The organism is Kitasatospora purpeofusca (assembly GCF_034043715.1).
In the GTDB taxonomy this organism is placed as follows: domain Bacteria; phylum Actinomycetota; class Actinomycetes; order Streptomycetales; family Streptomycetaceae; genus Kitasatospora; species Kitasatospora purpeofusca_A.
Genome location: NZ_JAXCLC010000018.1, coordinates 57,672 through 112,514, shown reverse-complemented (window position 1 = coordinate 112,514; position 54,843 = coordinate 57,672). Strand labels below are relative to the sequence as shown.

The 54,843-nt window shown below is 75.2% G+C and carries 42 protein-coding genes (1 of these 42 cut by a window edge); 22 read left to right on the top strand and 20 right to left on the bottom strand.

Annotated elements, in window-relative coordinates:
* Window positions 1-35 precede the first annotated feature (35 nt).
* Both SM793_RS12430 and SM793_RS12425 read right to left on the bottom strand, forming a co-directional pair.
* Entirely contained in the window at window positions 36-3,380 is a 3,345-nt protein-coding gene (locus tag SM793_RS12430) for a sacsin N-terminal ATP-binding-like domain-containing protein (protein ID WP_320438183.1), read from the bottom strand.
* A 178-nt stretch (window positions 3,381-3,558) separates the two neighbouring features.
* A complete protein-coding gene (locus SM793_RS12425) occupies window positions 3,559-4,443 on the bottom strand; it encodes a DUF3027 domain-containing protein (RefSeq protein ID WP_320438188.1) in 885 nt (294 codons plus the stop codon).
* Between the two features lie 618 nt (window positions 4,444-5,061).
* Between SM793_RS12425 and SM793_RS12420 the strand changes: the two genes are divergently transcribed.
* From SM793_RS12420 to SM793_RS12405, 4 genes are all read left to right on the top strand, one after another.
* Complete coding sequence (locus SM793_RS12420; protein WP_413815941.1) at window positions 5,062-6,444, top strand: MFS transporter; 1,383 nt, start codon at window positions 5,062-5,064, stop codon at window positions 6,442-6,444.
* Between the two features lie 102 nt (window positions 6,445-6,546).
* The gene (locus tag SM793_RS12415; protein ID WP_320438182.1) at window positions 6,547-7,080 is read left to right on the top strand and encodes a hypothetical protein; all 534 of its coding nucleotides are present in this window, start codon (window positions 6,547-6,549) and stop codon (window positions 7,078-7,080) included.
* Window positions 7,081-7,090: 10 nt separating this feature from the next.
* Entirely contained in the window at window positions 7,091-8,002 is a 912-nt protein-coding gene (locus tag SM793_RS12410; protein ID WP_413815940.1) for a futalosine hydrolase, read from the top strand.
* A complete protein-coding gene (locus tag SM793_RS12405) occupies window positions 7,995-8,840 on the top strand; it encodes a 1,4-dihydroxy-6-naphthoate synthase (RefSeq protein WP_320438181.1) in 846 nt (281 codons plus the stop codon). The genes SM793_RS12410 and SM793_RS12405 overlap by 8 nt, the downstream gene beginning before the upstream one ends.
* A gap of 42 nt (window positions 8,841-8,882) precedes the next feature.
* Here the strand turns inward: SM793_RS12405 and SM793_RS12400 are convergent, their stop codons facing one another.
* A complete protein-coding gene (locus SM793_RS12400) occupies window positions 8,883-9,266 on the bottom strand; it encodes a cold-shock protein (RefSeq protein WP_030393600.1) in 384 nt (127 codons plus the stop codon).
* Between the two features lie 501 nt (window positions 9,267-9,767).
* On the opposite strand from SM793_RS12400, the gene SM793_RS12395 reads away from it, so the two are divergent.
* Window positions 9,768-10,022 (top strand): hypothetical protein, encoded by a 255-nt coding sequence (locus SM793_RS12395; RefSeq protein ID WP_320438180.1) that lies wholly within the window; start codon window positions 9,768-9,770, stop codon window positions 10,020-10,022.
* A gap of 78 nt (window positions 10,023-10,100) precedes the next feature.
* On the opposite strand, the gene SM793_RS12390 is transcribed toward SM793_RS12395, so the two are convergent.
* Window positions 10,101-10,730: an HAD family hydrolase gene (locus SM793_RS12390; RefSeq protein ID WP_320438179.1), complete on the bottom strand. Its 630-nt coding sequence runs from the start codon at window positions 10,728-10,730 to the stop codon at window positions 10,101-10,103.
* 171 nt (window positions 10,731-10,901) lie between these two features.
* Here SM793_RS12390 and SM793_RS12385 point away from each other — a divergent pair, with 171 nt between their 5' ends.
* The 4 genes from SM793_RS12385 to SM793_RS12370 all read left to right on the top strand — a co-directional run bounded on the left by SM793_RS12385 (window position 10,902) and on the right by SM793_RS12370 (window position 14,907).
* Window positions 10,902-11,930 carry an iron ABC transporter permease gene (locus tag SM793_RS12385; protein ID WP_320438178.1) on the top strand — a complete coding sequence of 343 codons (1,029 nt, stop codon included), beginning with the start codon at window positions 10,902-10,904 and terminating at the stop codon, window positions 11,928-11,930.
* The gene (locus SM793_RS12380; protein ID WP_320438177.1) at window positions 11,927-12,973 is read left to right on the top strand and encodes a FecCD family ABC transporter permease; all 1,047 of its coding nucleotides are present in this window, start codon (window positions 11,927-11,929) and stop codon (window positions 12,971-12,973) included. Before SM793_RS12385 ends, SM793_RS12380 begins: the two co-directional genes overlap by 4 nt.
* A 15-nt stretch (window positions 12,974-12,988) precedes the next feature.
* Window positions 12,989-13,831 (top strand): ABC transporter ATP-binding protein, encoded by an 843-nt coding sequence (locus SM793_RS12375; protein WP_320438176.1) that lies wholly within the window; start codon window positions 12,989-12,991, stop codon window positions 13,829-13,831.
* Between the two features lie 86 nt (window positions 13,832-13,917).
* On the top strand, window positions 13,918-14,907 hold the full coding sequence (locus tag SM793_RS12370; RefSeq protein ID WP_320438175.1) for an iron-siderophore ABC transporter substrate-binding protein: 990 nt from the start codon (window positions 13,918-13,920) through the stop codon (window positions 14,905-14,907).
* 47 nt (window positions 14,908-14,954) lie between these two features.
* Here the strand turns inward: SM793_RS12370 and SM793_RS12365 are convergent, their stop codons facing one another.
* From SM793_RS12365 to SM793_RS12355, 3 genes are all read right to left on the bottom strand, one after another.
* Window positions 14,955-16,490 carry a protein kinase domain-containing protein gene (locus SM793_RS12365; protein ID WP_320438174.1) on the bottom strand — a complete coding sequence of 512 codons (1,536 nt, stop codon included), beginning with the start codon at window positions 16,488-16,490 and terminating at the stop codon, window positions 14,955-14,957.
* Between the two features lie 501 nt (window positions 16,491-16,991).
* The gene (locus tag SM793_RS12360; RefSeq protein ID WP_320438173.1) at window positions 16,992-18,251 is read right to left on the bottom strand and encodes a hypothetical protein; all 1,260 of its coding nucleotides are present in this window, start codon (window positions 18,249-18,251) and stop codon (window positions 16,992-16,994) included.
* The gene (locus SM793_RS12355) at window positions 18,248-19,099 is read right to left on the bottom strand and encodes an RNA polymerase sigma factor (protein WP_320438185.1); all 852 of its coding nucleotides are present in this window, start codon (window positions 19,097-19,099) and stop codon (window positions 18,248-18,250) included. Before SM793_RS12355 ends, SM793_RS12360 begins: the two co-directional genes overlap by 4 nt.
* 651 nt (window positions 19,100-19,750) lie before the next feature.
* Between SM793_RS12355 and SM793_RS12350 the strand changes: the two genes are divergently transcribed.
* From SM793_RS12350 to SM793_RS12340, 3 genes are all read left to right on the top strand, one after another.
* The gene (locus tag SM793_RS12350) at window positions 19,751-20,482 is read left to right on the top strand and encodes a VC0807 family protein (RefSeq protein ID WP_320438172.1); all 732 of its coding nucleotides are present in this window, start codon (window positions 19,751-19,753) and stop codon (window positions 20,480-20,482) included.
* 129 nt (window positions 20,483-20,611) lie between these two features.
* Complete coding sequence (locus tag SM793_RS12345) at window positions 20,612-21,352, top strand: tyrosine-protein phosphatase (protein WP_320438171.1); 741 nt, start codon at window positions 20,612-20,614, stop codon at window positions 21,350-21,352.
* Between the two features lie 67 nt (window positions 21,353-21,419).
* Window positions 21,420-22,181 (top strand): Clp protease N-terminal domain-containing protein, encoded by a 762-nt coding sequence (locus SM793_RS12340; RefSeq protein WP_320438170.1) that lies wholly within the window; start codon window positions 21,420-21,422, stop codon window positions 22,179-22,181.
* Window positions 22,182-22,254: 73 nt separating this feature from the next.
* Here the strand turns inward: SM793_RS12340 and SM793_RS12335 are convergent, their stop codons facing one another.
* Together SM793_RS12335 and SM793_RS12330 are read right to left on the bottom strand one after the other, a co-directional pair.
* A complete protein-coding gene (locus SM793_RS12335) occupies window positions 22,255-22,746 on the bottom strand; it encodes an NUDIX hydrolase (RefSeq protein WP_320438169.1) in 492 nt (163 codons plus the stop codon).
* Between the two features lie 64 nt (window positions 22,747-22,810).
* Window positions 22,811-23,248 carry an SRPBCC domain-containing protein gene (locus SM793_RS12330; RefSeq protein ID WP_320438168.1) on the bottom strand — a complete coding sequence of 146 codons (438 nt, stop codon included), beginning with the start codon at window positions 23,246-23,248 and terminating at the stop codon, window positions 22,811-22,813.
* Window positions 23,249-23,374: 126 nt separating this feature from the next.
* On the opposite strand from SM793_RS12330, the gene SM793_RS12325 reads away from it, so the two are divergent.
* Window positions 23,375-23,767 carry an STAS domain-containing protein gene (locus SM793_RS12325; RefSeq protein WP_320438167.1) on the top strand — a complete coding sequence of 131 codons (393 nt, stop codon included), beginning with the start codon at window positions 23,375-23,377 and terminating at the stop codon, window positions 23,765-23,767.
* Here SM793_RS12325 and SM793_RS12320 read toward each other — a convergent pair.
* The 3 genes from SM793_RS12320 to SM793_RS12310 form a co-directional block, all read right to left on the bottom strand.
* A complete protein-coding gene (locus tag SM793_RS12320) occupies window positions 23,672-24,652 on the bottom strand; it encodes a sigma-70 family RNA polymerase sigma factor (RefSeq protein ID WP_320438166.1) in 981 nt (326 codons plus the stop codon). The two genes, SM793_RS12325 and SM793_RS12320, sit on opposite strands and share 96 nt — an antisense overlap.
* A 142-nt stretch (window positions 24,653-24,794) precedes the next feature.
* A complete protein-coding gene (locus SM793_RS12315; RefSeq protein WP_320438165.1) occupies window positions 24,795-25,058 on the bottom strand; it encodes a hypothetical protein in 264 nt (87 codons plus the stop codon).
* 144 nt (window positions 25,059-25,202) lie between these two features.
* Window positions 25,203-25,469, bottom strand: coding sequence for a UBP-type zinc finger domain-containing protein (locus SM793_RS12310; RefSeq protein ID WP_320438164.1), 267 nt, complete (start codon window positions 25,467-25,469; stop codon window positions 25,203-25,205).
* A gap of 77 nt (window positions 25,470-25,546) precedes the next feature.
* Between SM793_RS12310 and SM793_RS12305 the strand changes: the two genes are divergently transcribed.
* Window positions 25,547-28,174, top strand: a complete 2,628-nt coding sequence (locus SM793_RS12305; protein WP_320438163.1) for a lysylphosphatidylglycerol synthase transmembrane domain-containing protein — start codon at window positions 25,547-25,549, stop codon at window positions 28,172-28,174.
* A 31-nt stretch (window positions 28,175-28,205) separates the two neighbouring features.
* On the opposite strand, the gene SM793_RS12300 is transcribed toward SM793_RS12305, so the two are convergent.
* The gene (locus tag SM793_RS12300; RefSeq protein WP_320438162.1) at window positions 28,206-28,415 is read right to left on the bottom strand and encodes a hypothetical protein; all 210 of its coding nucleotides are present in this window, start codon (window positions 28,413-28,415) and stop codon (window positions 28,206-28,208) included.
* A gap of 211 nt (window positions 28,416-28,626) precedes the next feature.
* Here SM793_RS12300 and SM793_RS12295 point away from each other — a divergent pair, with 211 nt between their 5' ends.
* From SM793_RS12295 to SM793_RS12285, 3 genes are all read left to right on the top strand, one after another.
* Window positions 28,627-29,094 carry a carboxymuconolactone decarboxylase family protein gene (locus tag SM793_RS12295; protein ID WP_320438161.1) on the top strand — a complete coding sequence of 156 codons (468 nt, stop codon included), beginning with the start codon at window positions 28,627-28,629 and terminating at the stop codon, window positions 29,092-29,094.
* 120 nt (window positions 29,095-29,214) lie between these two features.
* A complete protein-coding gene (locus SM793_RS12290) occupies window positions 29,215-29,859 on the top strand; it encodes a class I SAM-dependent methyltransferase (protein WP_320438160.1) in 645 nt (214 codons plus the stop codon).
* The gene (locus SM793_RS12285; protein ID WP_320438159.1) at window positions 29,856-30,443 is read left to right on the top strand and encodes a TrmH family RNA methyltransferase; all 588 of its coding nucleotides are present in this window, start codon (window positions 29,856-29,858) and stop codon (window positions 30,441-30,443) included. Before SM793_RS12290 ends, SM793_RS12285 begins: the two co-directional genes overlap by 4 nt.
* A 131-nt stretch (window positions 30,444-30,574) precedes the next feature.
* On the opposite strand, the gene SM793_RS12280 is transcribed toward SM793_RS12285, so the two are convergent.
* From SM793_RS12280 to SM793_RS12255, 6 genes are all read right to left on the bottom strand, one after another.
* Window positions 30,575-31,633 carry an NADP-dependent oxidoreductase gene (locus tag SM793_RS12280; RefSeq protein ID WP_320438158.1) on the bottom strand — a complete coding sequence of 353 codons (1,059 nt, stop codon included), beginning with the start codon at window positions 31,631-31,633 and terminating at the stop codon, window positions 30,575-30,577.
* Entirely contained in the window at window positions 31,630-33,459 is a 1,830-nt protein-coding gene (locus SM793_RS12275; RefSeq protein ID WP_320438157.1) for an NAD(P)/FAD-dependent oxidoreductase, read from the bottom strand. Before SM793_RS12275 ends, SM793_RS12280 begins: the two co-directional genes overlap by 4 nt.
* A gap of 107 nt (window positions 33,460-33,566) precedes the next feature.
* Window positions 33,567-34,757: a cytochrome P450 gene (locus SM793_RS12270; RefSeq protein ID WP_320438156.1), complete on the bottom strand. Its 1,191-nt coding sequence runs from the start codon at window positions 34,755-34,757 to the stop codon at window positions 33,567-33,569.
* 130 nt (window positions 34,758-34,887) lie between these two features.
* Entirely contained in the window at window positions 34,888-44,571 is a 9,684-nt protein-coding gene (locus SM793_RS12265; protein WP_320438155.1) for a non-ribosomal peptide synthetase/type I polyketide synthase, read from the bottom strand.
* Window positions 44,572-44,781: 210 nt separating this feature from the next.
* Window positions 44,782-45,660, bottom strand: a complete 879-nt coding sequence (locus tag SM793_RS12260) for a sterol desaturase family protein (protein ID WP_320438154.1) — start codon at window positions 45,658-45,660, stop codon at window positions 44,782-44,784.
* Window positions 45,661-45,841: 181 nt separating this feature from the next.
* Window positions 45,842-46,888 carry an Lrp/AsnC family transcriptional regulator gene (locus SM793_RS12255; protein WP_320438153.1) on the bottom strand — a complete coding sequence of 349 codons (1,047 nt, stop codon included), beginning with the start codon at window positions 46,886-46,888 and terminating at the stop codon, window positions 45,842-45,844.
* Window positions 46,889-47,025: 137 nt separating this feature from the next.
* On the opposite strand from SM793_RS12255, the gene SM793_RS12250 reads away from it, so the two are divergent.
* Complete coding sequence (locus tag SM793_RS12250) at window positions 47,026-48,579, top strand: MFS transporter (RefSeq protein WP_320438152.1); 1,554 nt, start codon at window positions 47,026-47,028, stop codon at window positions 48,577-48,579.
* On the opposite strand, the gene SM793_RS12245 is transcribed toward SM793_RS12250, so the two are convergent.
* Window positions 48,508-49,917, bottom strand: a complete 1,410-nt coding sequence (locus SM793_RS12245) for a hypothetical protein (protein ID WP_320438151.1) — start codon at window positions 49,915-49,917, stop codon at window positions 48,508-48,510. The two genes, SM793_RS12250 and SM793_RS12245, sit on opposite strands and share 72 nt — an antisense overlap.
* Window positions 49,918-50,085: 168 nt before the next feature.
* Between SM793_RS12245 and SM793_RS12240 the strand changes: the two genes are divergently transcribed.
* The 4 genes from SM793_RS12240 to SM793_RS12225 all read left to right on the top strand — a co-directional run.
* Window positions 50,086-50,877, top strand: coding sequence for a thioesterase II family protein (locus SM793_RS12240; protein ID WP_320438150.1), 792 nt, complete (start codon window positions 50,086-50,088; stop codon window positions 50,875-50,877).
* A gap of 90 nt (window positions 50,878-50,967) precedes the next feature.
* Complete coding sequence (locus tag SM793_RS12235) at window positions 50,968-52,731, top strand: fatty acyl-AMP ligase (protein ID WP_320438149.1); 1,764 nt, start codon at window positions 50,968-50,970, stop codon at window positions 52,729-52,731.
* Window positions 52,728-54,509, top strand: coding sequence for an acyl-CoA dehydrogenase family protein (locus SM793_RS12230; protein WP_320438148.1), 1,782 nt, complete (start codon window positions 52,728-52,730; stop codon window positions 54,507-54,509). The genes SM793_RS12235 and SM793_RS12230 overlap by 4 nt, the downstream gene beginning before the upstream one ends.
* Window positions 54,506-54,843, top strand: partial view of an acyl-CoA dehydrogenase gene (locus SM793_RS12225; RefSeq protein WP_320438147.1) — the start only. 1,384 nt of this gene lie beyond the right edge of the window; 338 of the gene's 1,722 nt are visible here — the first part of the coding sequence; its start codon is at window positions 54,506-54,508; its stop codon lies off the right edge, out of view. The genes SM793_RS12230 and SM793_RS12225 overlap by 4 nt, the downstream gene beginning before the upstream one ends.

Genomic DNA, 54,843 nt, shown 5'->3' with positions numbered 1-54,843 from the left:
GCCCGCGCGGGGGCGGGCCGGGCCCGGGCGCCCCGTCAGCCCTCGAAGTCCCGGGCCGCCGACAGCTCGTAGGCCCGGTCCGGCTCGCTCAGCGCGGCCAGCACCTCGAACCGGCGGTGCCACTGCCCCACCGACCAGGCCAGGCCCGCGGCCAGGCCCTCCGGGGTGGCCGCGTGCAGCAGCCCCGGCACCGGCGGCAGCTGGAACTCGTCGTCCTCGTCGGCCTCCTCGGCCGACTCCGGGTCGTACGGCGCCTCCGGGGTGTCCGCCGCGCCGTCCCAACGCCAGTCGACGGCCGCCTCCTCCCCGTCCGGGCCGACCACCAGCAGCTCCTCGTGCTCCTCGTACGCCACCGGGCAGCCGGGCAGCAGCTCCCGCACCACCGCCGGCACCCGGTGCAGCGCGCCCTGGGAGAGCACCCGCCCACCGGCCACCTCGCTGGCCAGCGAGACGTGCAGCCGCTCGGCGAGGTCCACGGCCAGCTCCGGGGCGACCGGCAGCAGCGGGTGGTCGTGCAGCAGCTCGACCAGGTCGGGGGCGTCCGCGACCACCGCCTCGGTGGCGTCCACCACCACGGTCCGGTCCGGCCGCCGCCCGGTGGCGCGGTCCAGCGGCGGGACCGCCCTGACCACGTCCAGCGCTTCGAGCCGGTCCGTCCCGACCCGGGCCAGCGCGCTGTGGATGCCGTGCAGCTGGCGGTGTCCGATCTCGGCGGCCGGGTCGGTGAGCCGGTCCAGCACCTCGTCCGGGCCGTGCGGCTCGGCGAGCAGCGCGGCCAGCGTGGTGCGCACGCCCAGCGCGTGCAGGAACTGCTCGTCCAGGGTGGTGCGGGCCTCGTCGTAGAGGCCGCGCAGCAGCGGGTCCGCGCCGGCCGCGCGCAGCCCGGCGGGCTCGCGGCCGTCCAGCACCGGGTGGTCGCGCAGCCACCAGGCGGTGTACGGCGGCAGGTCGGTGTACGAGCCGTCCGGCAGCAGGGTGCGGACGGGGGTGACCACGGCGTCCCGGTACGGCGGGCGGGCCAGCGTGGCCAGCGCCTGCGGCCAGGCGTCGTCGTCGACCAGGTCCAGGTCGCGGACGGCGAGCAGCTCGGCGGCGACCGGCGGGACGCCCATCGCGTCCCCGTCGTCGGCGTGCAGCGCCTCCAGGGCGTCCTCGGCCCAGTCGGCCAGGCCGTCCGGCGCCTCGTCGATCAGCCCGGTGGCGCGGCCGCCGGCCGCCCGGTCGGCGGGCGCGGTGGGGTCGAGCCGCTCCAGGTCGTCCGGGTCGAGCACCACGTCCTCGGCCCGGACCAGCACGAAGTCCGAGAGCACGCCGACCGAGGCGAGCACCTCGGGGCCCCAGCGCTCCAGCAGCTCGTCGTCCACCCAGGCGGCGTCGTCCTCGCGCGCCAGCTCGGCGAACGGGCTGTCGGGCAGCAGGAGTTCACCCGCCCGGGCGGGCTCGCCCTCGTCGTCGAGCAGGGCCAGCCGGGCCAGCCACGGGTGCTCGCCAGGAGCCGGGGCGGCTGCCCGGACGAGCGCCAGGACGGCCTCGGCGAGGTCGGCGGCGGCGTCCGGGTCGTCCTCGGCCAGCTCGTAGGAGCGCAGGACGGCGGCCCGCACCTCGGGCGTGTCCAGCACCCCGGCGGGGGTGGCCGCGCCCGCGCCCAGCTTGGCCAGCAGCGGGTGGGCGGCCTCCGGGTGGGCGAGCCGCAGGTCGAGCACCGCGAGCGCGTCGGCCAGCGCCTCCGGGTAGCCGGGGAAGGCCGCCCAGTCGGCGGCGTCGGAGGGCAGCAGCACCCGGCGCGGACCGGTGACCGTCCGCCCGTCGGCGAGCGGCACCGGCAGCGCGCCGAGCGCCTCCGGGTCGGCTCCGCCGAGCGCCGCGTACAGGTTGCGCCACCAGGCCGGCTCCCGGTCCAGGCCGCCCAGCTGGTCGACCACCTCGGCGAGCGGGACCCGGCGCACGTTCAGCACCCGCAGCTCGGAGCGGCGTTCCAGACCGGCCGGCAGCAGGCCGGGGAAGATCGGCGCCAGCGCCTCGACCACCGAGCCGTCGGCGCCCTCCAGCAGCGTGGCGTCCCGGGGCCGCAGCGCCGGGGTGCCCTCCTCGACCGGCGCCGGGTGCGGCAGGAACGGTGTCCCGGGCAGCCGGGAGAGCACGGCGGCGCGCAGCGCGTTGTCCAGCGCCCCCCGGCCGAGCGGCCCGGGCACCAGGCCGAGCGAGCCGAGGTCGCCGCCGCGGGCGCGCAGCAGCTCGGCGTAGGCGTCGGCGGCCCGCTCGGTGAGGAAGTCCGCGAGCGCGCCGGGGGCCACGTGCCGGCGGGTGGAGTCCAGCGGGTAGGAGGCGATCAGCAGCGCGGGCAGGTCGAGCGGCTCGTCGCTCGGGGTGGGCGCGTGCAGCACCGGGGCGATCGCCGGCCGCTGCGGGGCGCCCCCGTCGGAGACCGGTACCGCCCAGGTCACCGTCCAGTGCGGGCGGTTGCGCTCCTCGGTGGGCCGGTCGGCGAGCAGCCCGACGTCGAGCGGTCCGGCCGCCCCGACGGTCTGCCAGACGGTGCGCCGCGGCTGCCCCTCGGCGTCGTCGGTGATGGTGACCTCGCTGATCTCCGCCCCGGTGCCCCCGCCGGCCGGCGCCGGGAGGTCCGTGTCCGGACGTGGTCCGCCGGCCGAGCGGGTCAGGGTGCGGGTGCCGTCCGAGGTCTCCACCACGACCTCGGCCAGGCCGGGCAGGGTGAGCAGCAGCGCGTCGTCGATGCCGGCCAGCAGCCGGCGGGTGAGGTCCTCGGCCGCCGCGTCGCGCAGCGGCAGCACCACCACCGTGTCGTACCCCTCGGGCGCCGGGCCCTCGGCGGCGAACGGCAGCCGCAGCAGCGGCACATGGCCGTCCCGGCGGCGCAGCTCCTCGTCGAGGACGGGCTGCGCCTCGGCCAGCGCCCTGGCCTCGCCGAGCGACCAGCGCACACCGCCGGCCGAGCCGAGTACGGCGGGCTCGTCGGTGACCGCGAGGACGGCGGCGAAGCCGACCCCGAACCGGCCGACGGTGCTGTCCCGGTCGCCGCGCTTGGAGGAGGCGCGCAGGGTGGAGAGCGACTCGACGGCCGCCGCGTCCAGCGGCGCACCGGTGTTCGCCGCGGCCAGCACGCCGTCCGCCAGGGTGAGCCGGAGCCGGCCCGGGCCGTGCCCGGCCCGGACGGCGGCGTCGGCGGCGTTCTGCGCCAGCTCCACGACCAGCCGGTCGCGGTAGCCGCCGAGGGCCAGTTCCTCCTCGGCGTTGGCGTCCTCGCGGAACCTGGCCGGGGAGGCGGCCCAGGCGTCCAGCACCCGGCGGCGCAGTTCGGCGCTGCCGAAGGGGTCCGCGAGGTGCTCGTCCGTGCCGCTGCCGAGAATCCGAGGTTCCACTGGACCTGCCGCCTTCCGCCGCCCTGTCGTGCCCTGCCGAGGGGCATTCTTCCCTGCCGCGGGGACGGTCCCCGACACACCCCCGGAGCCGGCGGCGTGCCCGGGCGGCGGGCGGCGACGACGGCGGCCCGCCCCACGGGGTGGGACGGGCCGCCGGACGGTGACTTCCGGGTGACTCCTAGGAGTGGCCGAGCTCCTCGGTGGGGGCGTCCGGCTCGACCGAGCCGGAGAGCCGGTCCGGGTGCAGCGACATCGGCTCGATCACCAGCTCGTCCAGGATCAGCGCGGCCGGCGCCGGCGGGGCCGGGATGACGGCCGCCTCGGAGTGCCCGCCGCAGCCGTAGGCGAAGGAGACGATCTGGCCGTCGGCCGGACCGAACTCGTTGCCGCAGACCCCGAAGGCCTGGCCCAGCGAGCCGCCGATGGGGATCAGGAAGCCGCAGCTGACACAGCAGGCCGGGGCGGACTGCGCCATCGGCGTCTGCGCGCCGTGGGCCTTCTCCCAGCGGTCGGCGGCCAGGTGCAGGCCGAGTCGGGACAGCACCCGGCTGCGGCCCATGCCCAGTTCGTCGGCGACAGCGCTGATCTGGGCCCGGACCGGGGCCGGCTGGACGTCCAGGTCATCGCTGACCAGCACGTCCTCCTCGGCGGCCTGGGCCAGCGCGGAGTTCGGCGCGGGCTCGTCCTCGCCGGTCCAGCCCGGCTCCAGCCGCACGTCGTCGGCGTCGGTGGGGAGCAGGTCTCCCGGCCCCATGTCGCCCGGGCGCAGCCGCTCGCTCCACGGCACCCACTGCGGGGCCAGGACGGCGTCGGGGCCGGGCAGTAGTACGACCTCGTCCAGCGTCACGTTCTTGGCCCTGGGGGCGCGCGCCACCGTGACCGCCCAGTGCCAGCCGCGGTAGGCCACGTCCAGGCACTCGAAGGTATGGGTCACGACACGGTCGGTCTCGGCCTGGACACCAAGGTGCGCTCCGACGGTCTCGGCACCGACGGCGTCCTCAGCGGCCTGACGGGCGAGATCGACGGCCTCGGCACAGAGCCGATCAGGGGTACGGCTTCGCATCGCTGCACTCACGGCGTCGATTCTCTCCCATTTCTTCTGTCGCCCACGGCGAGTTGCCTTTTCCGTCGCGGCTCGGATTCCCTCGTCCATTCTGCGCGACTGCGGCCTGCCGCGGATACCGGCCGCGCCGCTGGTCCGGTCCGCCGGCGCCGGTCGGCACTCGGGCGGACTCTGGGCAGGCTACCCGCCGGTCGGCCACCGGGCACAGTCCGGGGCGCTCCGGAGTGGATCCGGGGCGTCCGGGACGGGAACGGCGGCCCCCGATCGCGCGGCGCGGAGCGGAATCCCGCGTCGTCCTCCCGAATCTGGGGCAGGATGGGGCTTGTGGCGGACGAGGAACCGTCGCAGCACGCACTGCACGCCTCGCAGGCCGGCAGCCCCGACGAAGCGAACGCCGTGCCGCGACAGCAGTCTCCGGTCCAGGCTGCGGGTGAACCGCAGTCGGTGGACCCCACACCACTGCCCACCGCGCGGCCGACCGGCGCCGCCGCGGCGGAGGCGGGTGGCGGCCAGGACCCGCCTGACGACCGGGACCCGTCGGACGACCGGCCCGAGCAGGACAGGCAGGACGAACAGAACGACGGCGACGGCGACGGCGAGGAGCCGCGCCGGCACTTCCTGGTCCGCACCGCCTCCGCCGCCGGTTCCCGGACCGGCAAGGTCGTGCACGGCACCGGCCGCCGGATCCGCCGGGCCACCGCCGCCGAGGGCGCAGGCGAGTCCGGCCTGGCCAAACTGATCGAATTGCACGCCATCAACGCCTTCGGGGACATGCTCATCACCGTGGCGCTCGCCTCCACGATCTTCTTCTCGGTGCCGACCGGCGAGGCCCGCGGCCGGGTGGCGCTCTACCTCCTCATCACCATGGCGCCGTTCGCCGTGCTGGCGCCGGTGATCGGCCCGCTGCTGGACCGGCTGCCGCACGGCCGCCGGGCCGCCATGGCGATGTCGATGCTGGCCCGCGCTGTCCTCGCCTGGACCATGGCCGGCGTGGTGACCGGCGGCGGACTGGCGCTCTACCCGGAGGCGCTCGGCGTCCTGGTCGCGTCCAAGGCGTACGGGGTGGTGCGCAGCGTCGTGGTGCCCCGGCTGCTGCCCAGCCGGCTGTCACTGGTGAAGGCGAACTCCCGGGTCACCCTGGCCGGGCTGCTGGCCACCATGGTCGCGGGCGGGGTCGGCGGGCTGCTGCACCTGATCGGTCCCGGCTGGCCGCTGCGCGGCGCCTTCCTGGTCTTCGTGGCCGGCACCCTGATGGCCTTCCACCTGCCGCACACGGTGGACTCGGCCAAGGGCGAGCAGCGGGCCGTGCTGCACGCCGAGGAGCACCCGCCGGGCCACCACGGCGTCCTGCACGGCCGGAACGCCCCCGCGCCGGAGCCCGCCGCGGAGCAGCGGCCCAAGGCGTCGCTGCTCACCGTCGGACCCTCGGTGATCCTGGCGCTGCGGGCGATGGCGGCGATGCGCTGGCTGGTCGGCTTCCTGGTGATGTTCCTGGCGTTCCTGCTCCGCGAGGAACCGATCGGCGGCCTGCAGCCGACCCTGGCACTCGGCCTGGTGGCGCTGGCCGCGGGGACGGGCAACGCGATCGGTTCGGCGCTCGGTTCCTGGCTGCGCCCCCGCGGCCCGGAGATGACGGTCACCGCGATGCTGCTGCTGGCCGGCTGCGCCACGGCCGCCGCCGCGCTCTGGTACGGCACCGTCACCGTGGTGACGGTGGCCGTGACGGCCGGGACGGCTGCCTCGCTGGGCAAGCTGTCGCTGGACGCGCTGATCCAGCGGGACGTGCCCGAGTCGGTGCGGACCTCGGCCTTCGCCCGTTCGGAGACCCTGCTCCAGATGTCCTGGGTGGCGGGCGGCGCGGTCGGCATCCTGCTGCCGCTGAACGGCGCGCTGGGCCTCTCGGTGGCCGCCGCCGTGGTCGGCGCGGTGCTGCTGTGGACGCTCCGCTCGCTCCTGCGGGTGGGCGTACGCCACCGTCCCGCCGCGCCCCGGGTGGCGTGAGCCGCCGCCCCGCCGGGGCGGCGACCGTGGCGTGAGCGGGCACAACACGCGGTTGCGGACCCCCGCGTAGCGTGATCGCGAAAGCCCGGTAGCCTCTGACGCATGAGCCTCAGTACCCGCGTCATCGCCGGCCTCGGCGCCGTCGTCGTCATCGCCGCCGGCACGGTCGGCGGGTCCATCGCCTACGCGTCGAGCCAGCACGAGATCAGCGACCACCGCGTCACGCTGCTCGTCGGGACCTCCTCGACGGTCAAGGACCCCTTCTGCTTCAACGAGGGCAAGCCGCTGACCGACCAGCAGCAGGAGGAGTGCCAGGACAAGGCCGGCAAGGCTCTGGACGAGGGCACCCTCCCCAAGTCCGACGTCGTCATGAGCGACCGGATCGGCATCGGCGTGAGCCCCGAGGTGGCCGACCGCGGCTGGTGGGCCAACACCAACGGCGGCCAGCAGGCGCAGGGCGGCCGGTTCATCCTGGCCACCGCGGCCAAGGACGCCACCTACTCGGGCTCGGTGCCGGCCGGCAAGGCGCTGAACGCCTCCGGCAAGACCCTGGTCACCGTCGTCGAGAGCGACCCGAAGCAGCCGGACGCGATCTACGGCGTGTGGTACTTCCAGCTGAACACCCAGGACAGCTGACGGTCGACCGGTGACGGTACGACTTATCGACGAGCAGTCGGGCCCCGCGCGGGCCCGGCTGCTCGTCGTCGTCGCGGTACCGGCCGAGGCCGAGGCCGTGCTGCGCGGCCTCGGCGGCGCGACCCGGCGGGTGCCGCTGCCCGGCGGCGCGCTGGACCGGGTCGCGCACCCCTCGGGCGTGACGGTGGACGTGCTGGCCGGCGGGGTCGGCCCGGGCGCCGCGGCGGCGGGCGCCGCCACCGCGCTCACGGCGCTCACCGCCCACACCGCACCCACCGCGGACCGGTACGACCTGGTGGTCTCCGCCGGGATCGCCGGGGGCTTCGCCCCGGGGGCGCCGGTCGGCTCCACCGTGGTCGCCACCGCCATCGTCGCCGCCGACCTGGGCGCCGAGACCCCGGAAGGCTTCGCCGACGTCACCGAGCTGGGCTTCGGGACCGTCCGGCACACCCCGGCCCCGGCCGCCGTGGCACTGGTCGTCGAGGCCCTGCGGGCCGCCGGGGTGGACGCCCTGGCCACCGGCGCGGTGCTGACCGTCTCCACCGTGACCGGCAGCGCTGGGCGCGCCGCCGCCCTGACCGCCCGCCACCCGGACGCGGTGGCCGAGGCGATGGAGGGCTTCGGGGTCGCCGAGGCCGCCGCCCGGCACGGGGTGCCGGCGTTCGAGCTGCGCACCGTCTCCAACCCGGTGGGCCCGCGCGACCGCTCCGCCTGGCGGATCGGCGCGGCCCTCGGCGCCCTGGAGCGCGCCTTCGCCGCCCTGCCCTACCCGGCCCTGTCCGGCCCTGCCCGGTCCGGCCCTGCCGGTCCCGGCCCCGCCGAGTCCGGGGCGGCGGAGCCGCCGGCCGCCGGGCCACCGCAGTCCCACCGGGCCGACCCGCCCGGACCGCGCCGAGAGCCGAAGGAGGCCGGCCGTGGCTGAACGGCTGAGCGTCGCCTACTCGCCCTGCCCCAACGACACCTTCGTCTTCCACGCCTGGTCGCACGGCCTGGTCCCGGGCGCGGACGCCCCCGAGGTCACCTTCGCCGACATCGACGTCACCAACGGCCTGGCCGAGCGCGGCGAGCTGGACGTCCTCAAGGTCAGCTACGCCGCCCTGCCCTGGGTGCTGGACGAGTACACCCTGCTGCCCTGCGGCGGGGCGCTCGGGCGCGGCTGCGGCCCGCTGGTGCTCACCCGCCCGGACGGCGGGGACGACCTGAGCGGGAAGACCGTCGCCGTCCCCTCCGAGCGGTCCACCGCCTACCTGCTGTTCCGGCTGTGGGCGGCGAAGGCGGTACCGGGCGGCCTGGGCCGGATCGTGGTGCTGCCGTTCCACGAGATCATGCCCGCCGTGCGGGACGGCCGGGTGGACGCCGGCCTGGTCATCCACGAGGCCCGGTTCACCTACCGGAACTACGGTCTGCGCAGTCTGGCCGACATGGGCGAGGCCTGGGAGCGGGAGACCGGCCTGCCGATCCCGCTCGGCGCCATCATCGCCCGGCGCTCGCTCGGCGCGGAGCGGCTGCGGGCGCTCACCGAGGCGATCCGCGCCTCCGTCCGACAGGCCTGGGACGACCCGGAGGCCAGCCGCCGGTACGTGCTGGAGCACGCCCAGGAGATGGACCCGGACGTCGCCGACCAGCACATCGCCCTCTACGTGAACGAGTTCACCGCGGAGCTCGGCGCGGAGGGGCACGCGGCCGTCCGCGCGCTGCTCACCCGGGCCGCCGCGGAGGGCCTGGTACCCCCGCTCGGTCCGGGTGCCCTGGACTTCTGAGCGACCGCCCGCCCGACCGTCTCCGGTCGGGCGGCGGCGGACTCAGACGTCGAACTGCTCGGCGACCGCGCGCAGCAGGACGGCGAGCTTCTGCCCGGCCGGCTTGGCCGGGTAGCGGCCGTGCTGGAGCCCGGGCAGTACCGCGTCCATCATCGTGATGAGATCCTGGACGAGCGCCGCCATGTCGTCCGGGCTCTTGCGCTGGGCGGCGGCCACCGAGGGCAGCGCCTCCAGCAGCTGGACCTGCATCGCCTGGTCGCCGCGGTGCCCGGCGACCACGCCGAACTCGACCCGCTGCCCCGGCTTCAGCGACGTGATTCCGGCGGGCAGCGCCTTGGTGTGGACGAAGACATCGCCGCCGTCGTCGCGCGACAGGAAGCCGAAGCCCTTCGTCTCGTTGAACCACTTGACCTGGCCGGTGGGCATCTCGAACAGTCCTCGATGTGGGTATGAGGGATCCCGGCCCTGGCCGGGGATCACTGGGGGTGGGAGAGCGGGCCGACCCTGGGGACGCGCCCTGCGGGGCGCGCGCGATCAGCACACTGTAAGGAGCAGACTAACGGTCCGTCACTGTCTCATCCGCGTTCCGCGAAAGTTCCGTACGGAGCTCCGCCGGCCACGCGCGACCCGGAATCGGCATGACCCGGGCGCGACTCGACGCTGTCCACTGGCTCACACCTCCGGTCGGAGAGAACGGGGCGCACTGATCGCACCCCTCGGCACAGCCTGCATACCCCCGCCCAGCAGGGATCAAAACTCCCAGCGCCCGGAAAACTGCGCAACGTGACGGGACCGCTCGCCCGCGAAGGGGTTCCGGGGCCGCCCCGGCGGTACCGCGGCGGCCCGCGCCCCGGCCGGCTCTGCGAGACTGGGACGGCCGCCGGATCCGCCGCCGCGGCCGAACCCCGCCGCAGAGGAGCAAGCCCCGTGAGCAGCGCGAGCAGCGTCAGCAGCCAGAGCGCCGACCGGGGCGACGCCTACGTCAAGGCCGGCACGGTCGTCTTCGGACTCGGCGCGCTCGCCACGCTGGTGACCTTCGTCCCGCTGTTCCTGCACCTGACGCCGCTGCCGTCGGCCGCCTACTGGCTGAGCATGCTGATGCCGCTCGGCTTCCTGCTCGCCCTGACCGGTCTGCTGCTCTCCGCGCGCGCCCAGCGGCGCCGGGTCCGCGCCGGCGGCTGACGGCCGCTGACGGCGCTGATCGCAGCCGCTGACCGGCACCCGCCCGTCCGGGCCGGGCGGGCGCTCCCGGTGCGGGCCTCAGCCGGCGGCCAGGTACCCGTCGAGCCAGACCGGGAAGGCGGTGAGGTCGGGCAGCACCACGTCCGCGCCGGCCGCCAGCAGCTCCTCGGCGCCGTACGGGCCGGTCGCCACGGCCACCGCCACCGCGTCCGCGTGCTTGGCGCCCCGGATGTCGCCGAGGTGGTCGCCGACGTAGACGGTCGCGCCGTGCTCGCGCAGGGCCAAGCCCTTGGTCTCCGCCCACAGGTCGCCGACCAGCGCGTCCGCGCGCAGGCCCGCGTGCTCCAGGTGGAGCCGGGCGTTCGGCTCGTACTTGCCGGTGATGACCGCGACCCGGCCGCCGTGCGCGCGGACCGCGTCCAGCGCGGCGTGCGCGCCCGGCAGGGCGACCGTCGGCGCGAAGGCGTGGTCCCGGTAGAGCGTGCGGTAGCGGTGGGCGGCCGCGTCGAGCTCCTCCGCCGGGAACCAGTGGCGCAGCTCGTCGAGGAGCGGCGGCCCGATCCGGGTGACCACCAGGTCGGCGTCGATGGCCGTGCCGGTCTCGGCGGACAGCGCCAGATAGGTGGCCCGGATCCCGGGCCGGGTGTCGAGCAGCGTCATGTCGAGGTCGAAACCCACGGTCAGCGGGACGTCCGAGGTCACAGGCATGCCGTCAGGTTATCCAACCGGCCCGCCCGGCCCGACGCCCGGCCGGGGCCTCCCGGACCGGGACCTCGCGGGGCGGGGCCTCCCGGGGCGGGGCCTCGCAGGGCGGGGGGCGATTTGCCCGGGCTCGGACGCGGAACTTAGGTTTACCTGAGCTATCTGCGAGAGAGAGCCATGACCGACACCACCGCACCCGGAAGAGCCCGGCTGCTGCGCCGCCGAATACTGTGGCTCGCCGCCGCGCTGGCCCTGCTGGCCGGTGCGGTACTGCTGAGCCTGGCGGTCGGCAGCCGCACCGTCCCGTTCGGCGACACCGTCCACGCCCTGCTGCACGGCGGGGACACCACCAACGCCGTGGTGATCCGCGAACTCCGGTTGCCGCGCACGATCGTCGGCCTGGCGGTGGGCGCGGCGCTCGGCCTCGCCGGAACCGTCATGCAGGGCATCACCCGCAACCCGATCGCCGACCCCGGCATCCTCGGCGTCAGCCAGGGCGCGGCGGCCGGCGTGGTGGTGGCGATCTCCGTGTTCGGGATCTCCACACTCACCGGGTACGTCTGGTTCGGCTTCGCCGGCGCGGTGCTCGCCACCGTCCTGGTGTACGGGCTCGCCGGGCGCGGCCGGGGCGGGACCTCGCCGGTCAAGCTGGCGCTGGCCGGTGCGGCGGTCTCCGCGTTCATCGCCTCCCTCAACACCCTGGTGCTCTCCACCGACGCGGCCGCCATGGACCAGTTCCGCTTCTGGCACGTCGGCTCGCTCTCCGGGCGGGACGCGGACGTCGCCCGGCAGCTGCTGCCGTTCCTGGCCGTCGGCACGGTGCTGGTGCTCTCGGTGGCGCGCGGGCTCGACGCGCTGGCGCTCGGCGACGACACCGCCAAGGGCCTCGGCGCGCGGACCGGACCGGTCCGGGCGGTCGGCGCGCTCGGTGCCACCGTGCTGACCGGGTCGGCGGTCGCGGCGGCCGGGCCGGTCGCCTTCGTCGGCCTGGCCGTGCCGCACGCCGCGCGCGCGGTGGCCGGGGCCGACCACCGCTGGGTGCTGGCCCTCTCGGCCGTGCTCGGCCCCGCGCTGCTGCTGCTCGCCGACACCCTCGGCCGGGTGCTGTTCCCGCCCTCCGAGGTGCCGGCCGGGGTGATGACCGCCCTGGTCGGGGTCCCGGTGCTGGTCGCGCTGGTCCGGCGGCGGAAGGTGGTGGCGGCATGAGCACTGTCACCCTGCGCGGCTACACCGTGCTGCGGGCCGGACCGGCCTCCTTCCTGCTGCACCGGCGCTCGGCGCTCGCCGCGCTCGGCCTGCTGGTCGCGCTGGCCGCCACCGTCGTCGCCTCGCTCTGCCTGGGCGAGTCCACGGTGGCGCCCGGCGAGGTGCTCAAGGTGGTGCTCGGGCAGCCGAGCCCGCACGAGCTGGTGGTCGGCGAGTTCCGGCTGCCCCGGGTCGTGGTCGGACTGCTGGCCGGCACCGCGCTCGGGCTGGCCGGGGCACTGATCCAGACCGTCGCCCGCAATCCGCTGGCCAGCCCGGACGTGGTCGGCGTCTCCTGGGGCGCCACCGCCACCGTGGTCGGCCTGCTGGCCTACGGCGTGGTCGGCTCCACCGGCCAGGTGCCGTACGCGGCCGTCGCGGGCGGGCTGGCGTCCGGTCTGCTGGTGTACCTGCTGGCCTGGCGGCGCGGGCTGCACGCCCAGCGCTTCGTGCTGATCGGCATCGGCGTCTCCGTCGCGCTCTCCTCCCTGACCTCGGTGTTCCTGACCAAGGGCGACGGCTTCCAGGCGCAGGCCGCCAAGGTGTGGATGACCGGCAGCCTGAACGGCTCCGGGTACGACCAGGCCGGCTGGCTGGTCTGGGTCCTGCTGGCCGCCACGCCGGTGGCGCTGTGGGCGGCGCGGGCCCAGCGCTCGATCTCCTTCGACGACGCCACCGCCGTCGGCCTGGGGCTGCGGCTGGACCGGATCCGGCTCGGCATGGCCCTGCTCGGCGTGGTGCTCGCCTCCTGCGCGGCGGGCGCGGCCGGTCCGGTGGACTTCGTCGCGCTGATGGCCCCGCAGATCGCCGTGCGGCTGGCCCGGTCGGCGCAGATCCCGCTGTTCTGCTCGGCGCTCACCGGCGCGCTGGTCGTGGTGCTCGCCGACCTGCTGGCCCGCCGGCTGCTGGCGCCCATCGAGCTGCCGGTCGGTGTGGTGACCGGACTGGTCGGCGCGCCGTACCTGATGTGGCTGCTGATCCGCTCCCGCCGTGGAGGTTCCTGAGTCGTGGAGGTCCCGATGCTGCCCGACACCGAGTCCGCCGATCCCGTGCTGCGGGTGTCCCACCGCCTGGAGGCGCGGGACCTGACCCTCGCCTACGAGGCCCGCACCGTCGCCGAGGGGCTCGACCTGCGGATCCCGGACGGCCGGGTGACCGTGATCGTCGGCCCGAACGCCTGCGGCAAGTCGACCCTGCTGCGCGCGCTGGGGCGGCTGCTGAAGCCGGTCCGCGGCGCGGTGCTGCTGGACGGCGAGGAGCTGGCCCGCGTCCCCACCAAGCGGATCGCCCGGCGGATCGGGCTGCTGCCGCAGTCGCCGTCCGCTCCCGAGGGCATCGCGGTCGCCGACCTGGTGTCGCGCGGGCGCCAGCCGCACCAGAGCTGGTGGCAGCAGTGGTCCGCGGAGGACGAGGCCGCGGTCGCCGAGGCGCTGGAGCGCACCTCGACCGCCGAGCTGGCCGAACGCGGCGTGGACGAGCTGTCCGGCGGGCAGCGGCAGCGGGTCTGGATCGCCATGGCGCTCGCCCAGGGCACCGACATCCTGCTGCTGGACGAGCCGACCACCTTCCTGGACGTCGCGCACCAGGTGGAGGTGCTGGACCTGGTCCGCCGGCTGAACGTGGAACGCGGCCGGACGGTCGTCGCGGTGCTGCACGACCTCAACCAGGCGGCCCGGTACGCCGACCACCTGGTGGCGATGAAGGGCGGCCGGATCGTCGCCCAGGGACCGCCGGCCGAGGTGGTCACGGCGGAGCTGGTGCGCGAGGTGTTCGGGCTGGAGTCGGTGGTGGTGCCGGACCCGGTGACCGGAACGCCGCTGGTGGTGCCGGGCGCGCCATGGGCGGCCGGCGTGGACGCATAGCGCCGTTTTACGCACCAATTCGGACATAATCGACGCGCTGCCGTGTCCCCCGCCCGTCTGCGCTGTCCGAGCCGCCCGAGGTGCCGATGTCCCCGACCACCCGCCGCACCCTGCTGACCGCGCTGCTCGGCGGGCTCGGGGGCGCCGCGCTCACCGGCTGCACCGGCCGGCCCGCGGCACCCCCGCCGGTGGACCTCGCCGCCACTGCCGAGACGCCCTCCCCCACCCCGCCGCCGAGCACCACCGTCGCCACCGCCACCGGCCCGGTCACCGTGCCCGGGGCGCCCGCGCGGGTCGTCGTGCTGGACACCGCCGAGCTGGACTCCGCGCTCACCCTCGGCATCACCCCGGTCGGCGCGGCCCGGGCGGCCGCGGACCCGGCCCTCCCCGACTACTGGCCCGCCTCCCGGCTCGCCCCGATCGGGTACGTCGGGCCGATCGGCGCCCCGGACCTCGCCGCCGTCCGCGCGCTGCGGCCCGACCTCATCCTGTCCAACCAGTCCCGGGACGGCGGGCGCTACGACGAGCTGCGGGCGATCGCCCCGACCGTCCTCACCGCCACCACCGGCGCGCCCTGGGTGGCCAATCTGCAGACCCACGCCGAGGCGCTCGGCCGGCAGGACGCCGCGGCGGCGTTCATGGCCTCGTACCAGCGGCACGTCAACCAGGTGACGGCCGCCCTCGCGAACGCCAGGGCGGGCGGCCGGAGGATCAGCCTGGTCCGCTTCGTCGAGGGCGGCGGGATCCGCCTCTACGGGCGGCAGACCTTCCCCGGCTCCGTCCTCGCCGACGTCGGCCTCCCCCGGCCGGACTCCCAGAACACCGACCGGCCGGAGCCGGAACTCCCGCCGGACCAGCTCGCCAAGGCCGACGGCGACCTGCTCCTGTACGCCGGCTACGGCGACCCGGAGCGCAACGGCCTGACCGCCACCCTCGCGAGCCCCGGCTGGCAGGCCCTGGAGGCCGTCAGGGCCCACCGCGCCTTCCCCGTCGACGACCAGCTGTGGTTCCAGGGCATCGGCTGCACCGGCGCCAACTACCTCCTCGACGAACTCCAGCGCTTCCTCGGCGCCTGACCCGCCCCGCCCGGGGACGCTCCCGCCCGGGACGCCCGGGGCGGGGGTCAGTCGTTCCGGTCGGCGGTGGCGTCGAGGGTGGTGATGAGGGACGAGAGGCGGGAGTTCCAGCTCTGGTACGTCTGGCCCTCGATGGCGTGCCGCTTGGCGAGGTCGCGGACGGTGCGCTGGGCGCTCTTCAGCTTGCTCGCGGCGTCGTCGGGGTGGCCCTCGTTGAGGCGGGCGGTGGCCTCGTCCAGGGTGCGGAGCAGCTCGATCTGGCGGGCCCGGTCCTTCTCCACCTGGGTCTGCGCGATGCTCTGGCGCAGGGCGTTGATCTGCACCAGCGGGGCCTGGTTGTGCGGCGGCTGGGTGGTCGGGGCGGCCGAGGGCGTCGGGGACGGGGTGCCGGCCGTCGGGGTCGGCGCCGGGACCGGGGCCTGCGTGGGGGTGGCGGCCGGGGTGACCGGCGCGGTCGTGGTGGGCCTGGTGGACGGCGCGGCGGCGGGTGTGGACGGGCCGTCGAAGGCGGTGAGGGCGAGCATCGCCGCGCCGGCCGCACCGGCCAGGCCCAGGGCCCCGAGCACGATCGGCCGACGACGGCTCTCCCGCACCGGCCCGGCCTCCGGGACCGGACCGGCGGCCGGGACCGGTGCCATCACCGACGTGGCGGCCGGCGGCGCCGGCAGCGGCGGCAGGAGGGTGGTGTGCCGCTGGTCGGCGGGGGCCGGCGCGGCCTGGGGGAAGGCCGCGGCGAGCAGCTCGGTGGTCGGGTCGGCGGGCACCAGCCCCGGGACGCAGGCCAGCAGTTCGGCCCGCGCGGCGGCGGCGTCGGCGGGACGGTCGGCCGGGTTCTTGGCGAGCAGCCGCAGCACCGCCGCGTCCAGGGCGGGCGGCAGGCCGGGCCGCCGGACGGAGGGCGGCAGCGGCAGCTCACCGACGTGCTTGTAGGCGATCGCCACCGGGGTCTCGGCGGTGAACGGCGGGGCGCCGGTGAGCATCTCGGTGAGCACGCAGCCGACCGCGTACAGGTCGGTCCGGCCGTCCAGCGGGCTCGCGGTGGCCTGCTCGGGCGACAGGTAGGCGGCGGTGCCGAGCACCGAGGCGGTCTGGGTGAGGTTGTGCGAGGAGCCCGCGCGGGCGATGCCGAAGTCCACCACCTTCACCCCGCCGTCGTGGGTGATCATGATGTTGCCGGGCTTGATGTCCCGGTGCACCAGACCCGCCGCGTGCGCGTGGGCCAGCCCCTCGCAGACCGCCGCCGCGATCCCGACCGCCTGCTCGACCGGCAGCCCCCGGCGCTGGGCCAGCAGCACGGCCAGCGACCGGCCCTGCACCAGCTCCATCACGATGTACGGCGAGCCCTGGTCCAGGCCGGAGTCGAAGACCATCGCGATCCTCGGGTGGACCAGCATCGCGGCGTGCTGCGCCTCGCGGCCGAACCGCTCGGCGAACCTCGGGTCGTCGGCGAGCCCCCCGTTGAGGACCTTGACGGCCACCTGGCGGCCCAGCACGTGGTCCACCCCGCGCCAGACGGTGGCCATGCCGCCGACGCCGAGTATCTCGACGAGCTCGTAGCGCCCGTTCAGCGCGCGTCCGATCACCTGGAACCGCTCCCCTCAGAGGCCCTGCCCGGGGTCCCGGACCGCCTCGTGCACGTGTGCACGATAGCCCCCGGGGGCCACCGGTCCGGCCGTCGGCGGCCCGCCGCGGGAAGGGGTGGCGGCCGGGGAACCGGGCAGCGGATCCCCGACCGCCGGCTCGTGGTCGTGCCCGGGGGAGGGTCACGATCGGTGCGGTTCGGCAGGTCGAGCGGGGTGCCGGCCCGCCCTGACTGCGGGCGGGCGGGCCGGCACGGGTCCGGTCCGTCCGGACCGGCGGCGCGTCCGGGGTGGTGCGCCGACCGGTCCGGTCGGACCGACCGGGTGGACGGTTGGCACGGGGGGGCCGACCGGCCACCCGGGGTCCGGGTGGAGCGGGTACTGCGGTCACTGCGGTGGTGCGGTCACTGCGGTACTGCGGTCACTGCGGTGGTGCGGGGTGGAGCGGTCCGGATGAACGACGGGCCCGGGGGGATTCGCCCGCCGCTCATCCGGAGTTCTGGGTCACCTCCGGTCGCCCGGGGTGCTGTCGGGCCCTGCCGTGCGGTCCTGTGCCGGCCCTGCGGGCGGGTCCGCCGCAGGTGGGACGGTGGCGGTCCTCGGTGTGCGGACGGGTCCGCCGTCGCCGGTCCCGCCGGTGCCCGCGTCGCCCGGACCGGAGCCCGAACCGCTGCCACCGGCCACGGCCGCCGGCCCGCCGTCCTCGTTCGTTCCGCCCTGGCCGCCGCTGACCTGGCTGCTTCCGCCCTGGCTGTCGGCGCCGGATCTTCCCGAGCCGGAGCCCGAGCCCGAGCCGGGCCGGGAGGCCCCGGCGCCGGAGCCCTGACCGGAACCGCCGGAACCCTGGCCGGAGTCGTCCTGGTGGTCGTCGTCGCCCACGCCGCGGAGCGCCCGCGCGCAGTAGTCCGCCACCTTGTCCGGCCCGCCGGCCGCCGCGACCAGCGCGCCGAACTGCGGATCGGCGGCCAGCAGCCTCGGGCGCTCGCCCTTGCCCGCCCGGTCGTCGAACAGCTTGCACAGGGCGGCGTGGACGGCGGGGGCCGAGGAGTTCCGGCCCTCCCCCGGGGTGCGGGCGGGCGTCTCCTTGGGCCGCTTCTCCTGTCCGGGCGGTTCGGCGGCGGTCGGATCCGCCGCGGCCGGACTGCCCGGGGCGGTGCCGGGACGGGACGGACTGCCGGACGACGTACCGCCGCTCAAGCCACCGATCGGACCGGGGCTGGACGGCGGGGCCGTCGGCCGGGCGGTCGGCGCCCCGGACCGCGTCGCCGTGGTGGCCGACGGCGCGGAGGTGTCCGGGGCGACCGCGCCCCGGCGCGGCTGGTCCGAACCGCCGCCCAGGGGCACCGGCAGATTGCCCGTGCCGGCCGCGACCGCGACCCCGCCCAGCGCCGTGGCACCGAGCACGACGGCAGCGGCCTTCGTACTGAAGGCCCTGGTCAGCGTGGCGGTGGCCATCGAACGTCTCCGAACGGGTGCGGGTGCGGCGGGTACTGCTGCGGACGCGAGACGGGCCTCCCGGAACGCGACCAGGGCCGCTTCCTCCCCGGCCAGTTCGCCTCCCGTCGCCGGCGCCGCGGCGGCGGCGAGCACACGGGCGACCCGGTCTCCCGGCCCGGCTTCGGACCGGGGGGACCCCGTGCGCCCGGTGCTGCCGTCCGGGCCGGTGAGCGAGGCGCCCGGTCCGGCCGACGGGCCGCCCACGGCACCGGTGAGCAGCTGCTCGGCGGTGTCGCGGTCGATCCGACGGGGTCGGTTGGTGCTCATCTCATGTCCTTCAGCGTCGCGGCCCGGTGTTCTGTCACACCTTGGGGAGAACTTCTTCGCGCGGATCTTCCACGGCCCTGCCGCACGGTCCCGCTGCCCGCCGGACCGTCGTCGGGGACCGACCGCGAGGCCGGGATCACGGCACCGGCCGCCCCACCGCCCCCACCTGTCGGGGAGGACTGCTCCAGCAGTTCGGCGAGCCGCTTCAGCCCCCGGTGCGCGGCCATCCGGACGCTGCCGGGACGCTTGCCGAGCACCTCGGCGGCGCTGTTCGCGTCCAGCTCCAGCACCACCCGGAGCAGCACCGCCTCGGCCTGGTCCCGGGGCAACCGGGAGATCAGCGCCAGCGCGTCCGAGGTGCCGACGGCGGCCAGTGCCGCCCCGGCCGTGTCCTCCCCGCCGGCCAGCTCGGCGAGGTACTCGAACGGCAGGTCGGCGACCGGCCGGCGGCGCCGGGCCCGCAGGTGGTCCAGGGCCCGGTTGCGGGCGACGGTCGCCGCCCAGCCGCGGAAGCCGTCGCCGTCCCCGGAGAAGGAGCCCAGGTCGCGGGCGATCTGCAACCAGGCCTCGGAGGCGATGTCCTCGGCGTCCTGGGCGTCCTCGGGCCGACCGCCGACCAGCACCCGCAGGTAGCGGAGCAGGCCCGGCTGCACACTGCGGAAGAGCAGTCGGAAGGCCTCCTCGTCCCCGCGCTGGGCGGCCCGGACGGCCTCGGTCAGATCGACGCGGGCGGGGGCCTCGCGCGCGGGCGGGCCGGTGGGCGGGCCTGACGTCGTGACCGGTCCGGACCGGCCGACGGGGCTGTCGGTGCCCGCTCCGGGGCGTTCTGCACTCTGCACCCGCCACATCATGCGCCATCCGGGCGACCGTCCCGGCCCGGTGGGCCCGACCGTTACCCGCTCCGGACCCGGTCGGGACGGCGCGCGCCGCCGGCCCCAGGGCCCGGCGGCGCGCGCGGGGCGAAGGTCCCGGGACCCGCCGGCCTTCGCCCACGGCCGCGCGGACTCCGCCCTGCCCACGTTGTAGGTGAACGATCCGTTCCGGCCGCCGCAGCCCGCGCCCCGCCCCCTCCCGTGCCCCGGGTGCCGCCGAACCTGCCTGCCCCGACCCCCGGGGACCGTCATGACCACCGCCCGCGAGTTCCACGAACGCGGCCTGCGCGAGCACCTCGCGCACGGAGCTGCGCGGCGTCGCCCAGGGTTTCCTGCCGGCCGAGGACGAGCGCTTCGCCGCCGTCCACTGCGCCGACACCCTGGGCCGGCCGCTCCGGGACTTCGAGCGCCCCTGAGGGCCGGTCGGGCCGACGGTGCGTCAATTCGATTGCTTTCCCGACGTTTACGCAGCTCAGCGGCACCGTCACGGCGCGCACCGTGACAACTGTCATGCGGATCCCGCAACGGACGGCACTGCTGGGCGAGGGGTCCCGCTCGGAACACTGGAGGCACGACGGAGCGGGCAACGGCCCGCCGACCGAGCAGCCAGTCCGGGAAGGACCCACCATGAGCCAGATCGCCGCCACCGACACCGCCATCACCGCCATCACCGCCAACACCGCCACCGCCAACACCGCCACCGCCGAGGCCGTCGCCGCCAAGGCCCCGCACCCGCTCGCCAAGGCCCTCCGCCCGCTCGCCGTCGACATCGCCGGCCCGCTCGCCGCCTTCTACCTCCTCCACTCCGGCCTCGGGGCGAGCGAGTTCGCCGCCCTCGCCTGGAGCAGCGCGTTCCCGGTCGCCCGGACCGTCCTCGGCCTGGTCAAGGACCGGACGCTGAACCGTTTCGCCGCCCTGATGCTCGGGGTGAACCTGGTCGGCCTGGTGCTCACCGCCGTCAGCGGCGACGCCCGGCTGATGCTCGCCAAGGAGGCCGTGCTCAGCGGCTTCATGGCCCTGGCGATCCTGGGCTCCGCGCTGACCGCGCGGCCGCTGATGTCCGCCGCGCTGCGGCCCTTCCTCACCAAGGGCGAGACGGCCAGGGAGGCCGCCTGGGACCGGCTCGCCGTCGGCTCGCGGCCGTTCCGCCGCTACGAGCGGCTGTTCTCCGTGATCTGGGGCTCCGCGCTGCTCGCCGAATGCGTGGCCCGGGTGGCCGGCGCCTTCACCCTGCCGGTGGCGACCATGGCGTGGCTGTCCACCGTGCTGCTGGTCGGCGCGATCGTCGCCGGCTCGGTGCTCGGCCAGGCCGCCGCGCAGCCGATGGAGAAGCTGGTCCGCACCGAGGCCGCCGCCTGATCCGCACCCGACCGCTGTCGGGTCGTCACGAGCTGATCATCGGACGATCCGAGGAACCATCCCGCTCCACCGGTAGTCCACATCACGAGGGGGTAACGGGACCCCTTCGTCGAGGAAAACGGGGAACTGATGAGCCGGGCAGACGCGCGCACCACCGCCACCGAGGACCGCACGCTCATCTGGGACGGCTGCCTCAACGTCCGCGACCTGGGCGGACTGCCCACCACCACCGGCGCCCGCACCACCCGCCGGGCGATCGCCCGGGCCGACAACCTCGACCGCCTCACCGCCGAGGGCTGGGACGCCGTGCTCGACCACGGCGTGCGCACCGTCGTCGACCTGCGCAACATCGAGGAGTACAAACCGCTCCTCACCCTCCCCGGGGACGTCGAACTGATCCGCGTCCCGCTGGACGAACTCGCCGGCCCCGCCTGGTGGCAGACCTACGGCCACCTCGACGGCACTCCGCTCGCCCTGCGCCCCTACCTGGACCACTGCCCGCACGCCGCCGCCGAGTTGATCGCGACGATCGCCGGCGCCCGCCCCGGCGGACTGGTCGTGCACTGCGGCGCCGGCCGCGACCGGACCGGCCTCGCCGCGCTGCTGCTGCTCGCCCTCGCCGAGGTCGAGCCCACCGAGATCGTCGCCGACTACCTGTTGAGCGCCGCCAACGTCCGCCCCCTCTACGGCATGCTCGGCCTGCCGGACCAGTACCGGCGGATCGACGCCGTCCTCGCCGAGGCCGGCACCACCGCCGAAGCCGCCGTGCACGCCGCCCTCGCCGGCCTGGACCCGGCCGCCCGGCTGTCGGCCGCCGGCGTCCCCGCCGCCGACCTCACGGCCGTCCGCAACCGGCTGCTGGCCCCCTGAGACTCCAACTCGGACTGTCGTCAACCGATGGTTGACGATCCGCCATCGACAACCTACGGTTGACGACATGGAGAATCCGATCGTTCCCAAGAGCACTCCGCTGCGCCTCGACGACCTGATCGACGCGATCAAGAAGCTCCACCCGGACGCGCTCGACCAGCTCTCGGACGCCGTCATCGCGGCCGACCACCTCGGCGAGCTCGCGGACCACCTGATCGGCCACTTCGTCGACCAGGCCCGCCGCTCCGGCGCCTCCTGGACCGACATCGGCCACAGCATGGGCGTCAGCAAGCAGGCCGCCCAGAAGCGCTTCGTGCCCAAGGACCCGGCCACGCCCAACGACCTCGACCCCAGCCAGGGCTTCGGCCGGTTCACCGACCGGGCCCGGCATGTGGTGATGGCCTCCCAGGAGGAGGCCCGCCGGGCCGGCAACGACGGGATCGGGGCCGAGCACCTGCTGCTGGGGCTGCTGGTCGAGCCCGACGGCCTGGCCGCGCGGGCGCTCGCCGCGCAGGGCGTCACCCCGGAGTCGCTGCGGACCGCCGCGACGGCGGCGCTGCCCGCCCCGGCCGCCGAGGTGCCGGCGCTGATCCCGTACGACGCCCGGGGGAAGAAGGCGCTGGAGCTGACCTTCCGGGAGGCGCTGAAACTCGGTCACAACTACGTCGGCACCGAGCACATCCTGCTCGCCCTGCTGGAGCTGGAGAACGGCGCCGGGGTGCTGAACGACCTCGGCGTGGAGAAGGACGAGACCGAGCGCTTCGTGGTCGAGATCCTCGCCGCGTTCATCGCCCCGGGCACCGACGGCACCGGCGCCGAGCGGGCGTGACCGGACCGTTCCGGGGGTCGCGGGACGGGCGCTCCCCCGGGACACCGGGCAGGACCGCGGACACCGGTCGCGGTCAGAAACCCGACACGTGCGTGGTGACGATCCGCACCCGGCCGTCGGCCTGCGCCTCCAGCGCCGCGCGCAGCCGCAACGACCTTGCCGGGCCGAGGAGTTCGAGCGCCTCCCGGTCCTCGACCCAGCGGTGGTCGTCGAGTTCGCCGGCCGGGACGGTCACGGGGGTGCCGTCCGGGACGCTGCCGAAGTCGAAGAGGAAGTGCTCGGCCGGGTGGTCGAGTTCGCCCGAGGGGTGGGTCCAGGAGATGGCCAGCAGCTCGCCGGCCTCGCGGACGATGCCGGTCTCCTCCAGCAGCTCCCTGGCCGCGCACTCGGCCGGCCCCTCTCCCAGGTCGATCGTCCCGCCCGGGAACTGCCAGTGCTCCCGGTACCCGGCCTTCACCAGCAGGATCCGTCCGGACACGTCCCGCAGGACGCACCCCGCCGCTGCGTAGATCCGCGGCAACGAGGCCAACCACTCTTCACGGGACTTCAACGGCTCGACCGGCACGGCGGGCCCTCCTCGGGCTCTGGGACGATGTGCGCCCCACTCTGCCAGCCGGGCCCCGCCTGCCTCAGCGACGGGCCGCGAGGTGCTCGACCAGCCGGTCGAAGCTGGAGTTGATGCCCGCCTCGGCCTCCGGGCCCAGGTACGCCGCCGGGACGTTCTCCTGCTCCATCCGCACCTCGGTCCGGCCGTCGCCGAGGTCGGTGAGGGTGATCCGGCCGGTGAGGCCGACGCCCTCCTCCACGAACTCCAGCAGCTCGCCCTCGCGGACCGCCGTGAACCGGCCGCGCATCGGGTAGCGGTCGCCGGTGGCCTCCACCAGCATCGTGCTGTCGAAGCGCCCGCCCGCCTCCGGCTCGATGGTCACGGTGTCCAGCGGGACGGTGGTGCCGACCGGGCCCCAGAAGCGGACGAACTGCTCGGGCTCGACGTAGGCCCGGAACACCTCGGCCGGGGCGGCCGGCAGCTCGCGGACGATGGACAGGGTGCCGAGGTTCTCGGTCATGGTGGCGGTTTCCTCTGCTCGGTACGGGCGCGGCCGGTGCCGCGCTTCCACAGGGGTAGACCGGGGGTCCGGCGGAAACTCATCGCTCCCCGGCGAAGTTCTTCCGAGGAATTCTCCGGCGGGCCGATGAGCCCCGAGCGCCGGAGCGGTCTCCCCTCGGTGAAGACCGAGACCCGGACATCCGCCACCCATCCGCTGATCTGTGACCTGGGCGCGCTGACCGCCCCCGACCTGGCCGTGGTCGACGCCCTGGCCCGGCTGCGGCGCGCCGCGGCCCGGCACGGCGTGCGGCTCGTCCTGCGCAACGCCGGCGGCCCGCTGCGCGAACTGCTCGCGTTCAGCGGGCTGGCCGCCGTCCTCCTCGTCGAACAGGACGACGGACAGGACGGCGGGCAGAACAGCCGGGAAGGTGAGGAGGACGGACTACTCCTCGGCCTCCAGTCGGGGCGGCAGGCCGAACAGCGGGAAGAGCACCTCGGTGTCGAGGAAGTTGGTGACCCCGGTGATCCGGCCCGCTGACACCTCCAGCACGATCAGCGCCCACGGCTCGTGCCCGCCCTCCGGGCTCGGCCGGTACTGCCCGAAGGCCGGGCTGCCGTTGGCCACCACCGGGACCAGCCGGGAGCCCCGGCAGCCGTGCCCGGGGCCGAGCATCCACTCCCGGATGTCCGCGTGCCCGGTCAGCCAGAGCGCGAACGGCGGCATGTTGAGCGTGACGTCCTCGCGCAGCAGCTCCGCCAGGCCGTCCATGTCGTACGCCTCGAAGGCGGCGACGTACCGGGCCAGCAGGGCCCGGTGGTCCTCGTCCAGGGTCGGGGCCGGGCGGCTCGCGGCGGGGTCGGCGGCGAGCGCGGCCCGGGCCCGCTGGAGCGCGCTGTTCACCGAGGCGACGGTGACGCCGAGCAGTTCGGCGACCTCGTTGGCCCGCCAGCCGAGCACCTCGCGCAGGATCAGCACCGCCCGCTGCCGGGGCGCCAGCCGCTGGAGGGCGGCGACGAAGGCCAGTCGCACCGAGTCGCGCTGCGCGGCCACCTCGGCCGGATCGCCGGTCTCGGGCAGCACCCGCCCGTCCGGCGCCGGTCCCAGCCAGGTGATCTCGGGCAGCTGGGCGTCGGTCGCGGTGGCCACGGTGGACGGGCCGGCCAGGTCCATCGGCCGGGCCCGGGCGTTGCGGCCGTTCAGCGCGTCCAGACAGACGTTGGTGGCGATCCGGTAGAGCCAGGAGCGCAGCGCGGCACGGCCCTCGAAGCCCCGGTGCCCGCGCCAGGCCCGGACCATGGTGTCCTGGACGGCGTCCTCGGCCTCGAAGACCGAGCCGAGCATGCGGTAGCAGTACCCGGTCAACTCCGTCCGGTACCGCTCCAGCTGGAGCTCGACCGGCTCCTCCGTCACCAGCTCGGTCATCGCCCGTGCCCCCGTTCGCCCGCCGCCGTCGATCGCCCCGAACGTACCGCAGGCCACCGACAACGCCGCCGCGCGCCCCGGACCGGCCCTGACCGCAGGTCAGGACGGCGGCCGGGGCGCGCGGCCGGGGCGCGCGGCCGGTTCAGTGCGCGCTGTGCTTCTCGGCCCCGCGGTGGCGGTGGCCCTTGAGCTCGGCGTGGTGCGCGGGCGCGGAGTGCGGGACGGCGGTCGCGGAGTCCCGGCCACCGTGCCGGAAGGCGGCGCTCGCGGATCCGGTGGCGGCCCGCGCGGTACCGGCCGGACGGGGCGGGAGCGCGATCGGCATCGTGGCCATCCCCCGGCGCTCCAGCAGCTCCTGGGTACCGCGGCGGAGCCGGTGAGGGCTTCCCGCTCTTTGCTCGGTCATCGTCGGCTCCCTTCGGCGGCCGTCGGCCGGACAGGCACCGACCGAGGGTCGTACGGGCGTTATGTCCAGATCTGTCGGGAGTTACACCTCAACCCATGGGCACCCGGACGTCAACCCGGCCGGAACGTCGGCCCGGCCGGAACGTCACCCGATGAGCTCGTGGACGTAGCACCAGCGCCAGTCCTCCCCCGGCTCGTAGGAGCGGATCACCGGATGGGAACTGTTGTGGAAGTGCGCGGTGGCATGCCGCTGCGGCGAGAAGTCGCAGCAGCCGATGTGGCCGCAGTCCAGGCAGAGCCGCAGATGCACCCAGTCCCGGCGCCCCTGCGCCAGGCAGTCGGCGCAGCCGTCCAGGGGTGGCAGGGGCGCGAGGTCCCGGGGTGCGGCGGCGAGGTCTTCGCAGGCGCTCATGGGACGCAGGGTAGTGAGGGCGGGGCCGCCCCGCGCCCCGAGACACGCTGCCGGGGGCTCGTGGGAGCATGCCATCCGTGGCGGATGCGGCGGGGAACGCGACAAGTGACAGGACCGGCGGCACGGTCGAAGGCACGGACGACAGCACGGGGGGCGGGACGGGCGGCGGCACCGGGGCCGGCACCTCGGACGACGCAGAGGGCGGAACGACGGGCGGCCGCCTGCCCCCGCCCGGCCTCCCCGGCATAGCCGCCACCGGCCGGCTCCGGCAGCCGGCCGCGCTGATCCGGCTGCTCGCGGGCCTCGTCGTGATCGCCCTGACCCTGCTGTCCGCCGACTACGCCCGCGCCACCACCAACGGCCTCGCCGAGGACGTCGGCGGCGCCGCCGCCCTGGTCCCGCACCCGCTGGGCGGCGTCGCCACCGGCCTCACCACCGCGGCCCTGCTGCTCCTGCCCGGCTGCTCGGCCGCCCGCCGGCTGCTCGCCCCCGGGACCGACCGGCGGCACGTCCTCCAGCAGCTCGCCGACGGCGTGCTCGCTGCCACGCTGGCGTACGGCGTCACCCTCCTCTTCGCGCTGTGGATCGACGGCCCCGCGCCGTTCCCCCTGGTCTCCGCGCTGACCCGGCCGCTGCCCGGCGCCCCGCTCGCCCACACCGAGCCGGTCTACGGCTACCTGGCGCCCGTCCTGGCCTTCCTCACCGCCTCCGCGGCCCGCGAACGCCGGGTGCCGTGGACCGTCCTCACCCTGTCCGCACTGGCCGGCATCGCCGCCGGGGCGGCCACCCCGACCGCGCTGCTGCTCGGCGTGCTGATCGGCTGGACGGCCGCCCACGGCACCCGCTGGGCCGTCGGCACCCCGGACCCACGGCCCCGGCCCGGACAACTGCTGCACAGCCTGCGCGAGGCCGGTCTGCACCCGGTCTCCGTCACCCCGGACGGCCCGGACCGCTACCTGGTCCGCCAGCGCGGCGACCACCCCGACCTGGACGTCCAGCTGCTCGACCGGCAGGCGGTCACCGCCGCCCTGGTGCAGCGGGCCTGGCGCCGACTGCGACTGCGCACCGCCCCGCACCCGCGCGCGCTGCGCTCACTGCGCACCGGCCTGGAGCACGAGGCCCTGGTCTCCTACGCGACCGTCGCCGCCGGGGTCCGCACCCGCCCGGTCGCCGCCACCGCCGAACTCGGCCGGGACGCCGCGCTGGTCGCCTACCGGCGGCTGCCCGGCCGCACCCTGGACGAACTGGCCGACGAGGAGGTCACCGACGCGCTGCTCGTCGACGTCTGGGGCCAGCTGGCGCTGCTCCAGCGGCGCGCCATCGCGCACCGCGCGCTGGTCCCCTCCGCGCTGCTGGTCGACCCGGCGGGGGTGGTGCACCTGGTCGGCCTCGCGGACGGGGACATCGCGGCCGGGGAGCTGGTGCTGCTCAGCGACATCGCCCAGCTGCTCACCACGCTCGCGCTGCGCACCGGGGCCGAGCGCTCGGTGCGCGCCGCGGTGTCGGTGCTCGGCCCGGACGCGGTGGCCGCCGCCCTGCCGCTGCTCCAGCCGATCGCGCTGGCCCCCGGCACCCGGGCGGCCCTCAAGCAGGCCGCCCGTCGCGGCGCCGAGACGGCCGGGCCCCGGGTGCCCCCGCAGCGCACCGGCCCGGCGGCGCCCGCCGCCGCTCCCGCGCCCGCCGCGGGACCTGGCCCCGACCTGCTGGACGGGATCCGCGCCGAGGTGCTCCGCAGCCGCCCGCAGGCTCCCGTCCGGCCGGTCCGGCTGGAGCGGCTCCGCCCCCGCACCCTGCTCGCCGTGGTCGGCGGCGTGGTGGCCGGGTGGCTGCTGCTGCCGCAGCTGTTCGCTACCGAGCAGAACCCGATCGCGACCGTCGCCGACGCCGACCCGTTCTGGCTCGCCCTCGCCGTGCTGGCAGCGGCCGCCGGCCATGTCGCGGGAGCGATGGGCTTCGTCGGCTTCGTCCCCGAGCGGCTGGACTTCCGCAACGCGGTGCTCGCCCAGGTGGCCGGGTCCTTCGTCAAGCTGGTCTCCCCCGGCGGGGTCGGCGGCGTCGCGCTGAACACCCGCTTCCTCCAGCGGGCCGGCATCCCGACCGCGCAGGCCCTGTCCAGCGTCGGTGCGGGCCAGCTGCTCGGCCTGGTCCTGCACCTGCTCCAGCTCGGCGCGTTCGTCTACCTGACCGGTGTCCAGCCCGGCAGCTCGGAACTGGACGCCCTGCAGGCCGTGGCCGGCGGCCTCGCGGTGGCGGGCGTCCTGCTCGCCTCGGTGTCCGCGGTGCCGCCGGCCCGGCGCTGGCTGGCCGCCCGGCTGCGCCCGCTGACCGCCGAGGTGCTGCCCCGGCTGGTGGAACTGCTGCGCAACCCGGGGCGGCTGGCGGTCGGCTTCACCGGTCAGCTGCTGGTGTCGCTGACCCTGATCGCCTGCCTGTACTGCTGCGCCCGGGCAGTCGGGCGGGAACCGGCCTTCGCCTCGGTCGGCGTGGTGTTCCTGGTCGGCAACGCGGCCGGGAACGCGGCCCCGACCCCCGGCGGGGTGGGCTTCGTGGACGGCGCGCTGGTGGGCCTGCTGGAGCTGGACCCCTCGATGGAGGACGGCGGCGCGGCGGCGGCCGTCGTGCTCTTCCGGCTGCTCACCTTCGTCCTGCCGGTGCTCCCCGGCTGGGCGGCGTTCACCTGGCTCCAGCGCCGCGGGGCGCTCTAGCCGGGGCCACCCGGGTCCGCCCGGGGTGCGGCTACTCCCGGTACTCGTCCTCGTCCAGCGGGACGATCCGGCTCTGCTCGGCGACGTCCGCGACCTCGGTGGCCGGGTCCGCGCCCAGTGCGCGGCGCTCGGCCAGCTCGTCGTACTCGTCCTCCGCCGCCTCGTCCTCCGACTCCACAGCCTCCACGGCCGCGTCGGCCTCGTCGACCTCGTCCAGGTAGTCCTCGCGGTTCTGCGGCATGGTGTCCGTCCTCGTTCCTCGAAGGTTCCTCGGAGGCTTCCCCCCGCCCGTGGGCCCTGCTCGCCGGGGTACTCGCAGTATCCGTCGGCCACCGGCCCGACGCGACGCGCCGCCGGGCCCCCGGCGTGTTGCCCGCCCCGGCGATTGACCCCGGAAAACGGGCCCGGAATGCACCATGGCCGGGGTGCACGTCGTTCCTAGGCTCGTACCCATGACGAACACCGCCACTCCCCGGTCCGCCCCCCGCCTCGACTTCGCCCGCACCGCACCCAAGGTGTTCCGGGCGATGATCGCCCTGGACGCCGCCGCCCGCGAGGGCCTCGACCCGGCGCTGGTCGAACTGGTGCAGGTGCGCTCCTCCCAGCTGAACGGCTGCGCCTACTGCCTGGACATGCACGTCAAGGACGCCCGCAAGGCCGGCGAGAGCGACGAGCGGATCTATCTGCTCCCGGTCTGGCGCGAGGCCCCCGAGGGCGTCTACAGCGAGCGCGAACGGGCCGCCCTCGCGCTGGCCGAGCAGATCACCCGCATCGGCGACGGCGTCTCCGACGCGGTGTACGAGCGGGCCGCCGAGCTCTTCCCCGAGGCGGAGCTGGCCCGGCTGATCTCGCTCTGCTTCACCGTCAACGCCTGGAACCGGATCAACATCGCCACCCGCAGGACCCCCGGGGCGCCCTGACCCCCGCCCGCGCGGGACACCGGCCCCGCCGGGCACCGGGGTACGATCGGAGCCGTACCAGCAGGGCTTACCCACACCTCCCGGTGGCCCCGAGGCCCTTACGAACGACGGGGAAAACGCATGTCCGGCTCGCACTACTTCTCCGGTGCACCCGAGGTCGCCAGCGAGCGCCGCCCGATCACGGTCACCCTGCCGGACCTCACCCTGGAGCTCAGCACCGACGCGGGCGTCTTCTCCCGCAGCCGGTTGGACCCGGGCACCCGGATCCTGCTGGAGGAGGCGCCGCCGCCCCGGGTGCGCGGCCCGATCCTGGACATCGGCTGCGGCTACGGCCCGATCGCGCTGACCTGGGCGAGCCGCCGCAAGCGGCTCCCGGTCTGGGCGGTGGACGTCAACGGCCGCGCCCTGGACCTGGTCCGGGACAACGCCGGGTCGCTGGGCCTGGGCAATGTGCACGCCGCGCTGCCGGAGGAGGTCCCGGCCGAACTGCGGTTCGCGGCGATCTACTCCAACCCGCCGATCCGGATCGGCAAGGCGGCGCTGCGCCGGCTGCTGGAGCAGTGGCTGGACCGGCTCACCCCGGACGGCTCGGCCTTCCTGGTGGTGCAGAAGCACCTCGGCTCGGACTCGCTGCAGAAGTGGCTGAACGAGCACGGCTGGCCGACCACCCGGCTGACCTCGGTCAACGGGTTCCGGATTCTGGAAGCGCGGCCCCGCCCGACGGCGGGCGAGGGCCCCGAGAGTGGACGAGGGACGACGTCGTGAAGCAGCTCCGCGGGACCGAACTGAAGCGGCTGCACCGCTCCTGGCGGCGTGGCAACGAGTTCCGGCTCGCGATGATCCTGGAGAACCTCCAGTCGCCGTTCAACGTCGGCTCGGTGGTCCGGACCGGCGCCGCGATGGGCGCCGAGAAGCTCTACCTGACCGGTGACACCCCGTCGGTGCGCTCGTCCGGCGCCCAGAAGGCCGCGATGGGCACCGACAAGTACCTGAAGGTGGAGCACTTCCCCACCGTCGCCGAGGCGGTGGCCGCGGCGAAGGCCGACGGCTTCAAGGTGGTCGGCCTCGAACTCGCCGACGAGGCGGTGCCGCTGTTCGCCGCCGGGCTGACCCCGGCCGTCGCCTTCGTGCTGGGCCACGAGGACCGGGGGATCACGGCGGACGCGCTCGCCCTCTGCGACCAGGTGGTGTTCGTGCCGCAGCTGGGCCGGGTCGGCTCGCTGAACGTCTCCGCGGCCGCCACGGTGGCCTGCTACGAGGCGCGCCGTCAGGGGTTCGCGCTCAGCGGCACCCCGGACGGCTCGGACGCGGGCGGCTTCGACATCGACCTCGACCTCGACGACGAGTGATCCGCCGCCGGCGGGAGGGGCACCCCTCCCGCCGGCGGACCGGACCCGACCCGAGTCGGGCCCCGGCCGGGCTTCGATCGGGCCTGGGTCGGGTCTGAGTCGGGCCTGAGTCGGGCCCGGTTTCGGCCGGGTCAGACCTCGACCAGCACCTTGCCCCGGTTGCGCTCGCGGTCCAGGTAGAGGCTGCGGTAGGCCGCCGGGATCTCGTCGAAGCCCTTGTGCACGGTCTGGTGGTAGCGGATCTCCCCGCTCCGGACCAGCCCGCCCAGCTCCTGGTGCATCTGCCTCAACAGCGGCTCGGTGAACCACTCCTGGGCGAAGATGCCGCGGATCGTGGTGCGCGGGAACATGATGTACGGCAGCAGCCTCGGCCCGGTCAGCTCACCGTTCACCGTGGTCGCCCACTGCCAGCAGACCGCCACCCGGCTGTCCACGTTCAGCATGGTGAACACCGCGTCGGTGACCGTGCCGCCCAGGTTGTCGAAGTACCGGTCGACACCGTCCGGCGCGGCGAGCAGCAGCGCCTGCCGGGCCTTCTCCGCGTCGTCGCCCTGGGTGTAGAGCACCACCTCGTCGAAGCCCAGCTCGCGCAGGTACTCGGCCTTGCCCGGCGAGCCGGTGGTACCGACCACCCGTCCGGCGCCGGCCCGCTTCGCCAACTGGCCCACCAGGGTGCCGATCGAGCCGGAGGCGCCGCTGACCACCACGGTGTCGCCGGGCCGGACCTCCAGGAAGCGGCCGAGCGTGCCCCAGGCCGTCATCCCGGGCGCGCCCATGATGCCGAGCGCGCTGGACACCGGCAGCCGCTCGTCGTACCAGGACGGGTCGAGCCGGCGGTAGGCCGGGAACACCATCGGGAAGATGCCGGTCGTCCACAGCTCCTCGGCGCCGTTGTGGACGACGTGGGTGCGCCAGCCGCCGAAGCCCTGCACCAGGTCGCCGACCGCGAACGCCGCCGCCGGACCGGCCTCGACCACCTCCATGATCGAGTCGGCGCCCATGTGGTGGCCGATCGGCGTCTCCAGCGCCAGGCCGTTCTGGTACGGGTCCACCGAGACGTACCTGGTCCGGAAGAGCATCTCGTCCGGCCGCAGGTCGATCCGGACGTCCTCCACGACCTTCTCGTAGACGCGGTTGACGTCGGGCACACCGTCCAGGTGCTCCCGGACCACCCACTTCTCGATCCTCATGCCAGGGCTCCTGTCTGCACGTTCTCGTTGTCCTCGCTGCTCTCGTCGTCCTTGCCGCCCGCGCCGTCCGCGTTCCCGACGGCCTTCCCCGCGGCCTTTCCGGCGGCCTTTCCGGCGGCCTTCGGCACTGTCCGCCGGGCCGGCTCCGCGGGCCGGCCCACCGGGATGACCAGGTGGGTCGGCATCGGGGCGCTCCGGTCGATCTCGGCGGTGAACTCCACCCCGTCGTCCCGGCAGACGAACTGCATGACGTGCCGCCCGGCGGCGGCCGCCCGGATCAGCCCGCCGATGGTCGCCCAGACCCCGGAGAGGTAGAAGTTCGACAGCCCGGGCAGCACCGGACCGCTCTTCTTGATCTCCTCCTCCACCGTCTCGGCACCCTCCACGAAGGGGTTCCAGCCGGGGAAGGTGCCGTCGTAGACGCCCGTGTAGCGGACCTGGGTCAGCGGGGTGGACACGTCGGCGACGGCCACCGCGTCCTTGAATCCCGGGTACCGCTCGTCCAGGAAGCCGACGATGCCGTTGCGGACCCGCCGCTTGGCCGCCATGTACTCCCGGCCGTGCTTGACCGGCAGGGTGTGCAGTTCCTCGCCGCGCCGCACCCGGGAGGACTGCTCGGGGCCCTCGTGCAGCGCCCGCCAGGGGGCGATGTCGGAGAAGTACGTCGCGAACACCACGGTGGAGTTCTCCGGCGCCAGCTCCGGGTAGTGCCGGGTGCGGAACTGCACGTTCACCGAGGGGCAGCGGATCCCGGTCAGCTCGGCCGTCTCCCGCTCGCCCAGCAGGTGGGTGGTGCACGGGTCGCCCTCGGGGAACGGCTTGCGCAGCCCCAGGAAGAGCGACACGTACCCGGGCGACAGCTGGCCCGGCTCGTCGATCAGCGAGGTGTAGAGCCGCCGGTAGGTGTCGTTGAGGTACTGGCCCTTGAGCAGCTTCATCACGGTGGTGTGGCCGTCGGCGGCCGACACCACGATGTCGGCGCGGAACTCCCGGCCGTCGCTGAGCCGCACACCCACCGCGCGGTCCCGCTCGACCAGGATCTCCTCGACCTTGGCGTTGTAGGTGATCTCGCCGCCGAGCCCGAGGTAGCGCTCCTCGATCGACCGGGCCAGGGCCAGCGAACCGCCCTCCGGCACCCCCGCGGCGTGGTTGGCGTGCGAGGCGAGCTGGAAGTAGAACGGCAGCACCGGGAAGGCCGGGTGCTTCTCGTAGAGGATGAAGTTGAACGCCTCGCGCAGCAGCGGGTCGCGGAACCGCTCCGAGAAGTCCGTCATCAGCAGCGTGATCGACTTGCGGATGGTGTTGAAGTGGGGGGCGAAGGAGGCCAGCATCCGCCAGCGCTCCAGCCGGCCCATCAGCCCGACCGGCTTGAGGAACGGGTAGGCCGCGAGCGCCCTGCGGAAGGTGCGGATCCCGGCGCAGAACTCGCGGATCGGGGCGGCGTCGGCCGGCGACAGGCCGAGCAGGTGCGCCTCCAGCCGGTCCGGGTCGGAGTAGAAGCGGACCGACCGGCCGTCCCGGCCCCGGACGATGTTGAAGACGTCGAAGTGCCGCATCTCCTTGCCCTGGAGCGCGCCCAGTTCGAGCCAGATCTGGTACATCTCGTTGCCCGGCCCGTTGCCGAGCAGCCAGCTGATGCACCAGTCGAAGGTGAAGTCGCTGCGGTCCCAGCCGGTGCAGGAGCCGCCGGGGATCTCGTGCATCTCGAAGATCCTGGTGCGGTAGCCGTTCATCCGGGCGTAGCACCCGGTGGACAGGCCGCCGAGGCCGCCGCCGATGATGATCATCGACTCCCGCCGGGGTGCGGTGTCTTTCTGCCGTGCCATCTCTGGCCTTCCTCGTGGTCCTTGCCTTGCCTTGCCTGGCTTGCCTGGCTCGCCTGGATTGCCTGGAGGTGCCTGGTGCTGCCTGGTGGTGCCGCCCGCGGCGGCGGTCACCAGGCGATCGGGAGCGCCTGGAGGCCGTTCACCATCGAGGCCTCCTTCCAGCGCAGTTCGCGCTCGGGGACGGCCAGCCGCAGGCCGGGCAGGCGGGTCAGCACCCGCTCGATCGCCACCTGGAGCTCCAGCCGGGCGAGGTGCGCGCCGATGCAGTAGTGCACGCCGTGGCCGAAGCCGATGTGCGGGTTGCCCGGCCGGTCGAGGACCAGCCGCTCCGGCTCCTCGAACACCTCCGGGTCCCGGTTGGCGGCGGCGGTCGCGATCATCACCGCCTCGCCGGCGCGGATCACCACCCCGCCCAGCTCGACGTCCGCGGTGGCGTACCGGGGCAGGCTGAAACCGGTGAGCAGCGGCACGTAGCGCATCAGCTCCTCGACCGCCCTGGGGATCAGCTCGGGCCGTTCCCGCAGCCGCGCCAGGTCCTCGGGATTGACCAGCAGCTGGTGGAAGAAGTTGCCGATCTGGTTGGTGGTGGAGACGAAGCCGGCGATCAGCAGGTCGCAGGCGATGGAGAGGAGTTCCTCCTCGCCGATCAGCCGCTGCTCGCGGCAGGCCCGGACCAGCGTGGTGAGGAGGTCGTCGCCCGGCTCGCGACCGCGCAGCTCCAGCACCCCGGCCATGTAGTCGATGAACGCCCGCCCCTCGACCGCGAGCACCTCGCCCGGGGTGACGGCGGAGAGCACCGTCTCCGCCCACTGCCAGAGCATCCGGTGGTCCTCGGCGGGGATGCCGAGCACCTCGCAGATGATGGTGGTCGGCATCGGGATCGCGAAGTCCTCGACCAGGTCGGCCGGGCTGCCCGCGGCGAGGATGCCGTCGAGCAGCTCGTCGGCCAGCTCCCCGGCCCGGATCCGCAGCCGCTCCACCCGGCGGGCGCTGAACTCCTTGGCCACCAGCGAGCGCAGCCGGGTGTGCTCGGGCGGTTCGGTGGAGAACAGGCCGGCGCCGGTGCGGGACACCGGGCGCATCCGGGGCTGGTCCTCGCCCATCGCGGCGGCCAGGCTGAACCTCGGGTCGGCGAGCACCGACCGGACGTCCTCGTACCGGGTGGCCAGCCAGGCGCCGTCGCCGTAGGGCATCCGGATCCGGGCCAGCGGCTGATCGCGCAGCTCGGCGTAGCGGGGGTCGAGTTCGAGGCCGTTGGGCTCGAACGGATAGGTCAGCGGCGGGTGCTGCCGGAGCATGGTCGGATCCGTCTCTCGTGCGGGGGCCGCCTCGCGTGCGGGGACCGTCTCGCGTGCGGCGACCGTCTCTCGTGCGGGGGCTGTCTGTCGTGCGGGGGCGGGCAGGCCCGGGGCCCGCCCGGGGGCCGTCTCAGGACGCATGGGTGGCGGCTCCGGTGAGGATCGACCGGGCGAGCCCGGCGTTGTGGGCGATGAACTCGCGGTCGAGCATCTCGGCATGGGTGCCGAAGCCCTTGAAGACCGCCGTCCGGGTGGCCGAGCTGCCGTGCCAGGCGCCGTCCCGGCCGGCCTCGTACAGCGCCACCTTCTCGTCGTCGGAGATCACGCTGAGCGCGGCGGCGACCACCCCGTGGTTGGGGGTGCGGCTGCAGAACCGCAGGTAGTCCCGGGCCTGTTCGCGGGTCTCCCGGGCGACGGCGGCGGATCCGGTGTGCCGGTGGAGGTGTTCGGCGAGCTCGGTCTCGAAGGCCTGGAGGTGCTCGTCGGCGAGGTCGAAGGACTCCGGGATCCGGTGCGAGTCCATGATCACCACATTGGGCACCGCGCGGCCGCGCCGCTCCAGCTCCTTGGCGACCTCGAAGGCGAGGTTGCCGCCGAGCGAGTAGCCGAGCAGCGCGCACGGGCCCTCCGGCTGGAGCGCCTCGACCAGGTCGGCGTACTGGTCGATCTTGTCGTCCCCCGACACGTAGTTGAAGGCGATCGTGCGGTATTCCGGCAGGTGTGCCGCGAATTGCCGGTACACCAGCCCGTGGCCGCCGGCCGGCGGGAAGCAGAACAGCGTCTGCCGCTGCTCCTGGTTGAAGCCCAGGTAGGGCTGGGCGCCCTCGATCCGGCCGGTGATGATGTGCTCCACGGTCTTCGCCATCCCGTGCAGGGTGGTGACCTTGAACAGCTGGCTGACCGGGATGCTGATGTTGAACTCGGCCTGGAGCCCGTGGATCAGCTCGATCAGTCTGATCGAGGACCCGCCCGACTCGAAGAAGTCGTGCTGGAGGCCCGGCTCCTCGATACCGAGCAGCGCACGCCAGTGATCGGCCATCCGGACCTCGTAGAGGGTGACCGGAGGCTCGGCGGCCTCGGCGGCGTCCGTACGGGGCTCGGGCAGCGCCGCCACGTCCACCTTGCCGTTGGCGGTGAGCGGCAGCGCGGGCAGTTCGGTGAAGTGGGTCGGGATCATGAAGGTCGGCAGCTGCCCGGCCAGGTGGCGGCGCAGCGCCCGGTGGTCGAAGGTCCGGCCGGGCGCCGGTACGCAGTACGCGCAGAGCACGTGCTCGCCGCCGCGGTCCGACCGGACGGTGACCACCGCCCGGGCCAGCTCGGGCCATTCGGCCAGCCGGGTCTCGATCTCGCCCAGCTCGATCCGGTGGCCGCGCACCTTGATCTGGGAGTCGGCCCGGCCGAGCAAATGCACCCCGCCGTCGGCGTCCCAGCGGGCGAGGTCCCCGGTGCGGTAGAGCCGGACCGGCTCGGTGCCGTCGGCGCCGCCGAGCGGCAGGGTGGCGAAGCGCCGCGCGGTCTGCTCCTCGTCGCCGAGGTAGCCGAGCGACACGCCGGAGCCGCCGATCCACAGCTCCCCGGTCACCCCGGGCGGGACCGGCCGCCCCTGGGCGTCGAGCAGGTAGAAGGCGCTGTTCGGGAACGGCCGCCCGATCGGGACCATCCGGCTGGGCTCCAGCCCGTCCGCCGGCCCCTCGAAGTACGCGCTGTCGATGGTGGTCTCGGTGAGCCCGTAGGAGTTGACCAGCCTGGTCCGCGGGCCGCACAGGGCGCCCAGCCGCCGGTACTCCTCGACCTTCCAGACGTCCGAGCCGACCACCAGCAGCCGCATGAACGCCAGGTCCTGCCCGGTGCGTTCGCAGTGGTCCAGCACGGTGCGGACCACCGCCGGGACGAACTCCGCGGCGTCCACCCGTTCGGTGCGCATCACCTCGTACAGCCTGGCGGTGTTGAACAGCAGCTCCCGGCCGACCAGCACCAGGGTGCCGCCGGAGCACAGCGCGCGGACCACGTCGCCGGTGAAGACGTCGAAGGCGGGGCCGGCCATCTGGAGGTGCGTCCGGGCGTCGGTGTCCAAGCGGTACTCGGCCTGCCAGGCCCGGTACGCCGAGGCGAGGTTGCCGTGGGAGACCCGCACCGCCTTCGGCCGCCCGGTGGAGCCGGAGGTGTGGATGACGTAGGCCGGATCGTCGAGGCCCACCGGCACGTCGGCGAAGCCGTCGTCGTCGGTGGAGCCGCCGTCGCCGGTGGACCCGTCGTCGCCGATGGACCCGTCGTCGCCGGTGGAGCCGTCCGCGCCGAGTTCGGCGGTGGTGACCAGCCGGGCCGGCAGCCCGCCGAGCCGCTCGCGGTCGTCGCCGACCAGCAGCCCGGCGCCGGTGTCGCCGACCAGGTACGCCAGCCGCTCCACCGGGTGGCCCGGGTCCAGCGGCAGGTAGGCCGCGCCGGTACGGAGCACCGCGAGCAGCGCCACGATCAGCTCCGGCGACTTCTCCAGGCAGAGCGCGACCACCGTGCCCGGACCGGCGCCGAGCGCCCGCAGCCGGACGGCGGCCCGCCGGGAGCGCCCGGCCAGCTCGCCGTACGTCAGCCGGGCCGTCGGACCGGACTCGGGCGGCACCGCCACCGCGGGCGCCGCCGGGTCGGCCGCCGCCGCGCGCAGCACCAGCTCGTGGACCGGCTCGGCGAACGGCACCCGCCGGTCGGCCCCGCTCCACTCGTGGAGCACCACGGCCCGCTCCCGCTCGCCGAGCAGTTCCAGCCCGGTGGCCGCCCGCTCCGGCCCGGCCGTGGTCAGCGCGTCGAGCAGATTGACGTAGTGGCGCGCCATCCGCGCCGTCGTCGCGGGCAGGAAGAGGTCGGTGTTGTACTTGAAGACGCAGTGGAAGCGGCGCTCCGCCTCGTCCTCGTAGGCGGACAGGGTGAGGTCGAACTGCCCTTCCTCCTCGGGGAGTTCGATGTACTCCAGGTGGTAGCCGTACTTCTCGGTGGCCACCTTGTGGTGCAGCAGGATGAACATCGCCTGGAAGACCGCCGAGCGGCTCGGGTCGTGCTGCAGTCCGAGCTGCTCCACCAGCAGCACGAACGGGTACTCCTGGTGGTCCAGCCCGCCGAGCACGGTGGTCCGCACCCGCTCCAGCAGTTCGGCCACCGTCGGCCCGCCGGCCAGCGAGACGTGCAGCGGCAGCGGGTTGACGAAGTAGCCGTAGACGCCGGCGAACTCCTCGTCGGTGCGGCCCGTGACCGGGCTGCCGACGATGATGTCCTCCTGGCCCGCGTAGGCGTGCAGCAGCAGGTAGTAGGCGCTGAGCAGCACCATGAAGACGGTGACGTTGTGCGCGCGGGCCAGCGCGTGGACCCGGGCGCTGAGCTCCTCGTCCAGGACGAAGAACTCGGAGGCGCCGTTGTGGGTCTGCACCGCCGGACGGGGCTTGTCGGTCGGCAGGCTGAGCAGCGGCACCTCGGCCGGCAGGTGCGAGCGCCAGTACTCCAGCATCCTGGGTGCCTCGCGGCCGGCCAGGAAGGCGTTCTGCCGGTTGAGGAAGTCCAGGTAGCGGGCGGCGACCGGGGGCAGCTCGGGCGCCCGGCCCCGGCGCAGCCCCTCGTAGACGGCCAGCAGCTCCTCGATGAAGGTGAAGGTGGAGATCGCGTCCGAGATGATGTGGTGGACGGCCTTCATGATCACCCAGCGGGCCGGGCCGCGCCGGAACAGCCGGAACCGCACCAGCGGGTCCCGCTCCAGGTCGTACGGCCGGCGGTACTCGCGGACGATCATCGCGTGGATGTCGTCCCAGGCCAGGTGCTCGACGTCGAAGACGTCGAAGTCCGGCTCCACCTCGGCGGAGATCCGCTGCACCGCCCGGCCGCCGTCGAGCACGAAGTTCGCCCGCAGGCTCGGGTGGCGCTCGACCATCGCCCGGAAGGCCACCGCCATCAGCTCGGGCTCCAGCTCCACCCGCACCTCGACCGCGCCGCCGATGTTGTAGGCGAAGCCGTCCGGGTTGAGCTGCTTCAGGAACCAGAGCGCCTTCTGGTTGTGGGTCAGCGGATGGGCGGACTCGTCCTCGTAGCGCTCGACCGCGACCCCCGGACCGGCGGGCTCCTCGTCCAGCAGCTCGGTCAGCGACTCGTGCAGCCGGGCGACCAGCTCGGCCACCGGTGCGTTCCCGAGCAGCGCCACCACCGGGAGGGTGACCCCCAGCTCGCCGCTCAGCCGGGCCCGCAGCTCCATCGCCAGCAGCGAGTCCAGACCGAGGCCGCCGAGGCCGGCGGCCGGGTCGATCCGGTCGGCCGGCACCCTCAGTACGGTGGCGGCCAGCTCGGTGAACAGCTCGGTGAGCAGCGCCCGCCGCTCCTCCTCGCCGGCCGTCCGCAGGGTGTCGAGCAGACCGGTCCGCTCGACGGTCGGGGCGGACTCCCGGGCGGCCGCGGCGAGTTCGGTCACCAACGGCGGCGGGGCCGGGTACCAGGAGAGGAAGACCGGCCAGTCGACCACGGTGGCCACCAGCAGCTGGGCCCGGTCCTGGCCGAGCACCCGCTCCAGCACGGCCATACCCGTCTCCGGGGCGAGCGAGCTCATGCCCCGGCTGTGCCGGTAGTGGTCGATCAGGCCGAGCTCCTCGATCATCCCGGTGGCCCACGGGCCCCAGTCCAGGCTCAGCGCGGGCAGGCCGAGCGCGCGGCGGTGATGGGCGAGGGCGTCCAGGAAGGCGTTGCCGGCGGCGTAGTTGGTCTGGCCGGCGGTGGTCAGCAGGGAGGCGATCGAGGCGAACAGCACGAAGTGGTCGATCGGCTCCCCGGCCAGCTGCCGGTGCAGGGCGAACGCGCCGAGCACCTTGGGGCCGTACACGGTGTCGAAGGCCGACCGGTCCAGCTCGCCCACCAGGGTGTCCCTGACCTGCCCGGCGAGGTGGAAGACGCCCCGGACCGGCGGCCGGTCCAGCCGGCGGTACTCGGCCAGCCAGGCGGCCAGCGCGGGCTCGTCGGTGACGTCCAGCGCGGCCGGGACGACCTCGGCACCGAGCTCCTCCAGCTCGCGCAGGAAGGCCGCCCGCTGCCCGTCGCGGCTCTCCGGGTCGAGCGTCCGCCACTGCTCGCGCGGCGGCGGTGTGCTGCGTCCGAGCAGGATCAGCCGCCGGGCGCCGCGCTTCACCAGCGTGCGGCAGAGCAGCTGCCCGAGCGCCCCGAACGCGCCGGTCACCAGGTAGGCGCCGTCCGCCCGCAGCCGCGGCGCCAGCGGGCGGCTGAGCCCCTCGGCGGTCCGGAGCCGGCTGGTCAGCCGCCGGCCGCCGCGCAGCGCGATCTCGTCCTCGTCGGCCAGCGCGAACTCGCGCAGCAGCGCCTCGGCCTCCGCGTCCGCCGCCTCCGCGTCCGCCGCCTCCGCGTCCGCCGCCTCGGCGGCTGTGCCTGCGCCGGTGGCTGTGGCAGTTCCGGTGCCGGTGGCTGTGCCAGTTCCGGTGGCGGTGGTGCGGGCGGGGAGGTCGACGAGTTTGCCCTGATGGGTGGGGAGTTCCTGGTGCCGCAGGACCCGGGTGATGCCCCAGGCCGGGGCGGCGAGGGGCTCGACGGGCTCGCCGGGGGCGGTGGCCTGCGCGGCCCGGGTGACCACATGGAGGCGGCAGTCGGGGAGTTCGCCCGCCAGCAGGGCGGCGAGCGTGACCAGGCTGTAGGCGCCGGGGGCGGTGTGGCCGGCCACGGTGGCGGGGTCGGCGGTGGCGAGCCCGGGGCGGTCGAGGTTCCACAGGTGGACCACGGCGGCCGGGTCGGGGAAGCCCTCGGCCCGCCGGGCGGCGAGCAGCCGGGCCAGGTCCTCGGCCGAGCCGGGCTCCACGGTGGCCGGGAGGCCGTCGGCGGCGGCCCGGTAGCCGGTGCCGGGGCGGATCCGCAGGCAGCTGCCGCCGCGCGCGGCGATCCGCTCGGCCAGGGCGTCCGCGACCCCGCCGCCGTCGGCGAACAGCAGCCAGTGGTCGGGGTGTTCGGCCAGCAGGTCCGGGGCGTCACCGGCGGCCGGCAGCTCCGTCCAGGCCGGTTCGGCGAGCCAGCCGTCGATGGTGCCGAGGCCGACCGCGGTGGCGGCCCGCTCGACGTCGGCGGCCCGGAAGCCGGTGATCCCGCCGAGCGGCGCGCCCTCCTCCTCGTACACCGCGAGGTCGCCGAGGAGTTCGGCACCGGCGTCCCGGGTGATGGTGGCGTGCACCCAGAGCGGGCGGTCGCCGACCGCGTCCAGCCGGACCTCCGCGATCGCCACCGGCAACCGGATCCCCCGGCCGTCCGCCGGGCGGCCGGCCAGCAGCTGGGGCGTCAGCAGGGTCTGGAAGAAGGCGTCCATCACCACCGGGTGCACCTGGTGGTGCTCGCCCTGCCCGGCGACCCGGGCGGGCGGGCGGATCCGGGCGAGTGCCTCGCCGGGGCCGATCCAGACCTCCTCGATGCCCTGGAAGGCGGGGCCGTAGTGGTAGCCGAGCGCGGCGAGCCCGGCGTAGCAGTCCGGCCCGGCGAGCCGGCGCGACGCCCGCCCGCGGACCGCCTCCGCGTCCAGCGGCCGGCCGGGCCGCCGGCGCTGGCCGGGACGGACGGTGCCGACGGCGTGCACGGTGCGCTCGCGGCCCTCGCCGGTGGCGACGGTGAAGGCGCCCTGCTCGGCGCAGAGGGTGAGCCGGACGGCGCGGCTCTCGTCGTCCGGCAGCAGCAGGGCCTTGCGCAGCTCGATGTCGGCCAGGGCGGCGTCCGTCCCGCCGGTGAGCGCGCGGACCGCCTGGACGGCCATCTCCAGATAGCCCGCGGCCGGGAACACCACGTCGCCCTGGATCCGGTGGTCCTCCAGATAGGGCAGGGCCTCGGCGTCCAGCCGGGCCTCCCAGGCCGGTTCGGCCCCGGGCAGCCGGCGGCCGAGCAGCGGGTGGTCGACCAGCCCCTGCCGGACCTCGGCGACCGCCCTCGGCTCCACCCAGTGCCGGTCGCGCCGGAACGGGTAGCGGGGCAGCGGGACGATCCGCCCGGCGGGCTGGAGCACCGACCAGTCGACCTCGACGCCGAGGTTGTGGAGCGCGGCCAGCGAGGCGGTGAAGGTGGCCTGCTCGTCCTCCTGGCGGCGGATCGAGGGCAGCGTCCGCGGCTCGGGCCGGTCGGCCGTGCCCGGGTGGGCCTCCACGGTCTCCTGGATCGAGCGGCCGAGCACCGGGTGCGGGCCGATCTCCAGGAACAGGCCGTAGCCGTCGTCGGCGAGCCGCTCCACGGCCTGCCGGAAGCGGACGCTGTCGCGGACGTTGTGCCACCAGTACCCGGCGTCCAGCTCGGTGCCGCGCGCGGTGCCCTCGCGGCCGGTGAGGTAGAGCGGGGTCTGCACCGGGCGGGCCTTGATGTCGGCGAGCGACTCCAGCAGCTCGTCCTTGATCAACTCCATTCGGGCGCTGTGGTACGGGACTTCGACGGTCAGCGGCCGGGCGAAGACCTGCTCGGCGGTGAGCGCGGCGGCCAGTTCGGCGAGGGCGGGGGCGTCTCCGGCGAGGGTGAGCGCGGTGGGGCTGTTCACGGCGGCGACCGAGACCGCGCTCCCGTACGGGCGGATCCGGCGCAGCGCCTCGGCCTCGGTGAGCGAGACCGCGAGCATGCCGCCGGTGCCGGCCAGTTCCTGCTGGAGCCGGCTGCGGTGGAACACCACCTTGACCGCGTCGGCGAGGTCGTAGACACCGGCCTCGTAGAAGGCGGCGACCTCGCCGGTGGAGTGGCCGACGATCGCGTCCGGCCGCACGCCCCGGCTGCGCCAGAGCGCGGCCAGGCCGGTCTGGACGGCGAAGTTGGCGGGCTGGGCGAGCCAGGTCTCGGCCATCCGGGAGTCCGCCTCGTCGGCGGTGAGCTCGTCGATCAGGGACCAGCCGGCCAGCTCGGCGAGGTGCTCGGCGCACGACTCGACGGCCTCCCGGTAGACCGGTTCGGTGGCGAGGAGCCGGCGGCCCATCGCCCACCACTGCGGGCCCATCCCGGTGAAGACCCAGGCGAGTCGGCGGTGCCGGGCCTCACGGCGGTGGCCGGTGAGGACCCGGGGGTGCGGTTCGCCGCGCAGATGGGCGGTGAGTGCCTCGTCGAGCGAGGCGCGGGCGGCGTGCTCGCGGGCGTCGTAGACGACCGAGAGCCGGGCGTCGTGGTGCTGGCGGCGGTGGGCGAGGGTGTGGCCGAGGTCCGCCGGGCGGGCCGGACTGCCGCCGCGGACGCCGGCCAGTTCGGCCTGGACGCCGGCCGCGAGTTCGGGCAGGGCGGCTGCCTCCCTGGCGGTCAGCGGCAGCACCGTCCAGAGCGGCCTCCCCGCGGCCGGTCCGTGCTCGGTGGTCCCGGCAGCGGCGGTGGCGTCGGCGGCGGCGGCGTCGGCGTCGGCAGCGGTGGTGGTGGCAGTGGCGGTGGCGTCGGCCGGCGCGGGTACGGGGGCCGGTGACGGCTCCGGCGCGGCCTCCAGCAGGACGTGGGCGTTGGTACCGCCGAAGCCGAAGGAGTTGACCCCGGCCCGGGCCGGGCCCTCGTGGGCCGGCCAGGGGGTGACCTCGGTGGGGATCTCGAACGGCAGGGCGGCCGGGTCGATCGCCGGGTTGAGCCGCTCCAGATTGATGTGCGGCGGCACGGTCCGGTGCTTGAGGGCGAGCGCGGTCTTGATCAGCCCGGCCAGCCCGGAGGCCGACTCGGTGTGCCCGATGTTGGTCTTGACCGAGCCGACGTAGCACTTGTCGCCCGGGCGGCGCCCGACGGCGAGGGCCCGGGCCAGGGCGCCCGCCTCGATCGGGTCGCCGACCGGGGTGGAGGTGCCGTGCGCCTCGACGTACTGGAGGCTGCCGGGGACGATCCCGGCCTCGGCGCAGACCCGCTCGATCAGGGTGACCTGGGCATCCGGGTTGGGCACGGTGATGCCGTTGGTGCGGCCGTCCTGGTTGACTCCGCTGCCGATGACGACGGCGTGGACCGGGTCGCCGTCGCGCAGCGCGTCGGAGAGCCGTTTGAGCGCGACCACCGCGACGCCCTCGGCCCGGACGTAGCCGTCGGCCGCCGCGTCGAAGGTGCGGGAGCGGCCCTGCGGGGAGAGGAAGCCGCCCTTGGTCTCCGCGATCGTGTACTGCGGGGCGATGTGCAGCAGGGTGCCACCGGCCAGGGCGAGGTCGGTCTCGCCGCGTTGCAGGCTCTGCACGGCGAGGTGGACGGCGACCAGGGAGGAGGAGCAGGCGGTGTCGAGGGAGACGCTGGGGCCGCGGAAGTCGAAGCAGTGCGAGATGCGGTTCGACACCATCGTCATCATGGTGCCGGTGGCGGTGTGCGCGGCGAGGGTGTCGAAGGAGAGGTCCGAGAACTGGACGATCTTGTAGTCCAGGGTGAACGCGCCGACGTAGACGCCGACCTCACGGCCGGCCAGTTCGGCCGGCTTCTGTCCGCCGTCCTCCAGCGCCTCCCAGGCCACCTCCAGCAGCTTCCGCTGCTGCGGGTCCATGTGGTCGGCCTCCCGGCCGCTGATGCCGAAGAACGCCGGGTCGAACTCGTCGAAGCCGTCGATGTAGCCGCCCCGGCCGCCGACCAGCCGGCCGGGCTTGGCCTTGTCCCGGCTGCCGAGGGTGGCGACGTCGTAGCGGCTGCGCGGGGTCGGGGTGATGCAGTCCTTGCCGTCGAGGAGGTTCTGCCAGTAGGAGCGGTGGTCGCTCGCCCCGCCCGGCAGGCGGCAGCCGATCCCGATGATCGCGATCTTCTCCCGTCCGGTGCCTGGCGCGGCCGAGGGGCCGCCGGGGACGGGGCGTTCGGAGGGTTCGAGGAGGTCCGGGGAGGTGACGAAGCGGGAATCCGTCATAGGAGTCGAGTCCTTGGGTCGCTGCGTTCGCGCGCGCGGGCGGGCTGCGGGAGCGCCGCGCGCGCCGGGGGAAAGCGGCCGCGCGCCGGGTTCCGGGCAGGCCGGAAGCCGGGTCGGCCGCAGGGGCGAGCCGGTCGGGAGGGGGAACTGGGACAGAGCGGGGGCGGGAGGGGGCGGGACGGTGGTCGGTGGTGGCGGGACGGGGGCGGCTCAGGCGGTACCGGTCGGGGACCGCTCGGCCCGGGCGGGGCGGCGCCAGGCCTGGAGGTGGCTCGCGACCACCCGGCCGGTGGCGGGGAAGTCGGCCGGGTTCGCCAGCCCCACGGCGAGCGGCCGGCGGCCGGGCCGCCAGGTGAAGCTGCCGAACGCGTGGTCCCACAGCGACAGGTCGGAGCCGTAGTGCCCGGCCTCCGCCAGATCGGTGCTGTGGTGCAGGCGGTGCTGCTCGGGACCGGCGAGCACGTGGTTGAGCGGGCCGATCCGGACATCGATGTTGGCGTGCACGAAGTACCCCTGGGCGACGACGAACAGGCCCACCACGAACACCGTCGGCAGCGAGAACCCGGCCGCGGCCAGCGCGAGCTGGACGGCGCCCTGGGTGAGCAGCACGTCCAGCAGGTGGTTGACCCCGTTGTTGCCGACGTTCACCTTGTCGGGCACGTGGTGGACCCCGTGCAGCCGCCAGAGCAGCGGACTGGTGTGGCACCAGCGGTGGACCAGGTAGTTGGCCAGCGATCCGAGCAGCAGGGCGGCCGGGATCTCCACCCAGGGCGGCAGTGCCGACCGGGGCGGGGCCAACCAGCCGACGAGGGCCGCCACGGGCACCTGGGAAAGTGCCCCGCCGATCATCGTCAGCAGGAAGTAGACGCCGTACCAGCCCCACTCGCGCGCACTCGGGAACCATTCCGGTTCGTACGGAATCAAACGTTCGAGCAGCGCCATGAAAGCGATCACGCCGAGCAGGAAGAGCTGGTTCACCCGGTCGAGGTCCCAGCGCAGACGCAGGGCCGCGACGGCTATCCCCACCAGGGCGACCAGCAGGAACGGGTAGGCGACGTGGCGCAGCACGGTTCGAAGCTGCTCACCCATGACGGCCCCCTTCGCTGTCCGCGGCCGAACAGTCACCAAAAGTGTTCGTTCAGATACTAAGGGTGCTCCGAAGACATGGCGAGGCATTTTCGAGGAGAATCGAGAAATTCTCGATTTGTCTGATGATCTGTAGACAAATAATTGGTCAGAAGTCGCGACGATCCGGGCAGGGACAAGGCTTTTACGGATTGTTCGATGACGGAATCATCATCCCGGCACGTTTGACGCTTCGGAGCAGCGGAGCCGTCTCCACCGCGACCACTCCCTCCAGTTCGCCCAGCCCCTGCGTCAGGTAGTCGTAGAACGCCCCGGTGTCCCGGCAGACCAGCCCCGCCACCAGGTTGCTCGGCCCGGTGGTCGCCGCCACGAAGCCCACCTCCGGGTGCCGGGCCATCGCCCGGCCGACCGCCGCCAGCCGCCCGGGCGCGACCGTCAGCCAGCAGAACGCCTCCACCTCGAAGCCGAGCGGGCGGGGGTCCACGTCCACGTCGAGGAAGAGCAGCCCGCCGTCGATCAGCGCGGCCAGTCGTCGGCGCACCGTCGTCTCCGGGCTCGCCGACCCGGCCGCCAGGGCGGCCAGCGAGGCCCGCCCGTCCACCGCGAGCGCCGCCAGCAGCGCCCGGTCCAGCTCGTCCAGACCGCCCGGCCCGCCCGAGCTGCCCGAGCTGCCCGAGCTGCCCGGCCCGCCCGGCCCGCCCGCGGCATTCGGGGCGTCCGGCCCGGTTCCCGCCGCGGCGCGGAGCCGGCCGATCTGGTCCTCGGTCAGCGCCGAGGTCCGCCCGCTCCACGCCACCTGGCCGCCGACGTAGGTGCGCAGCAGGTAGTGCGCGGAGAGCGACAGCACCCGCGGGCTCCGGGGCAGGGCGCCGAGCAGCAGTTCCTCGCGCTCCGGCCGCAGCCGCGCGCGGGCGTTGCAGACGATCTCGCCGCCGGACAGCAGGCTCACCCAGGAGGTGTCCGACCGCCGCGCCAGCGCCTCGGCGAGCGGGGCGGCGGCGTCCGGCACGCACCGGATCCGGGTCAGCCAGTCGACCTGGCCGAGCAGCCGGGCGTCGGTCCGCCCCACCACCCGCACCACCCCGGCGGCGCGCAGCCGCTGGTAGCGGCGGGCGACCGTCTGGTCGGACACCCCGAGCACATCGGCGATCCGCCGGAACGGCGCCCGGCCGTCCACTTGCAGGGCGTGCAGCAGCGCCCGGTCCAGTCCGTCCAGCGTCACGGTTTCCACCAGCCGGATGGTAGACGGTGTCGAGATCCACCGGAACCACCCCCGTGGGCGGCGCGACAGCGGCCGTCGGACCGAGAGTGACGGGGCGTCCGGCCGAAGCGGCCGGGCGCGGACGGGAACGAGCGAGGGGAACGGGGATGCGCAAATGGGGACCGCTGGTCGCGGTCTGTCTCGGGGTGTTCATGCTGCTGACCGATGTCAGCATCGTGATCGTGGCCCTGCCGGACATCGGCGCCGGGCTGGACATCGACTTCGACGGCCTGCAGTGGGTGCTCGACGGCTACGCGCTGGCGCTGGCCGCGCTGCTGCTCGGTCTCGGCGCCCTCGCCGACCGGGTGGGCCGCCGGCGGGTGTACACGGTGGGCCTGGTGGTGTTCGCACTCGCCTCGCTGGCCTGCGGCCTCGCCCCGGACGGCGCCACCCTGGTGGGAGCGCGGATCGTCCAGGCGGGCGGCGGCGCGGCGATGTTCGCCACCGCGATGGCGCTGCTCAACCTCTCCTACCGGGGCCGCGACCGGGCGGTGGCCTTCGGCGTCTGGGGCTCCGTCAGCGGCGCGGCGGCGGCCGTCGGGCCGGTGGCCGGCGGCCTGCTCACCGAGTACCTGGGCTGGCGGTCGATCTTCCTGGTGAACCTGCCGCTCGCGCTCGCCGCCGTCGTGCTGGCCCGGCGGACGCTGCCGGAGTCCCGCGACCCCGGCGCCCGGCGGCTCGACCTGCCCGGCGCCGCGGCCTTCACCGTCGCGGCCGGGGCGGCCGTGCTGGGGCTGATCCGCGGCGGGACGGACGGCTGGACCTCGCCCGCCGTGCTGGCATCGAGCACCGCCGCGGTGGTGGCGCTCACCGTGTTCGTGCTGGTCGAACGGCGCAGCCCGCACCCGCTGCTGGCGCCCGCACTGCTGCGCCGGCCGGCCTTCACCGGAGTCCTGCTGTGCGGCGCCGTCTACTCGGCCACCGCCTTCTCCGGTCTGCCCTACATCTCGCTGTGGCTGCAGTCGGTGCTCGGCCTCGGCCCGATGGCCGCCGGGCTCACCCTGCTGCCGATGAGCGTCGTCGCCTTCGCCGTCCCGGCACTGGCGGGCCGCCGGCTCGCCGCGCTGCCGGTCGCGGTGCCGCTGGCCGGCGGCCTGGCCGTGATCGGGCTGGGCACGCTGCTGCAGGGCGCCCTGGACGGTTCCTCGGGCTGGGCCGCCCTGCTGCCCGGCCTCGCCCTGACCGGCCTCGGGATCGGTGCGGTCAGCCCGGTCCTGGCGTCCGCCGCGATGGCGGCCGTCCCGCCCGAGCGCGGCGGCATGGCCGGCGGCGCCCTCAACACCTTCCGGCAGCTCGGCCAGGCGCTCGGCATCGCCGTCCTCGGGCTCGTCCTGCACGGGGGCCTGCGCGACGCCCTGGCCGGGCACCCGGCGGCCGGGCCCGACCCGGAGGCCACCGCCGGCGCGCTGGCCTCCGGCCGGCCCCCGGCCGGGCTGCCCGGGGAACTGCTCCGGACCGCCTTCGCCACCGGCCTCGACCGCACCCTGCTGGCCGCCGGCCTCACCGCCCTGGCGGGCGCCGCGCTGGTCGCGGTGCTGCTGCGGCGCCGGCCGGAGGCGGCGGGCCCGACGGCACGGGGCGCGGCGACCTCAGCGGACGGTCAGGCGCCAGCTCGCCTCGCCGAAGTCGCAGGAGACCGCCACCAGGTCGCCCGGTCGTAGCGCCACCGGCTCCCCGCCCAGGCTGCGGAACAGGCCGGGGCGGGCGCCGGTGCTGCCGAGCGGCTTCAGCCGTTCGTCCAGGACGGTTGCCGTCACTCCCCCGCGGTTCCGGCGCCCGGTCGCCACCGTCAGCCGGCCTGGGGCACCGGTCCAGCGGACCACCTCGCACCCCAGGCCGGTGAGCTTCCGGGCGAAGGCGGGAACCACCGCGAGCGGCACCACCTCCAGCCGCCAGCGGCCGGAACCGTCCACCCCGATCGGCGCCGGACCGTGCGGCCCCGCCGGGCCGCCGATCGGCACCGCGCCGCACCACTCCCCGGGTCGGCTGCGGCTCGCGCGGATCCGCCGGCCCCCTGACTCGATCGTCACGTACAACGAACGCTCCGCCAGGGTCCAGACCCGCAGCACCGCCGGCGGCCCGGTGTAGGCCAGCACGTCGTTCCCGACGCCGTCCGCCCGGTCGGCCAGCTCCCGGGCCTCCTCGATCGGCAGCAGCTCCAGCCGCCAACTTCCCCGGGCGCCGGACACGTCGACCCGGAGCGGTCCGAGCGCCCGCCGGGCCGGCTCGGTCTGCAGCAGCAGCCGCTGGACGCCGTCGCGCGTAGAGACGTAGACGTAGCCGTGGTCCAGCCCCCGGCCGCCGTGGTCCGTCAGCTCCAGCCGGACGCTCCCCCACTCCGGCTCCTCCGCGGTCCCGACCTCCAGCAGGGCGGGGCGCGTCCCGTCGGGCCACTCGAACACCTCGCGGCGGTCCCCGATGCCGTACCGCACCGTCTCCGTCGACGGCGGCAGGTCCGCCGGACGGCCGGTGAGGGACCAGCTCTCCCCCTGCTCGACCACCAGCACCTGCGGGCCCTCCAGCAGCAGGGTCCAGTCGTTCGACCGGTACAGGCGCCCGAACCGCTCGCCGGTCGCCAGCACCTCCCGACCACCGGCCGCCGTGTGCCGGACCAGCCGGAACAGCTGGATGTCCTCCGCCGAGGAGTAGTGCGTGACGTCCACGACCGCAGTGCCGCCCGGGTGGACGAGCACCCGCGGGCCGTCGCCGGTGACCGACCCGACCGACCCGACCTCCGCCGGATCGTGGAGCCGCAACTGCCACCGGTGTACGCCGTGCACGGTGATCCGGCGCAGCTCCTCCTGCCGTGCCGGGGGGACCAGCACGCTCCAGGCGCCCTTGCCCCGGTACAGCTCGGTGCCGTCCGCCCCGCCCGCGCGCACGGTGATCGCGGACAGCCCGTCCACCGTCACGGTCAGCACCACCGTCCGGGCCGGGCTCGGGTAGTCGACCTCCACCGTCCGCCCGTCCCGGCCGGTCCACTCCGCCGGTTCCCCCATGCGACCTCCCCCTCCGACGGCAGTCTCGTCACCGGGCGGCGACGGGCACCACCCCGTACACGTCACAACCCCGCGACACCACACCGGGGCCGGACCGATATGGCGGGGATATAGGCGCGGGCGGAACCGTGGTCAGGACGCCCGCTCCCTCGGTCCCGAAGGACGCCCATGACCGACTCCGCAGCCCGGTGGTTCCGCTCCTACCGCGCGACCGCCGCACCGAGCTGCCGCCTGGTGTGCTTCCCGCACGCCGGTGGTGCCCCGACCGCCTACCGGGACTGGGCCCGCTCGCTGCCCGCCGACATCGAGGTGCTGGCGGCCTGCTACCCGGGGCGGCAGGACCGGATCGGCGAGCCCTTCGCGGCCTCCGTGCACGCGATGGCCGACGGGATCGCCGGTGCCCTGCAGCCGTTGGCGGACGTGCCGCTGGCGCTGTTCGGGCACAGCATGGGCTCGGTCGTCGCCCATGAGGTGGCACTGCGGCTGGACTCCGAGTACGGGATCCAGCCGCTGCGGATCTTCGTCTCCGGCTCGGAGCCGCCGCACCTGCGGGTCCGCGAGACCCAGGCCGAGAGCGACGCCGACTTCCTCGACGAGCTGCGGCAGCTCGGCCACTCCTCGCTCACCGCGATCGAGGACCCGATGCTGCTGGAGCTGGTGCTGCCGAGCATCCGGGCCGACTACCGGCTCTCCGCCGACTACCGGGCGGTGCCCGACGCGCCCCGGCACCGCGCGCCGATGGTGGCGTACGCGGGCGCCGAGGACGAGGGCTGCCCCTCCGAGGTGCTGGCCGCGTGGTCGGACTACACCGGCGGCGCCTTCGAGATGCGGATCCTGCCCGGCGACCACTTCTACCTCCAGGCCCAGGAGCAGCAGCTGCTCGCCCATGTGAACGGCCACCTCCAGTCGGACCTGCGGCTCCACCGCGTCCTGGGCGCGGCCCGCCGCCGTACCGCCTGACCTGCTCCTGCTCCTGCCCCTGCCCCTGCCCCTGCCCCTGCTCCGCACCCGCACCCGCACCCGCACCCGTTCGAGAGGACGCCCACCCCGATGCCCGATGACCTGGTGAGCCGGCTGGTCCGGCACGGCCGCGAGATCCCCGACCGGGAAGCGGTGGTCTTCGTCCGGACCGCCGCCGGCGGGCTCGTCGAGGAGCCGCTGACCTACGGCGAACTGGACCGCCGGGCCCGGGCCGTGGCCCGCTGGCTGCGCGAGCGCTGCGCCGTCGGGGACCGGGTGCTGCTGCTGTACGGCACCGGCCCGGAGTTCGTCACCGTGCTGGCCGGCTGCCTGTACGCGGGCGTGGTCGCCGTCCCCGCCCCGCAGCCCAGCACCCAGCGCGGCCACAGCTCGCGCTCGGACGGCATCGTCCGGGACGCGGACGTCCGGCTGGTGCTGACCGACGAGGCCAACCGGGAGACCGCCGCCGGGTTCCTGACCCGCGCGGGCGCCGAGGACGTCCCGTGCGTGGCGACCGACCGGCTCGACCTGCCGGACGCCCCGCACTGGCGGGCCGAGGAGGTCCCCGCCGACGCCCTGGTGATCATCCAGTACACCTCCGGCTCGACCAGCGCGCCCAAGGGCGTGATGGTCACCCGCGGCGCGCTCGACCACAACCTCGGGCTGATGACCCGGGCCTTCGGCGTCGACCCGGACAGCCGCTCCTGCACCTGGCTGCCCCAGCACCACGACATGGGCCTGATCGGCATGCTGCTCACCCCGCTGTACCACGGCGCGGTGTCGTACCAGCTCGCCCCGATGGACTTCCTGCGCCGGCCGCACCTGTGGCTGGAGCTGATCGGCGCCAAGCGGATCCGCACCGTCGTCGCCCCGAACTTCGCCTACGACCTCTGCGTCCGCCGGGTCAGCGACGCCCAGTTGGCCGGACTCGACTTCTCCACCCTGGTCAGCGCCGGCAGCGGCGCCGAGCCCGTGCACGCCGACACCCTGCGCCGCTTCGCCGAGCGCTTCGCCCCGGCCGGCTTCCGCCAGGACCATTTCAGCCCCTGCTACGGCATGGCCGAGACCACCCTGATCGTCTCCGGCACCCTGCCCGGCGAGCCGCCGGTGCTGACCGCCGTCGACGCCGACGCCCTGGCGGCCGGGGAACTGCGCCCCGGCGCGGGCCCGGCGCTGGTGAGCAGCGGCCGGGTGCACGACCTGGACGTGCGGATCGTCGACCCGCGCACCCGGGCCACCCTGCCCGAGGGCGGCGTCGGCGAGATCTGGGTGCGCGGCGGCAGCGTCGCGGCCGGCTACTGGCGCAACGAGGAGGCCACCGAGGAGACCTTCCGCGCCGTCACCGCCGAGGGCGAGCCCGGCTTCCTGCGCACCGGCGACACCGGCGCCCTGCACGACGGGCACCTCTACGTCACCGGGCGGATCAAGGAGGTGCTGATCGTCAACGGCCGCAACCTGTACCCGCACGACATCGAGCGCGAGGTGCTCGGCCTGCACGAGGGCTTCCAGGGTCTGAGCGGCAGCGTCTGCTCGGTGCCGGCGCCCCGGGAGGAGATCGTCGTCCTCCAGGAGGTCCGGCGGCCCAGGGCAGGACCGGAGGAGCTGGCCGAGCTGGCCCGGCAGGTGCGCGGCGAGCTGTCGGCGCGGCTCGGGGTGCGGGTGCCCAACCTGGTGCTGCTGCGCCCCGGCCAGGTCCGCAAGACCACCAGCGGGAAGGTGCGGCGCACGCTGATGCGCGAGCTGTTCGTCGCCGGGGAGCTGGAGCCGCTGTTCGAGGACCTCGACCCGGCCACCGTCGCCCGCTACCGCACCGCCGCCCCCGCGGCCGCCGCGGCCGGGGTGAGCGCGGAATGACCCACGCCGCCTACCTGACCGCCGCCGCGATGGACCGCCGCCTGGGCGACCCGGAGGACGCCGGCCGGCTGTTCTCCTACGCCCGCTGCGCGGCGCTGGACGAGCGCGAGGAGTTCCCGCTCGAGATCTGCCGCGAACTGGACCTGCTCGGCCTTCCCGCGCACTACGTGCCCGCCGCGTACGGCGGCACCCTGGACAGCTACGAGCAGGTGCTGCAGCTGATGCGCGCGGTCGCCCGCCGCGACCTGACGGTGGCGATCGCGCACGGCAAGACCTTCCTCGGCGCGGTCTCGGTCTGGGTCGGCGGCAGCCGCGAGCAGGCCGTGGAGCTGGCCGGGGCGGTGCTGGACGGCGCGGTCGTCTCCTGGGGGCTGACCGAGCGCGAGCACGGCAGCGACCTGCTCGCGGGCGAGGTCCGGGCCGCGCGCACCGCCGACGGCTACCTGGTCAACGGCGAGAAGTGGCTGATCAACAACGCCAACCGGGGCCGGCTGATCTGCCTGCTGGCCCGCACCGCCGACGAGGGCGGGGCGCGCGACTTCAGCCTGCTGATGATCGACAAGCAGCGGCTGAGCCCGCCCGCGCACCGGCCGCTGCCCGCGGTGCGACTGCACGGCATCCGGGGCGCCGACATCAGCGGGGCGGCCTTCACCGACGCCGAGGTGCCGGCCGCCGCGCTGGTCGGCGCGGAGGGCTCGGGCACCGAGACCGTGCTCAAGAGCCTGCAGCTGACCCGGATCCTGTGCGCCTCGCTGTCGCTGGGCGCCGCCGACAACGCGCTCGACCTGGCCGCCGGCTTCGCCCTGGAGCGCGAGTCCTACGGCCGCCGGCTGGTCGAACTGCCGCAGACCCGGCGGATGCTCGGGGAGTCCTACGCCGACATGCTGCTCGCCGAGGCCGTCACCCTGGTCTCCGGCCGCAGCATCCACGCGCTCACCGGCGAACTCGCGGTGGTCTCCGCCGTCACCAAGTACTTCGTCCCCACCCTGGTGGACGAGGTGATCACCCGGCTCGGCACGGTGCTCGGCGCCCGCTCGCTGCTCGCCGACGGCACCCACCGGCACGGCCGCTTCCAGAAGGTCCAGCGCGACCACCGGATCGTCGGCATCTTCGACGGCAACACACTGGTCAACCTGCATGCGCTGATCAACCAGTTCCCTCTGCTGGCACGCCAGTTGAAGCGCCGCACGGTGGACGCGGCGGGCCTGGCCGGTGCCACCGACCTCGCCGCCCCGCTGCCCGGCTTCGACCGGGACCGGCTGTCCCTGCTGCCCCGGACCGGCTCCAGCCTGCTCCAGGCGCTGGCCGACGGCGTCGAGGAGCTCACCGCGCTCACGGCCGACGGCACCGTCCCCGCCTCGCTGGTCCGCCGGGCGCAGGCCGTCCGGGCCGCCGTCGACGGCCTCGCCGTCGAACTCGCCGCCCACCGCCCGACCCCGGTCGAGGTGCCCGCCGCGGCCTTCGCCCTGGCCGAGCGGTACGCCGCCGGCTACGCCGCCTCGGCCGCGATCCACCTGTGGCTGCGCAACCGCGCCGCGGCCCGGGAGCCGGGTCCGGAGGCCGGGCCGCGGGCCGACGGACTGCGGGCCGACGGACTGTGGGCCGACGGCCTGTGGCTGGAGGCCGCGCTGGCCCGGGTACTGGACCGGCTCGCCCCGGGCCGCCCCGACCCGCAGGACGACGTCCTGGACCGCCTGGTGCCGTTCCTGACCGAGCAGCTGCGCGCCGGCACCCTCCCGTCCCTGCTCCACTACCCCCTGGTGAAGGGCGCCGCATGAGCACCGCCACGACCACCCCCGCGCTCTACGCCGCCCTGGACACCCCGGCCCCGCTGGAGGCCCTGCTCGGCGACCCGGACTACCGGGACAACCCGCTCGGCTTCGGCGCCTTCCTCGCCGCCGACGAGCGCGGCGACCTGCTGCAGGCCGGCGAACGCGCCCTGGACGCCTACGGGCTGGGCGCCGAGTTCGTGCCGCGCCGGCTCGGCGGGCGGCTCGACCGGGTGGACCGGCTGGCCCGGGTGCTGCGCCCGCTGTTCCGCCGGGACGGCGCGCTCGCCCTCGGCCACGGCGCCAGCAACCTGGTCGGCTCGGTCAACGTCTGGTCCGAGGG

What these genes read in the sequence shown, in the direction of transcription:
- SM793_RS12425 (WP_320438188.1), bottom strand. Translation starts at nt 4,443, where the DNA reads ATGCGAAGCCGTACCCCTGATCGGCTCTGTGCCGAGGCCGTCGATCTC.
- SM793_RS12415 (WP_320438182.1), top strand. Translation starts at nt 6,547, where the DNA reads ATGAGCCTCAGTACCCGCGTCATCGCCGGCCTCGGCGCCGTCGTCGTC.
- SM793_RS12400 (WP_030393600.1), bottom strand. Translation starts at nt 9,266, where the DNA reads ATGCCCACCGGCCAGGTCAAGTGGTTCAACGAGACGAAGGGCTTCGGC.
- SM793_RS12390 (WP_320438179.1), bottom strand. Translation starts at nt 10,730, where the DNA reads ATGCCTGTGACCTCGGACGTCCCGCTGACCGTGGGTTTCGACCTCGAC.
- SM793_RS12385 (WP_320438178.1), top strand. Translation starts at nt 10,902, where the DNA reads ATGACCGACACCACCGCACCCGGAAGAGCCCGGCTGCTGCGCCGCCGA.
- SM793_RS12380 (WP_320438177.1), top strand. Translation starts at nt 11,927, where the DNA reads ATGAGCACTGTCACCCTGCGCGGCTACACCGTGCTGCGGGCCGGACCG.
- SM793_RS12375 (WP_320438176.1), top strand. Translation starts at nt 12,989, where the DNA reads ATGCTGCCCGACACCGAGTCCGCCGATCCCGTGCTGCGGGTGTCCCAC.
- SM793_RS12370 (WP_320438175.1), top strand. Translation starts at nt 13,918, where the DNA reads ATGTCCCCGACCACCCGCCGCACCCTGCTGACCGCGCTGCTCGGCGGG.
- SM793_RS12360 (WP_320438173.1), bottom strand. Translation starts at nt 18,251, where the DNA reads ATGAGCACCAACCGACCCCGTCGGATCGACCGCGACACCGCCGAGCAG.
- SM793_RS12355 (WP_320438185.1), bottom strand. Translation starts at nt 19,099, where the DNA reads ATGTGGCGGGTGCAGAGTGCAGAACGCCCCGGAGCGGGCACCGACAGC.
- SM793_RS12350 (WP_320438172.1), top strand. Translation starts at nt 19,751, where the DNA reads ATGAGCCAGATCGCCGCCACCGACACCGCCATCACCGCCATCACCGCC.
- SM793_RS12345 (WP_320438171.1), top strand. Translation starts at nt 20,612, where the DNA reads ATGAGCCGGGCAGACGCGCGCACCACCGCCACCGAGGACCGCACGCTC.
- SM793_RS12340 (WP_320438170.1), top strand. Translation starts at nt 21,420, where the DNA reads ATGGAGAATCCGATCGTTCCCAAGAGCACTCCGCTGCGCCTCGACGAC.
- SM793_RS12330 (WP_320438168.1), bottom strand. Translation starts at nt 23,248, where the DNA reads ATGACCGAGAACCTCGGCACCCTGTCCATCGTCCGCGAGCTGCCGGCC.
- SM793_RS12325 (WP_320438167.1), top strand. Translation starts at nt 23,375, where the DNA reads ATGAGCCCCGAGCGCCGGAGCGGTCTCCCCTCGGTGAAGACCGAGACC.
- SM793_RS12320 (WP_320438166.1), bottom strand. Translation starts at nt 24,652, where the DNA reads ATGACCGAGCTGGTGACGGAGGAGCCGGTCGAGCTCCAGCTGGAGCGG.
- SM793_RS12315 (WP_320438165.1), bottom strand. Translation starts at nt 25,058, where the DNA reads ATGACCGAGCAAAGAGCGGGAAGCCCTCACCGGCTCCGCCGCGGTACC.
- SM793_RS12310 (WP_320438164.1), bottom strand. Translation starts at nt 25,469, where the DNA reads ATGAGCGCCTGCGAAGACCTCGCCGCCGCACCCCGGGACCTCGCGCCC.
- SM793_RS12300 (WP_320438162.1), bottom strand. Translation starts at nt 28,415, where the DNA reads ATGCCGCAGAACCGCGAGGACTACCTGGACGAGGTCGACGAGGCCGAC.
- SM793_RS12295 (WP_320438161.1), top strand. Translation starts at nt 28,627, where the DNA reads ATGACGAACACCGCCACTCCCCGGTCCGCCCCCCGCCTCGACTTCGCC.
- SM793_RS12290 (WP_320438160.1), top strand. Translation starts at nt 29,215, where the DNA reads ATGTCCGGCTCGCACTACTTCTCCGGTGCACCCGAGGTCGCCAGCGAG.
- SM793_RS12280 (WP_320438158.1), bottom strand. Translation starts at nt 31,633, where the DNA reads ATGAGGATCGAGAAGTGGGTGGTCCGGGAGCACCTGGACGGTGTGCCC.
- SM793_RS12275 (WP_320438157.1), bottom strand. Translation starts at nt 33,459, where the DNA reads ATGGCACGGCAGAAAGACACCGCACCCCGGCGGGAGTCGATGATCATC.
- SM793_RS12270 (WP_320438156.1), bottom strand. Translation starts at nt 34,757, where the DNA reads ATGCTCCGGCAGCACCCGCCGCTGACCTATCCGTTCGAGCCCAACGGC.
- SM793_RS12265 (WP_320438155.1), bottom strand. Translation starts at nt 44,571, where the DNA reads ATGACGGATTCCCGCTTCGTCACCTCCCCGGACCTCCTCGAACCCTCC.
- SM793_RS12260 (WP_320438154.1), bottom strand. Translation starts at nt 45,660, where the DNA reads ATGGGTGAGCAGCTTCGAACCGTGCTGCGCCACGTCGCCTACCCGTTC.
- SM793_RS12250 (WP_320438152.1), top strand. Translation starts at nt 47,026, where the DNA reads ATGCGCAAATGGGGACCGCTGGTCGCGGTCTGTCTCGGGGTGTTCATG.
- SM793_RS12245 (WP_320438151.1), bottom strand. Translation starts at nt 49,917, where the DNA reads ATGGGGGAACCGGCGGAGTGGACCGGCCGGGACGGGCGGACGGTGGAG.
- SM793_RS12240 (WP_320438150.1), top strand. Translation starts at nt 50,086, where the DNA reads ATGACCGACTCCGCAGCCCGGTGGTTCCGCTCCTACCGCGCGACCGCC.
- SM793_RS12235 (WP_320438149.1), top strand. Translation starts at nt 50,968, where the DNA reads ATGCCCGATGACCTGGTGAGCCGGCTGGTCCGGCACGGCCGCGAGATC.
- SM793_RS12230 (WP_320438148.1), top strand. Translation starts at nt 52,728, where the DNA reads ATGACCCACGCCGCCTACCTGACCGCCGCCGCGATGGACCGCCGCCTG.